Origin of the sequence: Brevibacterium sp. FME37 (assembly GCF_014897485.1) — a bacterium.
In the GTDB taxonomy this organism is placed as follows: domain Bacteria; phylum Actinomycetota; class Actinomycetes; order Actinomycetales; family Brevibacteriaceae; genus Brevibacterium.
On the sequence record NZ_JABUYE010000013.1, the window covers coordinates 1 to 57,671 of the forward strand.

Annotated in this window: 48 protein-coding genes (1 of these 48 running past the window's edge); 41 read left to right on the forward strand and 7 right to left on the reverse strand. The window is 60.8% G+C overall.

What is annotated here, in order from left to right:
* Nucleotides 1–116: 116 nt before the first annotated feature.
* The 6 genes from INT29_RS14355 (at nt 117) to INT29_RS14380 (ending at nt 10,794) form a co-directional block, all read left to right on the forward strand.
* The gene (locus INT29_RS14355) at nt 117–3,128 is read left to right on the forward strand and encodes an ATP-binding protein (protein ID WP_193072040.1); all 3,012 of its coding nucleotides are present in this window, start codon (nt 117–119) and stop codon (nt 3,126–3,128) included.
* Between the two features lie 143 nt (nt 3,129–3,271).
* Entirely contained in the window at nt 3,272–4,534 is a 1,263-nt protein-coding gene (locus tag INT29_RS14360; protein WP_193072041.1) for a hypothetical protein, read from the forward strand.
* A 34-nt stretch (nt 4,535–4,568) separates the two neighbouring features.
* Nucleotides 4,569–6,308 carry an FtsK/SpoIIIE domain-containing protein gene (locus tag INT29_RS14365; RefSeq protein ID WP_193072042.1) on the forward strand — a complete coding sequence of 580 codons (1,740 nt, stop codon included), beginning with the start codon at nt 4,569–4,571 and terminating at the stop codon, nt 6,306–6,308.
* Nucleotides 6,305–8,677, forward strand: coding sequence for a hypothetical protein (locus tag INT29_RS14370; RefSeq protein ID WP_193072043.1), 2,373 nt, complete (start codon nt 6,305–6,307; stop codon nt 8,675–8,677). The genes INT29_RS14365 and INT29_RS14370 overlap by 4 nt, the downstream gene beginning before the upstream one ends.
* 37 nt (nt 8,678–8,714) lie before the next feature.
* Nucleotides 8,715–9,206 carry a hypothetical protein gene (locus INT29_RS14375; protein WP_193072044.1) on the forward strand — a complete coding sequence of 164 codons (492 nt, stop codon included), beginning with the start codon at nt 8,715–8,717 and terminating at the stop codon, nt 9,204–9,206.
* A 100-nt stretch (nt 9,207–9,306) separates the two neighbouring features.
* Complete coding sequence (locus INT29_RS14380; RefSeq protein WP_193072045.1) at nt 9,307–10,794, forward strand: Ig-like domain-containing protein; 1,488 nt, start codon at nt 9,307–9,309, stop codon at nt 10,792–10,794.
* On the opposite strand, the gene INT29_RS14385 is transcribed toward INT29_RS14380, so the two are convergent.
* Entirely contained in the window at nt 10,788–11,363 is a 576-nt protein-coding gene (locus tag INT29_RS14385; RefSeq protein ID WP_193072046.1) for a TetR family transcriptional regulator, read from the reverse strand. The two genes, INT29_RS14380 and INT29_RS14385, sit on opposite strands and share 7 nt — an antisense overlap.
* Nucleotides 11,364–11,463: 100 nt before the next feature.
* Here INT29_RS14385 and INT29_RS14390 point away from each other — a divergent pair, with 100 nt between their 5' ends.
* The 3 genes from INT29_RS14390 to INT29_RS14400 all read left to right on the forward strand — a co-directional run bounded on the left by INT29_RS14390 (nt 11,464) and on the right by INT29_RS14400 (nt 13,447).
* Nucleotides 11,464–12,240, forward strand: a complete 777-nt coding sequence (locus tag INT29_RS14390; protein ID WP_193072047.1) for an SDR family oxidoreductase — start codon at nt 11,464–11,466, stop codon at nt 12,238–12,240.
* Between the two features lie 31 nt (nt 12,241–12,271).
* Nucleotides 12,272–12,673, forward strand: coding sequence for a GlcG/HbpS family heme-binding protein (locus INT29_RS14395; protein WP_193072048.1), 402 nt, complete (start codon nt 12,272–12,274; stop codon nt 12,671–12,673).
* A gap of 132 nt (nt 12,674–12,805) precedes the next feature.
* A complete protein-coding gene (locus tag INT29_RS14400) occupies nt 12,806–13,447 on the forward strand; it encodes a hypothetical protein (RefSeq protein ID WP_193072049.1) in 642 nt (213 codons plus the stop codon).
* A 248-nt stretch (nt 13,448–13,695) separates the two neighbouring features.
* On the opposite strand, the gene INT29_RS14405 is transcribed toward INT29_RS14400, so the two are convergent.
* Nucleotides 13,696–14,142 (reverse strand): helix-turn-helix domain-containing protein, encoded by a 447-nt coding sequence (locus INT29_RS14405; protein ID WP_193072050.1) that lies wholly within the window; start codon nt 14,140–14,142, stop codon nt 13,696–13,698.
* Between the two features lie 358 nt (nt 14,143–14,500).
* On the opposite strand from INT29_RS14405, the gene INT29_RS14410 reads away from it, so the two are divergent.
* The 10 genes from INT29_RS14410 (at nt 14,501) to INT29_RS14455 (ending at nt 24,615) form a co-directional block, all read left to right on the forward strand.
* Entirely contained in the window at nt 14,501–14,749 is a 249-nt protein-coding gene (locus tag INT29_RS14410) for a hypothetical protein (protein ID WP_193072051.1), read from the forward strand.
* Complete coding sequence (locus INT29_RS14415) at nt 14,746–16,224, forward strand: tyrosine-type recombinase/integrase (RefSeq protein ID WP_193072052.1); 1,479 nt, start codon at nt 14,746–14,748, stop codon at nt 16,222–16,224. Before INT29_RS14410 ends, INT29_RS14415 begins: the two co-directional genes overlap by 4 nt.
* Nucleotides 16,225–16,260: 36 nt before the next feature.
* The gene (locus INT29_RS14420; RefSeq protein ID WP_193072053.1) at nt 16,261–16,566 is read left to right on the forward strand and encodes a hypothetical protein; all 306 of its coding nucleotides are present in this window, start codon (nt 16,261–16,263) and stop codon (nt 16,564–16,566) included.
* A 30-nt stretch (nt 16,567–16,596) separates the two neighbouring features.
* Nucleotides 16,597–16,914: a hypothetical protein gene (locus tag INT29_RS14425; protein WP_193072054.1), complete on the forward strand. Its 318-nt coding sequence runs from the start codon at nt 16,597–16,599 to the stop codon at nt 16,912–16,914.
* Nucleotides 16,915–17,293: 379 nt separating this feature from the next.
* Nucleotides 17,294–18,661, forward strand: coding sequence for a hypothetical protein (locus tag INT29_RS14430; protein WP_193072055.1), 1,368 nt, complete (start codon nt 17,294–17,296; stop codon nt 18,659–18,661).
* Nucleotides 18,662–18,841: 180 nt separating this feature from the next.
* Nucleotides 18,842–20,191 carry a trigger factor gene (gene tig / locus INT29_RS14435; RefSeq protein ID WP_101574747.1) on the forward strand — a complete coding sequence of 450 codons (1,350 nt, stop codon included), beginning with the start codon at nt 18,842–18,844 and terminating at the stop codon, nt 20,189–20,191.
* A gap of 318 nt (nt 20,192–20,509) precedes the next feature.
* The gene (locus tag INT29_RS14440) at nt 20,510–21,106 is read left to right on the forward strand and encodes an ATP-dependent Clp protease proteolytic subunit (RefSeq protein WP_101574746.1); all 597 of its coding nucleotides are present in this window, start codon (nt 20,510–20,512) and stop codon (nt 21,104–21,106) included.
* A 26-nt stretch (nt 21,107–21,132) separates the two neighbouring features.
* On the forward strand, nt 21,133–21,774 hold the full coding sequence (locus tag INT29_RS14445; protein WP_101574745.1) for an ATP-dependent Clp protease proteolytic subunit: 642 nt from the start codon (nt 21,133–21,135) through the stop codon (nt 21,772–21,774).
* Nucleotides 21,775–22,025: 251 nt separating this feature from the next.
* Nucleotides 22,026–23,312 (forward strand): ATP-dependent Clp protease ATP-binding subunit ClpX, encoded by a 1,287-nt coding sequence (gene clpX, locus INT29_RS14450; RefSeq protein WP_101574744.1) that lies wholly within the window; start codon nt 22,026–22,028, stop codon nt 23,310–23,312.
* Between the two features lie 13 nt (nt 23,313–23,325).
* Nucleotides 23,326–24,615: an MFS transporter gene (locus INT29_RS14455; RefSeq protein ID WP_193072056.1), complete on the forward strand. Its 1,290-nt coding sequence runs from the start codon at nt 23,326–23,328 to the stop codon at nt 24,613–24,615.
* A gap of 91 nt (nt 24,616–24,706) precedes the next feature.
* On the opposite strand, the gene INT29_RS14460 is transcribed toward INT29_RS14455, so the two are convergent.
* On the reverse strand, nt 24,707–25,396 hold the full coding sequence (locus INT29_RS14460; RefSeq protein WP_193072057.1) for an AIM24 family protein: 690 nt from the start codon (nt 25,394–25,396) through the stop codon (nt 24,707–24,709).
* Nucleotides 25,397–25,537: 141 nt separating this feature from the next.
* Nucleotides 25,538–28,183, reverse strand: a complete 2,646-nt coding sequence (gene valS / locus INT29_RS14465) for a valine--tRNA ligase (RefSeq protein WP_193072058.1) — start codon at nt 28,181–28,183, stop codon at nt 25,538–25,540.
* 160 nt (nt 28,184–28,343) lie between these two features.
* Between valS and INT29_RS14470 the strand changes: the two genes are divergently transcribed.
* The 6 genes from INT29_RS14470 to ndk all read left to right on the forward strand — a co-directional run bounded on the left by INT29_RS14470 (nt 28,344) and on the right by ndk (nt 36,372).
* Complete coding sequence (locus INT29_RS14470; protein ID WP_226831282.1) at nt 28,344–29,522, forward strand: acyltransferase; 1,179 nt, start codon at nt 28,344–28,346, stop codon at nt 29,520–29,522.
* Between the two features lie 192 nt (nt 29,523–29,714).
* The gene (locus tag INT29_RS14475) at nt 29,715–30,470 is read left to right on the forward strand and encodes an SDR family oxidoreductase (RefSeq protein WP_101574740.1); all 756 of its coding nucleotides are present in this window, start codon (nt 29,715–29,717) and stop codon (nt 30,468–30,470) included.
* A gap of 384 nt (nt 30,471–30,854) precedes the next feature.
* Nucleotides 30,855–34,121, forward strand: a complete 3,267-nt coding sequence (ileS, locus tag INT29_RS14480; protein WP_193072059.1) for an isoleucine--tRNA ligase — start codon at nt 30,855–30,857, stop codon at nt 34,119–34,121.
* Entirely contained in the window at nt 34,118–35,506 is a 1,389-nt protein-coding gene (locus INT29_RS14485; RefSeq protein WP_193072060.1) for a bifunctional folylpolyglutamate synthase/dihydrofolate synthase, read from the forward strand. Before ileS ends, INT29_RS14485 begins: the two co-directional genes overlap by 4 nt.
* Before the next feature lie 4 nt (nt 35,507–35,510).
* Complete coding sequence (locus INT29_RS14490) at nt 35,511–35,876, forward strand: DUF4233 domain-containing protein (RefSeq protein ID WP_101574737.1); 366 nt, start codon at nt 35,511–35,513, stop codon at nt 35,874–35,876.
* Nucleotides 35,877–35,958: 82 nt separating this feature from the next.
* Nucleotides 35,959–36,372 (forward strand): nucleoside-diphosphate kinase, encoded by a 414-nt coding sequence (gene ndk / locus INT29_RS14495; RefSeq protein WP_101574736.1) that lies wholly within the window; start codon nt 35,959–35,961, stop codon nt 36,370–36,372.
* Between the two features lie 94 nt (nt 36,373–36,466).
* On the opposite strand, the gene INT29_RS14500 is transcribed toward ndk, so the two are convergent.
* Nucleotides 36,467–37,117, reverse strand: coding sequence for a vitamin K epoxide reductase family protein (locus INT29_RS14500; protein ID WP_193072061.1), 651 nt, complete (start codon nt 37,115–37,117; stop codon nt 36,467–36,469).
* 346 nt (nt 37,118–37,463) lie between these two features.
* On the opposite strand from INT29_RS14500, the gene INT29_RS14505 reads away from it, so the two are divergent.
* Nucleotides 37,464–40,592 carry an Rne/Rng family ribonuclease gene (locus INT29_RS14505; protein WP_193072062.1) on the forward strand — a complete coding sequence of 1,043 codons (3,129 nt, stop codon included), beginning with the start codon at nt 37,464–37,466 and terminating at the stop codon, nt 40,590–40,592.
* 87 nt (nt 40,593–40,679) lie between these two features.
* Here INT29_RS14505 and INT29_RS14510 read toward each other — a convergent pair whose 3' ends face one another.
* A complete protein-coding gene (locus INT29_RS14510) occupies nt 40,680–41,549 on the reverse strand; it encodes an SPFH domain-containing protein (RefSeq protein ID WP_193072063.1) in 870 nt (289 codons plus the stop codon).
* 376 nt (nt 41,550–41,925) lie between these two features.
* Between INT29_RS14510 and INT29_RS14515 the strand changes: the two genes are divergently transcribed.
* The 12 genes from INT29_RS14515 to INT29_RS14570 all read left to right on the forward strand — a co-directional run bounded on the left by INT29_RS14515 (nt 41,926) and on the right by INT29_RS14570 (nt 52,037).
* Nucleotides 41,926–43,458, forward strand: a complete 1,533-nt coding sequence (locus INT29_RS14515; protein WP_096158687.1) for an alanine/glycine:cation symporter family protein — start codon at nt 41,926–41,928, stop codon at nt 43,456–43,458.
* Nucleotides 43,459–43,553: 95 nt separating this feature from the next.
* The gene (locus INT29_RS14520; RefSeq protein WP_009884166.1) at nt 43,554–43,868 is read left to right on the forward strand and encodes a chorismate mutase; all 315 of its coding nucleotides are present in this window, start codon (nt 43,554–43,556) and stop codon (nt 43,866–43,868) included.
* A 175-nt stretch (nt 43,869–44,043) separates the two neighbouring features.
* A complete protein-coding gene (rplU, locus tag INT29_RS14525) occupies nt 44,044–44,352 on the forward strand; it encodes a 50S ribosomal protein L21 (RefSeq protein WP_029417392.1) in 309 nt (102 codons plus the stop codon).
* Between the two features lie 13 nt (nt 44,353–44,365).
* On the forward strand, nt 44,366–44,617 hold the full coding sequence (gene rpmA, locus INT29_RS14530) for a 50S ribosomal protein L27 (RefSeq protein ID WP_009884168.1): 252 nt from the start codon (nt 44,366–44,368) through the stop codon (nt 44,615–44,617).
* Between the two features lie 82 nt (nt 44,618–44,699).
* Complete coding sequence (obgE, locus tag INT29_RS14535) at nt 44,700–46,262, forward strand: GTPase ObgE (protein WP_101638797.1); 1,563 nt, start codon at nt 44,700–44,702, stop codon at nt 46,260–46,262.
* Nucleotides 46,259–47,425, forward strand: coding sequence for a glutamate 5-kinase (gene proB / locus INT29_RS14540; protein ID WP_101598506.1), 1,167 nt, complete (start codon nt 46,259–46,261; stop codon nt 47,423–47,425). Before obgE ends, proB begins: the two co-directional genes overlap by 4 nt.
* Before the next feature lie 3 nt (nt 47,426–47,428).
* Nucleotides 47,429–48,718 carry a glutamate-5-semialdehyde dehydrogenase gene (locus tag INT29_RS14545; RefSeq protein ID WP_096146468.1) on the forward strand — a complete coding sequence of 430 codons (1,290 nt, stop codon included), beginning with the start codon at nt 47,429–47,431 and terminating at the stop codon, nt 48,716–48,718.
* 151 nt (nt 48,719–48,869) lie between these two features.
* Nucleotides 48,870–49,034 (forward strand): hypothetical protein, encoded by a 165-nt coding sequence (locus INT29_RS14550; RefSeq protein ID WP_009884172.1) that lies wholly within the window; start codon nt 48,870–48,872, stop codon nt 49,032–49,034.
* Nucleotide 49,035: 1 nt separating this feature from the next.
* Nucleotides 49,036–49,641: a nicotinate-nucleotide adenylyltransferase gene (gene nadD / locus INT29_RS14555; protein WP_035279184.1), complete on the forward strand. Its 606-nt coding sequence runs from the start codon at nt 49,036–49,038 to the stop codon at nt 49,639–49,641.
* Nucleotides 49,634–51,037: a hypothetical protein gene (locus INT29_RS14560; RefSeq protein WP_096146469.1), complete on the forward strand. Its 1,404-nt coding sequence runs from the start codon at nt 49,634–49,636 to the stop codon at nt 51,035–51,037. Before nadD ends, INT29_RS14560 begins: the two co-directional genes overlap by 8 nt.
* A 44-nt stretch (nt 51,038–51,081) precedes the next feature.
* On the forward strand, nt 51,082–51,444 hold the full coding sequence (gene rsfS, locus INT29_RS14565) for a ribosome silencing factor (protein WP_193072065.1): 363 nt from the start codon (nt 51,082–51,084) through the stop codon (nt 51,442–51,444).
* Nucleotides 51,441–52,037, forward strand: coding sequence for a histidine phosphatase family protein (locus tag INT29_RS14570; RefSeq protein WP_193072067.1), 597 nt, complete (start codon nt 51,441–51,443; stop codon nt 52,035–52,037). Before rsfS ends, INT29_RS14570 begins: the two co-directional genes overlap by 4 nt.
* A gap of 18 nt (nt 52,038–52,055) precedes the next feature.
* Here INT29_RS14570 and INT29_RS14575 read toward each other — a convergent pair whose 3' ends face one another.
* Nucleotides 52,056–53,186: a glycosyltransferase family 4 protein gene (locus INT29_RS14575; RefSeq protein ID WP_096146470.1), complete on the reverse strand. Its 1,131-nt coding sequence runs from the start codon at nt 53,184–53,186 to the stop codon at nt 52,056–52,058.
* Nucleotides 53,187–53,320: 134 nt separating this feature from the next.
* Between INT29_RS14575 and INT29_RS14580 the strand changes: the two genes are divergently transcribed.
* The 3 genes in view from INT29_RS14580 to INT29_RS14590 are tightly spaced (each overlapping or abutting the next) and all read left to right on the forward strand, a layout consistent with a single transcriptional unit that may run on beyond the window.
* The gene (locus INT29_RS14580) at nt 53,321–56,395 is read left to right on the forward strand and encodes a DUF4040 family protein (RefSeq protein ID WP_069601340.1); all 3,075 of its coding nucleotides are present in this window, start codon (nt 53,321–53,323) and stop codon (nt 56,393–56,395) included.
* Entirely contained in the window at nt 56,392–56,724 is a 333-nt protein-coding gene (locus INT29_RS14585; protein WP_009884179.1) for a sodium:proton antiporter, read from the forward strand. The genes INT29_RS14580 and INT29_RS14585 overlap by 4 nt, the downstream gene beginning before the upstream one ends.
* Nucleotides 56,721–57,671, forward strand: partial view of a monovalent cation/H+ antiporter subunit D family protein gene (locus INT29_RS14590; protein WP_009884180.1) — the 5' portion only. It continues 567 nt past the right edge of the window; the window shows 951 of its 1,518 coding nt (coding positions 1–951); its start codon is at nt 56,721–56,723; its stop codon lies off the right edge, out of view. Before INT29_RS14585 ends, INT29_RS14590 begins: the two co-directional genes overlap by 4 nt.

The window sequence follows — 57,671 nt, forward strand, 5'->3', positions numbered from 1 at the left end:
TGGTCGGACTGATTTGCTCTGTCACCGTGGTCCCGCTCCAGCCTGACACGTAGGGCATTCGGTCAAAGCTCAACGAGTGGTTCGGTGACAAGGTTGTGCGCGAGAAGATCTGCGTCATGGCCGTGAAGCTCGTTGATTCGCTGGGTGCAGGCCGCGATATCAAGGGCGCTATGGATTCGGCGTGGCAATCCTTTGTCACAGGTGGTATCCCTCTAGAAGACTTCGACCGAGATGCAGCCATCGTCTCCAACGCCCTTCACCGAGCAGGTTTGGTCGCCCCAGACGAAGGCGAGATGCGCATCCTCGATGCCTGGTGGAATCACGGATCCCATTCAGATACCCCGTTCATGCCTCACTCTGACCACCTGCATGTCTTCTCCGACACCGATTCGATGGCTATTGCCGATCGTGCCGGCCTTGATGACTGCTCGAAGTGGCCAAGAATGCAAGGACAGTTTTCCGTCAGCTTCGCGGCTGTTTCATCAGTCGACATCGAACCGACGGACAAGTTCACCGCAATCAGTCCAGAAGCCTCATGGGCATCCCAGCTGACTCAGTCCGGTGCCCTGGTGGTCTCGATTTCGGGCCGGATCGAACCGGCGAAGCAGACGCGGTCTGAATTGCGTCGCAACCGCAAGAAGTACATGGAGGACATCAAGGAACGCCAGGAACAAGGAGCGATGAGCCAGGCTGATGAGGAAGAGCATCATGGGATGCTCCAATCGATGGAAGGCGCCTATGCCGGACGCGGGGCGCCGGCGACAATCGTCGATTGCTCGATCGTGGTCGGGTTCTCGGGCAAAAAGGACTTCTCGCTCATGGGCAACGATTCCATCGTCGAGCTCAATCCGATGATCAATCGCCAACCGCAGGCCATGGCTGAGACCTGGCTGGGCTCGTCAGTGCGTGCCAACCCTTACGCTCAAGAGCTGCCGATGACGACCATCGCCGCCTCGGGAATCAACGACCTCTCGCGCGTCGGCGACAAGTCAGGTGCCAGCGTGGGATTGACCGAACGTGACTCGCGCATGGCCTATCTTTCGCCCACCGCGGCGTCGAATAAGGACGGACTTCCCGTGGCGCTCGTGCCGGGCGCGACTGGCTCAGGAAAAAGTTTGCTGCTTCTGTGGTTGGCTCACCAGTTCTCTTTGATGAAGCGTCCCAACATCATCATCGACCCCAAAGCCCTTGGAGTGAACACTCCGATTGTCACACCTTCCGGGTGCAAGACGATTGCAGAACTCCAGCCCGGCGACGAGATCATCGACTCCACCGGCAATGTTCACCAGGTGACTTCGAAGTCGAAGATCTTCACTGAAGACGAAACCACCGTCTACCGCGTCCACACGGGCGATGGACAGTCCACCATCGCCGACGGTGCGCACCGGTGGATCATCGTTGACGGCGGCAACCGTCGAGTCATGACCACATCGCAGATCCTGACTGAATATGGGGAGCATCCGTTCGCCACTGGTGACATCTGCCTGCCGATGCCAGAACCACTCGTTGGCCGCGAGACTGACCTGCCCGTCGAACCGAAGACTCTCGGCTCCTGGATCGCCGGTGATGATGTCGGTGACACCGTCTCTGCCGTTTGGCCAGAAATGGCAGCACGCAGTCCTGAATCACGCATGATTCCGGCTGCTTACCACCGCTCCAGCATTGCCCAACGTCAGAGTCTCTTCGCACCAATCCTCGCGCGGCTGGGCACAGTCGCCGGCAGCGGTCGAGTCACCATTGATATGACGGCCAGCGTGGCCAAAGACGATCTCGTCGACTTCATTCGCACCTTCGGATACCGCGTCTTCACCACCGACGAGGCGATCACATTCGTCGCCGATAGAACACTGAACGTGCTCACCGACGACGGCTCGGCTCTTCCCGAGTCTGTCCCAGACTCCGAGCGCGCGATGCCAGTGGTCTCGATCTCCGAAGTCGACTACGAACCCGTCCAATGCATCTCCGTTGATTCTCCCGACCACTCGTACCTGACAGGCGGCTTCCTCGTCACCCACAACACAGGTTCAGACCATTCGCAGGCGGTGCTGGCCTCCGGTGGTCAGATTGCAAGCTTGGATGACATATCCAAGTCCGACGGTGTCTTTGACCCGATCCGGTTCATGATGAAGCAGAACACCGATAAGGGTGAGGCTGGTTCCGTCCAGTCAGCTGCCGATCTTGCCGCTTCAGCGATCTTGCAGATCAACCCTTTCGGCCGCGATGCCGATGATTACGAGGTTCTTCTCAACAGGGGCCTGCTGTTCGGCGTCGACAATGGCGCCCAATGTACGGGGCAGGCGCTGAGTTTCGTCGAAGCTAATCTGGGCGAACTCGCTCACACCGATCGAGACCGTGAGGACTTCATCCAAATTATCTCCCGTATTCGTCAGGCGACGCACTCCCCGGCAATCCGGTCGGTCATCGGGATGGACCCCACAACGGCGCCGCTGGGTGTTGCTGAGGGAACGACATTGATCAAAGTCGGAGAATCCCACCTCGACCTACCTCAGCCAGGTCATGACCCACAGAGTATGCAACAGCGTGCGGCGATGGCGTTGGTGCGCATGATGGTCTACGGATCGGCTATGGCCCTGACCGGACGCGGGGGAGTCCTTCACCTTGATGAGGCGTGGACGTTCCTGCAATCCTCAGCCTCGGAGGTCGAGCGACTTGGTCGCCTGGCTCGAAGTCAGGAGGTTCTGCCGATCTTGTACTCCCAGAGAGTCAAAGACGCCGTCGATGCGGGTCTGAGTGGTTACATTTCGCGCGGTCTCATCATGCATATCAAGGATGAGACCGAGGCGCGACTGGCCTGTCAGTTGTTCAATCTCGAGCCCACTGAGGAGAGGATCGGGCGCATCACGGCCGAAGATCACATCAGCAATGGCGGTCAGCTCATCCCGAACTTCAATTCGCTCAAGGCTCTGCGTGAGGGAGGTGAAGATGAGGCGGGAGAAGTCATTCGCGGTGCGGTGGCCCTCTACGCCGACCTGTCGGGTGAACGTGCAGTGCCGACGGAGATCAACATTCCTTCCGAGTTCTTCGAGTTGATCTCGACTAATCCACTCGATATTGCACGCCGCAACGAACGACTTCATCAGCGAGACGTGTCCAAGATGGCCGTCTGAGGCCTGATTCGGCCCTCCGCAACACAGGTGAAGTGCGAGTGCCCGAATCACCGTCAGCATGGTCTTGCAGGCCGTTGACCTCGGAATATATGAGAATTTCCGAACCTGAGTAGCCACGACTGTCAGCGAACTCTATAGAGAGTATGACGACACAGACAGCTACGCAGCCTCTCGGACGAAAGCTCAGCCGCGCTCAGGCCGATGCGGAAATCGCCGCAATTGGCCAGGCCGTACTTTCGGGCGACCTGCCCGAAGACGCCGGTCGCCGGCAGGTTGCTGAGATCTTCGTAAGCTCCGACGTCGGTGCACAGATCAGCTATCACTTTCGTGCCCGGTCGACCCAAGACATGGTGGACCTCGCCGATTCGGGTCGAGACCTGGTCCTCGACAAGCTGCTCAACGATGCCGTCTTCTACGACTTCAACAAGGCCGACGGGCGCAAGTTCTCCAGTTGGGTCTTTGGCATGATGCTCTCTGCAAAGCCCGCATTGGAGAAGAAACACCGCATCGTCCAAGACCGCTACTGCCCTGTCGAGTCCGTCGGCGAGTACTTCGCGGACAATCAGGAGCCGGAGCCGATGTTCACCTCCACGCCCAAAGTGGAGACCGAAGCGCTGAAGAGCCTCGAACCCGAAGCCGATGTCTTCGAAGAGTTCGCCGACCAGAGCGAACGCTTCCTCAAGCGCTACCGGTCTCGCGAAGAGCGCATCTACGTCTGCGCCCAGTTTCTTCATCGCAAACTCCACCTCCCACCACTTGTTAGACCCGCTGACGCCGCGGAAAGACTGGCCATTCTGGCTCGCCTGAGGGAAGAGCCGAAACTGGCACACCGGTCACTGCTGGCCTTCTATGACCTCATTCAGGGCCGCGAGATCCCCAGTGACATCGGCGACGACCTATTGGCACTGTGGGATGACCTGAGCTTTACAGACGTGAAGCGTCTGCTCACGTCAGCCGGGGCCAAACATATCGCCGTTGTCGCCGAGGCGGCCGTCATGCAGTTGCTCATCCCAGCCAAGACGGCTTTGAAGGCGATGCAGTCAAATCTGAAGAACATGGTCACCTCCAACGACTCGACGCAGTGGAAGAAGCTGTCGAAGGACCTCTTCGACTCGTTCCTTGCCAAGGAGTGCGAACCCGCATCCAGGCATTCGCCGTTGTGGAACTCGATCAACGGGGACGAGGACATCCATGCGAAACGCCAGATTCTGGCGGGAGAGTTCAACACGCTGTGCCAGCAGGTCATCGACCTCTCCGGGCAGCCGCTGGGCGAGACGGTCGAGGAAATCACCGGCGTGCTCATCGACATCTGGGAGGAGGCCTATCACCGTGACAACCTCTCGAAAACCTTCGCCGAAGTCATCGGAGAAGACGAGGGACCGACTGAGACGCAACTTTGCGCATAGATAGATAAAGAGACACCACGATGAAGGCAGGCTTGTGAGCAACCCCAACACGAAGGAACTCAAACTCCCCGCTAAGTTCGACCCGGCTAAACACGCCGCCATTATGGAGCGCAAGGTCAAGGAAGAACTCGGCAGCGATTGGTCGATCAGTCACATCGACAAACAGCGGTGGCGCCTTGTCGCCGTACGTCACACCTCGATGACATCGATGAACGATGAGGGTGAGACTGTCGTTCTTGAACTGGCCAACGGCACAAAGATGTCAGATGCCCCAGCTATTGCCGCTCGGTTCGAGAAGATGAAACCCGGTTACTACCTGACGAAGTTCGAACCATTCCTCAAACCTGGCCGAGCCACCATGCAGAAGTTCGACAAGGCCACCAAGCGCGCCCGAGGCGCTGTTGCCAACGCCCTCGGCGTCCAACCCTGGGCGATTGTCATCACCACCCGATCTGATGGTGGATACGATCTTGAGCTGCCAGATTCCTACACGCCGTCCAAGCACGACGAGAAGCTTGAAGAAGTCGCGACAGACATTGTCGGCGGGCCCGGTTGGTTCACCCGCATTGACCCTCGTTCCCTCGAAGCTTCCATCATCCCCTCGGACCCGCCGACTTTCTCCCAGCTGATCCCGTATCCCACTGATGCCAAGGTCACTGCGTTCGCACCTGGGTCGAAAGAGTGGGCGAAGATTCCACTGGGTGAGCGCCTGCCGGCACCGGGGGAGAAGCATGGAGAAACCTTCATCATCGATTTCGAATCAGGGATGAATTCTCAAGTTGGCGGAACGAGTAACTCAGGAAAATCGGTCTTCCTCAATGACATCGTCGCCGGAGTTCTCGCCCGAGGTGCAGAGCTGGCCATCATCGACACCCCGGCGAAAGCTGTCGATTTCGAGTGGTGCAAGAAATACGTCCGCCCTGAAGGGTGGGGGTGCGAATCGATCGACGAGGCAGCCGCCGTGATGTCGAAGATCTACGCCGAAGGCGACAAGAGGGCGAAGGTACTCAAAGAGTACGGAGTGCAGAACTGGACCCAGCTCCCAGCCGATGCTCAAGAGGCCGCCAAGATGCGGCCCATCTTCCTCATCATGGACGAGGTCACCGGTCTGTGGGCGCTGGAGACAGTGCCCAAGGGCCTCGAAAAGGATCATCCCATGCGGATTGAGGCTCAGGACGCGAACACTGCGAAAGAGATCTTGAAACTGAAGTACTCGAAGACTGCTGCCGAGATGAGGTTCGTGGGCATCAAACTGGTTCTTTCCTCCCAAGTTGCCTCGACTGATACCGGAATCGGCACGGCGCTGAGGACGAATCATCAGAACAAGATCCTCCTCGGCGTGAACCCCACCGAAGGCAACCGAAAGCTGGTATTCCCCGACCCTGCCGCGGTGCCGAAAGTGCCCGAGCACATCAGGTCCAACGCCAAGGTGGGCAAGGGCGTGGGGACGGCTGCCAACGAAGGTGACGAAGCGTGCGTGTTCAAGCCCTACTACGCCTCGACACAAGAGCTTGGAGACTTCCTCAAGAAGTTTGGAGTGCCCACTTTCGAGGGGCAGAGACCGACACGGGCCACGATGGAGCAGTTTGTCCCCACCTCAGGCCCGTCCGACGACGGGGACGAGACCGCCAAGCGTCGCAAGAAGATGGAGGCCGAAGCCATGATCGACCCTGAAACCGGGGAGAAGATGACACCTTTCGAATACGCGAACAAGCAAAAACGACTGTCAGTGCGCAAAGGCGACGCTGACGAGATGAGCGGAGAAAACCAGTGAAAGAAAACAACAGGAAACGCAAGGCCGTCCTTGGCGCGGCCGCTGCTGCCAGCCTCGCCGTCGTACTCGCCGGTGGATATGCCATCAGCGAGCAGGTCAATGACGAGCAGGCCCAGTCCGACAGTGGCGACTACAAGCCGAAATACACGATCAACGCCGATGATGAGCCGACCAAGAGCCCATCGAGTGATGGCGAGGACAACCGGGCGGCCCCACACGATCCCAGTGATACGTCGAGGCTGCCCGACCGTAACGACGGTGATGATGGCAGGTACGGACCAGAACATGGTGACGAGCCCGGTCAGCAGAACTACGCCCTGCCAGACACCAACTCAGGTCTACCAGAGCTCCCGGATCCAACTGGTCCAAAGACCGAGGACAAAGAAGACGATAAGTCAGAAGATAAGTCAGACGATAAGCGTGGCGCTAAGGATCAAGACAGCGGCGGCACAACCGAAGATCCTGACGACGTGTCGCAGCCACCCGGCGACAACGGTGGGTCCGACTCAAATGCAGGCGATGAGCCTGGCGACGACAGTTCTGACGACACACCCGGAGACGGGACCGACAACCCCGGTGATGGCGGCTCTGATGGGTCCGACGACAACCCCGGTGGCGGGACCGACGAGCCTGGCAACGGAGGAGACACCCCTGGAGACGGGGGCGGCTCTGACGGCGAAGATCCTGGCCCTGGCGATGGCGGAGGCAATGACGGCGGAGGTGACGACGGCGATGGATCGGATAACCCCGGAGACGGTGATGGCGGAGACGATGGTGGTGATGACGGACATGGCCCCGTCGACGTCGCAGACCTCGTTGACTTCATCAACGACAAGCGTGGCGACTCACCATTCACCACCCCGGACAAGTTCTCAACCGAAGACCCGGATGCTGACTTGTATGAGAAGCACGAGTCCAAAGACATCGTGGTCACCGATGCTGACGGCACACCACTTGGAGTGTGGTCGGAAATGGACTTCGCGCAGAAGCGGGAGTTCCTCAAGAATTACCCGAATGCCGATGATCTGACTCTCTATGGTGTCGGCGATGGTGAGAAGTCGACCATGACGATCACCGAGTATCGCCTCAAGCCACCGGGGGCAGAAGATGACCACTACAGTGTCGATGCAGGTTCGTCGGTGAAGCTGACGTTTGATGACCTGACGAAGAACGACAAGGTCCTCGACGGTGAAGTTACCGAAGTCACCGGCGACGACGTCAAAGGTCTGACGTGGGATGCCAATTCCGGTGAGATCACCTTCGACGCCTCGGAATATGAGCCCGGCGAAGAAGTGACGTTCACCTACAAGGTTCGTCACACCCAGGATCGAGACAAGAATCGCTCGGGCCAGAATGACGAGGCTGAAGGAAAGGTCACCATCACCATTGGTGAGGACGGCAAAGCCCACGCCAGCGCCCCAGCTGAGAATTCCAAGAGCGCCGAGCTCGCGGATGCGAAACCAGACGATGATGAGAAGTCGGCCGAATCTGATGAGATCTCATCTGATGAAGCTGATGATTCCAAGTCTTCAGATGAAGCTGGCGATGACGACGAGAAGAAGCCAGATTCCATGGTGAAGGTCTCGAACGATATGGCGATCTCACCGGTCGACGAAGAGGATTCTGAGGACTCGGACGAATCCACGACCGAGGATGATCCTGGCAAGGGCTCAGAGAAGGTATCGAACGATATGGCCCACGGGACTGTCGAGGACCCTGAGTCGACTGATGAAGATGAGTCGCAGAAGCCCGATGCCAGTGGTGAAGAGGCACCCAAGGACGAGAAGTCCGATGACGATCAGAAGTCGGTCGCTCCTAAATCTGTCGATACTCAGCCAGCCAAGAAGAAGGTCGATTCCACGGGCGACAGCTGGTGGAAGAAGAAGTCGAGCAAACCAAAAGTCGCCGAGACTCAGCCTGCTGAGAAGCCAAAGTCTGAACCTGCACCGAAGGCCGTCAACACGCAGCCTGCTAAAAGGAAGGCAGCACCGGCACCCAAGGCTGAGGCTCCGAAGAAGGCTGTCGCTAAGGCTCCGACGAAAACGGTGGAAAAGCCAGCGAGCCCACCCACACAGCCAAAGGCACCCGTGGCAAAAGCACCAGTGGACAAGACTCCCGAGAAAGCGAGTAGCGTGACGACCAAACGCGCCTCGAATCCGAAGTCGCTTCATTCTCCGTCCTCGGTTCCGAAGGCGCCGGCGAAATCAGACGGTGGCCCGAGTACCGAGAAGGCGCCCGCACCAAAGGCGAAATCCGGCCAGTCCACCGGTGCCTCAGCGTCTCCATCGGGGGCCAAGTCCTCGGAGCCCAGCAGCTCGAGTCCAGCCCCATCGAAAGGTGGCGGACAAACATCAGGTGATGGGGCATAGACCTAGTGAACGCAATTTCAACTCAGAAGGACACACCATGACAATCATCGACAACGACACCGACCTGACCGCACTTCCCTTCGTCGTCATCACCCTCGACAAGGACACCGAGGAGACGGAGTACCACGGCTGCAAATCTGCCTCCGAGGTCCTCGACTTCGTCATCGACGGCTACTCTGACCTCGATGACACGGAGGCTCTCAAGGCCCGCATCTCTCTGATCGAGGATTCGGTTATTCCGGTCATCACCGAACTTATCTACGGAGGCTATCTTGCCGAGAACGGGCAGAAGCATCTGGAGCAGCGTGACGAGGAGATTCTGCTCTCGCGCTTCAAGGATGATTTCGGAATCATCGACTGGACGCATGAGGAGATCCCGCTCATCGTCGCCAGCACACAGTTCTCGCCGAACACCGATACTCCACGACCTACGGGCAATGTTGAGATCATCGAGGTCGACAACGAACTGGCTGTCATCCGTGCTCTGGCCAGCAAGAAGATCCTCAACGTGATGGAGAACAACGGCTGAGGAAGGCCGAACGAGTCCCTGCACCTATCGACTGCGCCGAGAATCGGCGCATAGATAGGGGTAGGGACTTTTTCGTATCAATACACGGAGCACTGAATATATGGCTGATGAGACGACTTCCGAGGGCAATTCGACGAAAGTGAAGATCGGAGCAATTGTTGCGATTGTGCTTGCGCTGCTGGTCACAGCGGTGTCTTGTTCCGTGAATACTCTGCTGTCCGACCCGACTTCTCAGTCGAAGGCCACAGATTCGAAGACGCCGAACCCGTCTTTCACTATCCCCGCCGATGAGGGTGATGGGGGCGACGATGACGAGACGGATAAGTCAGCCTCGAACGAGCCGTCAGACACTTCAAATCCGTTTGGTGACCCAGGCCGTGACAATGCCTCGGGTGGCCAGCCAGATGATGGCAGTGACACTTTTGCGATGCCGCAGGCACCTTCGGACAACGCGCCCTATATTCCTGACCCGACCGGCCCTGGCAACTCTGATGGCGACGAAGAAGACGACAAGGGCACGAAAGGCAATGAGGGGGACAAGGGCTCTGATGATCGCGAAGGCAGTTCGCCCATCGTCCCGCCAGGCCCACCGAACCCGAACCCTGGTGATGACGATGATGCCGGCAGCGGTTCGTCGGACGGTGACGATGGCACCAACACAGCTTCAGCCTCGGCTAACGGCAGCAACGATTCCGGCGGTAGTGGCAGTGATCCCGATTCGAATGCTGGGTCCGATTCTGCCCAGAACGGCAACGATGACAGCAGCGGCGATAAGGCTTCATCCGATGCCTCGAGTTCAGACGGTGGCTCGACTGGCTCCTCGGACGGATCCAGCAATAGCGACGGCTCCGACTCCAACGCGAATAGCAATGCCAACACCGGTGGCGGGGACGACGACGGTGAAGATCCCGACCCGCAGTACCCGCCAGTGGCCGAAGATTCGGTAGTCAACGGGCTCAATGACAAGCGCGGCGAAGCTGGGACCACACTTCTTGTGACCGAGGCGCCGGAGGATAAGGACGCCTTTGAGACCTCGGACCCGTTCGGTCAGATCGAGGTCACAGTCACGGACGGCGATGCCATCGATGAGCTGTTGGCTTCAGCTCTCGACCGGTTCAACCTCCTGCGTGACTATGGCGAGGATGCTGTCGTCGTGGTTCATGTCGAAACTGAAGAGAGTGCCGACGGCATTCGTGTCAGCGTCAGTTACGAGGTCTTCACTCCGATTGAGCCGGTTGCCGAAGACGATGAAGCCACCATTGACACAGCGAAAGACGAATCAGTGCTCATTGATGTCATTGGCAACGATGACTTCCGCGGTGACATCACTATCGCAATTGTCGATGCTCCAAAGAATGGCCAGACAGCCGTCGAAGGCACCTCAATCCGCTACACACCAGACGGTGGAGACTCAACCAGCGATTCGTTGAAATATTCGCTCACTGACTCCCGCGGAAAGACCGCCGAAGCCAAGGTGACGATCGCCATCGAGCGGTCTGATGAGTCCAGCGAGCCAGAGCCAACAAAGTCTGCTCCAGTCTCGGTGCCGACTACTCCGTCAGCGAAAGAGTCAGCTCCGGCTCAGTAGGTGTGATTGACGGTGGAGGTGGTGCCAACTAGTGCTCGTACCGAAACCATGAGTATTTCGCGGTGTTGCTGAAGACGTTTCGTAGCCCACTCATTATCTTTTGAGTGGGCTCGAAGCGCAGAAGATGCGTACTGCCAGGCGGTGACTTGACCAAGCAATAGAGCAAGCACGTCGACTGCGTTGTCACCAAAGAATTCAGTGAGGGCGGCGACCTTAGGTGCGTAGGCTTCAATCTCATCGGCCGATGCCTCGGCTCTTTCCAAGTTCGCCCATGATGTGAGTCGCAGAATCTCCGGATGAGCAACGAGGTAATCGAAGAGTGCTCCTGCATACGCAGGTAGGTCTTCGGCAGTGAAAGGCACCTCCTCAGCCATCTCCGTCAGCGCTGTCGCTACTACCAGATCGAATAGGTCACCCTTCGGTCCGAAATGTACGTAGATCGATCGTTTATTGACCCGTCCTTCGTCAGCGATCCGATCCACACGGGCTCCAGCGAGACCGAATTGCGCAAACTCGGCACGCGCTGCGCTGAGAATACGTCGCTTGGTGTCAGTGGCATCTGGTGGCATACCCCCAAGTCTAAAGGTAACCATCTGGTTATTGACGGCAGGGTCGTCCTGTGACAAGCTTTCGTCCGTAAGTATCCAGATAGTTACCTAAGGAGTAGCCATGTCCCAGAAGATCCTCATCACCGGCGCCAGCAGCGGATTCGGTCAGGGAGCCGCACTTGAACTCGCCCGGCAGGGCAACGAGGTGATCGCAGCAGCTGAGACTTGGCCCCAGGTCCGCAGCCTTCGTGCTGATGCTGTCGCAGCTGGAGTGGAGCTGACTGTCATCAAGCTCAACCTGCTCGACGATATCGATGTCGCACATGCAGGAACATTCGACGTGGATGTGCTCGTTCTCAACGCTGGAGTCATGGAAGGCGGAGCCGTCGTCGACATTCCGATTCAGCGCGTACGGGAATCGTTCGACATCAATCTGTTCGGGCACCTCGAACTGGTCCAGGCAATTGTGCCGAAGATGATCGCCCGCAACAGTGGTCGAATCGTGTGGACATCGTCCATGGGCGGGATACTCGTCGTGCCATTCCTTGGTGCCTACTGTGCCACCAAGCACGCAATCGAAGCTGTCGCCGGTTCGATGAAGGCCGAGCTCGAGCAATTCGGAATCAAGGTCGCCACAGTCAATCCAGGTGTCTTCGGAACCGGGTTCAACGACACTGGCGCCGAGAGCTACGTGCAGTGGCACAATGCCGACACCGCACACGTCCCGATGCCCGACTTTGGCCCCTCGCTTGCGGATCAGGCGGACCCGCAAGAGATGGTCGATGCAATGGTCGAGACAATCATCTCCGATGACCCGGACTACAGGACCATGAGACCGCTGGAGACCATCGCGGCCGCCAAGCAGTGGCAGGAAACTGAATGGACGCAAAAGGCCTGAGACCAGTTATCACCAGAAAGGAATTGATCACATGTCACACCCCACAATCACCCTGCAAGCCGCGAGCAAGATCATCGACGTTGGGCAAGAGAAGGCGCGCGATCTCGGCTTGAACGCCGTCTTTGCAGTACTCGATGGTGGAGCGAATCTTGTCGCCTTCCAACGAATGGACGGAGCTTGGCTGGCGTCCAACGACCTTGCACTGGCGAAGTCTCGAACCTCGGTCATGTTCGAAGCACCGAGCGAGGCCCTCAACTCGCCATTACAGGTTGGAGAGCCGCTCCCACACTTTGATCACACGAACGGAGGGCTCCTTCTTATGGGTGGGGGAGTCCCGATAGTCAACGACGAGGGACAGCTCATCGGCGGGCTCGGAGTCTCGGGTGGGACTCCGGAACAGGACGCTGAGATCGCCCAGACAGCAATCAGCTAAGCAACATCCACGCCCGCATGACTGTACGTCGAGCGAAGCGTTGAAGTAGTCAACAGGCAAGTGGGGAATCGAGCCATCTCGGTTCCCCACTTCTCTATTCAACGACCGCATTTCATTCGACCAGGAGGCACTATGGCGACCGCGATAAGACAGAATCCATATTCGCACAACTGGGCAACGTTTGCCGCCAACACTGGTGATCACGAGCTTTCAGTCATTTTCGACAACGGAGACTACCGGCATCTGCGTATGAGCAAGCCCGGAATGTTGGCTTGGCACTGGGAGATTTTCACTGCGCCCGGATATCTTGCCTTTGTTGGCGACATCGGAGTTCAGCTGATTTTTCGCCGAACCACGGACATGCTGGGCTTCTTTAACACGCGCAATTACGGAGACATCTACGGTGACGGTTCGCCCTTCATTAATCCGGGATACTGGGAGGAAAAGGCCGGCCCCGACATGCAGTCCGTGACTCGCACGTTCGACGTGGATCACGCCGTCGATGTCGTGCGCGATGCTGTCAACGAACTCGTCGACTGTGACGAAGTCAGGGCAGAAGTCGGCGATGAGTTGATCGCCTCGGCGAGGGACGCTGCCAACCTTGAACCAAATGCACAATCGTTCGGGGCATGGCTCTACGAGTCTGAGCACCTTTCCGCTCTGGCTTCCGAAGCTGAAGTTGAGATCTTCCACCCACAGTTCCTCAACACGTGTTTCGCATTGGCGACTATCGCTAACCGATATGCCGACTACAGTGACGAGGAGGAGTCATGAGCGAAATCCCGGCAGCCGTGACCGCATCCATCCCAGCTTCGTCACCGGGTCAGATGGTTCGACCTGCGATGGATGCGGTAATCCGATCGAACAACCAGGCGGCAGCTTGATTGATGGCCGGGTCGAACACGTTGCACGCGTGGCCCAAGAAGCTCTAGGCATACGCCTGTAGAGTTCATCTCCCATCCACAACAAAGGGCCTCGACACTGACTTGTTTCAGTGTCGAGGCCCTTTGTTGTGGGTTCGTCTACTTCTTAGCGGCGAGCTCAGCGTTGCGTTCGTCGATGAGCTTCTTCATCCGCCGCCTGGTTTTGAGACTTCCACCGGGGTATTCGGAAAGGTCTTCGTCCTCATACGTTTCGGGGATGGCCATCGTCTCTGGAGTTGTCTGCTCCGGTTCGTCCTGTGGCATCGGCTTGACCGCAAACATCGACATGATCTCTTTGACGTCGTCGGAGGTGAACCGGACGGCAGATCGATTGATGCGCAAATGCGGCAGTTCGCCATTGCGAGTTCCATCGCGAAGGAAGTGAACTCCGCACTGCAAGATGGCCGCGGCTTGCTCGGGGGTATAGACACACGGCATTCCATTCGGAACGTAAATGTCCTGCCCCTGGGTGTGCATAACGGCCAGGGGAGAGTGGGTGGGCTCAAGCGAGGGTGCATCTACCGAAGTCTGCGATTCTTTGCTCATACCCTCTCTACGTGCGGCAGTTCGGCTCATGTTCGTAGAAGTTCGCAAATTCTTTGAAAATCTTCACTCGGGACCCTCCCGAAGGGGGTGCCGCACGGTGGCCGCATCATGCGGCCAATGGAGCTGAACGAACTGCTATTCCAAACCCATCAACATCGTTAAACCCCTAGAATCCAGCGAACGATATGGTGCCAAAAGAGGCTTCAAGCGGGTTCGATTCCCGTCATCCCCTCCACCGTGTCGCCGCTGGTCACAGCGGCGACACAGTCATTTGTGGGGAAGAAACCAACACCCTCAATCATCCCAGCGTGACCTAAAATGACCTAACTCGACTGGCCGGGTTCGGAAAGATCACGCCATGTCCACCGCGCACACAGCGTTCAGCATCACCGACCTCTACACCGGCCGATCATTCACCTACGTCCCCGGCGACGGGGCATCTCTGGCCACACTCTTTCCCGAAGCCACCGACAACACTCTCTACGCGCTCGAAACCGTCACCGACGTGCTCGATGCTGGATATCTGCCCGACACCGACACACTGGCATTCCTCACACTGGTCGTCACCCCCGAAGATGACACCGACGAGCCTGGGGGTGTGTTGTGACGGCGCGGGCGGTGTTCGGGGCGATTGATCGTCTGCCGTCGGGGCGGTTCCGGGTCCGCTATACCGCTCCCGACGGCACCCGCCATAAAGTGCCGGGCACGTTCGGCACCCGGCAAGAGGCCGAAGCCGTGCGCGTGCGGGTCCATGCCGAAGTGCTGGGCAACAATCCCGTCATCGCGAAGCCGTCGGCAATCACCGTCGGTCAGTACCTGTCCGACTACCTTGACCACGCTCGGGCGACGCTGCGTCCGCGCACCCTCGATCTGTATCGGCGTACCGCTGATTCGTGGATTCTGTGCCCGGTCGGGACGACGACCCCGGTTGATATCTCGACGGTGACCGTCCAAGCCCTGACCCCGGGATTCGTCCGTACTTGGTATGTCGCGCTGCTCGACGGCACCCGCGCTGCTGCTCTCGATCAGTCGGCTACGTCCCGACGCGGCCCGCATCCGGCCCGGGCCTGGGCGATGAGTCACGGATTCGACGTGGCCCCGACCGGCAAGCTGCCGACCGATGTGCTCGACGCGTGGACTGCCGCCGGTTCACCGGCCCCGCCGGTGCCGACCACGGCGGGGGAGTACCCGGGCCGGACCGCTGCTGCTGGTGCCTACCGACTGCTGCGGACCGTGCTCATGCAAGCCGTGCGCGATGGTCTGATCACCGCGAACCCGGTCCACGTCAAAGGGGCGGGCACGGCTCCGCACCCCGAACGCCGACCCCTGACCGCGACCGAAGTGGTGGCCCTGGCCGATGCGATGCCCGACCGGTACCGTGCCGCCGTGCTCATCGCCGCCTGGTCGGGACTACGCCCCGGCGAAGCATTCGCCCTGCGCCGGGGCGACCTCGACCTACACGCCGCGACTGTCACCGTGACCCGTACCCTGGTCGAAGTTCCGGGCGAACCCGTCGTCTATGGTCCGCCGAAGTCCGCCGCTGGCCGACGCAACGTGAACCTGCCGCGTTCAATCTTGCCGGTCCTGGCCGACCATCTCCACCAGCACACCGGCATCGACCCCGATGCGCTGATGTTCACCACCGGCCACGGCAACCCTGTCACCGCGTCCACACGGTCCGGGGTGATGCGTCGGGCACGACTGGCCATAGACCGGCCCGATATCGCCTGGCATCACCTGCGCCACACCGGGGCGACGCTGGCTGCGCAAGCCGGGGCGACTCAGGCTGAGTTGCAAGCCCGGATTGGTCACTCCACGGCCCGGGCTGCTGCGATCTATCAGCACGCCGGAAACGACCGCGACCGTGCATTGGCCGACCGGCTCGACCAGCTCACCAGCACTTCATCGCCGACACCGACAGACCCGACCCCGACCGGGCCGAGCACCCCAGCGGCTGATCCCGAACCGAGCACATCGGAGACGACCGGAGCCTACACGGACACTGCTCGTGCTCAGAATCGACGGGCATCGGCTGCGCTGGCATTCGGCACCCGGCGCGGCCACCTCGCCGCAATCAGCTAACCCCACCACCAACCGACCGAACGAATGGAAACAACCATGACAACCAAACACGACCGTTTTCCTTGGAGACTTGAGCTGCGTCGAGTCCCGCTCGACCGGCTCGAATCCCACAGGGACTATCTTGCCCGCAGGCTCGACTACATCACCGGCGACGACTACACCGCACTGGTCACCGAGTACCGCGCCACTGCCGCCGAAATCCGCCGCCGCTACCGCACCGCCGAGATTGAACGCGCCCAGAGGGCCGAACGCTTCCACCCCGACCACTACCAACCGCCTGAACACCGCCCCCGGCGCGGACGCAAACGCCGTCGCCGGTTCAATCGCAACCTGCCGCACTGACCACAACCACCACCGAAAAGAACACAAATCATGAAACACCGCAAACTCCGCCCCCGAGGACTCTCCGCGCAGGTGCTGCGCACCGCCACGACCACCGCACTGCTCGCGCACCTGCAACGACTCACCGCCGCCGACTTCCCCGCCGGTTACCACCGCCGCGACCGAGAGGCCCGCATCGTCCGCGACGAACTCGCCCGCCGCCACCGGGCCGACCTCGACGCTCGCCCCCGGCACAGCGTGCCCGGTTCCTCACCGCTCGATCCCGAATCCATCCGCTTGGCTGCTGCCCTCGACACCGAACCACCGCGCCCAGCGGACTCGTCATCGTTGCCGGACACCGATTCGTGACCGCAGCCGACACGGCGTGACCTAACATGACCGAACCCTCTAGAGCTCAGTGTGTATAGTTAGGTCATATAAGGTCACGTTTGGTCCGAATACACACACAGGACCCGGCCTGACCTGGGGCGACACAGAGGGCAACAGGAATCTTCCAAACTGATGGTGCGAGTTCGATTCTCGTCATCCCCTCCATTTACCGGTCGGACCTGATGGTCCGGCCGGTTGTTTCGATTCTCGAACCGATTTGCTCCACTCCATCGCGGGCTCGGATAGAATTCAGTACCGCCCAGCATCTTGTGCTCGGCATTTCTCACCAACCCTGTGCGACCGAGGTGGCACCCTTCGCTGCTGAAGGTGACCCACGGCAGAAAGCCAGCCCCCAGATATGACCTCCGAACCTTCGCAGCCCCGACTGCACCTGCCACGGCCGAACCGTCGTCAGGTTCTGACCGGTGCATTGACCGGTGCCGGTCTGCTCGGGGCAGGGTTCGCGACATCGTCTGGCACCGACATCCTCGCCGAGGTGGGCCGAAGTGATCCTCTGCGCTCCGTCACCGTCGTCTTCACCTCGGCGGCCTCTCGCGAAGGTCTAGACATCGACATGGCGCAGCGGTTGGAGCCCCACTCACGTGTCCTGCCCGACGTCGACGATGCCGGCCCGGCATCCCGACAGCGGGAATTCCTCGACCGGTGTGCCCCGTGGATCACTCACCTGCCAGAGCATCGACGCGATCTTGCCACCTCGGCGCTGCTCGATCTGTGGGTTCTCACCGACTCGCTGCCGGCGACGGTGGCCAGCTGGGATCGGCCGTGGCGATACATCTGGCCGCGCGATGCGGCATTCGCTGCGGTTGCCTTGGCCCGGATCGGTTCGATCGACCTGGCGTGGAAACATCTTCTTCATCTGCAGTCGCTGCAGTTTGAAGACGGATCGTTTGCGGCACGATACATCCCGGGTACCGGGAAGGCCCCAGACGAGCGCCCGTCGCAGTTCGATGCGATCGGACTCCTGCTCTGGGCCGTCAGCGAGGTCCACGCTTCGGCGGTCAGCACAGAGGGAGAGCACGTTGAGATCGTCGCGCTTGAGGCCATGACTCCGATGCTGCGACGATCATCGCGGCGCCTCCTCCGCCTCACGAAGCAGGGCAGCGCTCTGCCACCGGTGTCCTCCGACTACTGGGAAGTCAGCGAATCCCAAGTCACTCTTGGTATTGCGGGGCCCACTCTGCTGGGTCTGCAGGCACTCGTCAGGCTGGCCGGGCACAGCAGCGGTATGTGGGGGCACATCGATGGGGGAGTTGACGCCCTCGGAGAGAGCTGCGCGGCGTACGAAGCCACATTCTCTCGAACATTCATTGCCAATGGACTGCAGCGCTACCCGACCTCGGGAGGCCTCGATTCGGCGGTCGCTTATCTGCCCGCAGCTGGGGCGGGCCTGGGCCTGGACGAATCGACGCTCGATCATGTCTGGGACAGGCTGAGCCAGCCCGCAGGCGGGATCAAACCCGGCCACGGTTGGATCTTCGATCAGACGAGCTGGACGCCGTCTACGTCTCTGATGGGACTCGGGTTCGCCAGAATCGGGGCCAGGAAGCAGGCTGATGAAGTCCTCAACTGGTTGGGGCGCCATCGGACGCAGGCCGGCTCCTTTCCCGAGAAGGTCAGCGCAGAAGGAGCTGCACTGTCCGTGGCTCCTCTGTCATGGACGGCATCCAATGTGATCATCACACTCGACGAGCTTCACTGCCCCTGATTGCGCTCCTCGCGAACTCGTGCCCTGCAGTGTCCTGCCTTTTTCGTGTTTTGTCCCGTGTTTCGCGTAATATGGGTGACTGCGTCTTGCGGACGTGCGCGATCTCATCGTGGACTTTCGCTCCCTCCAGGTCACCAGATGACCGAATTAGCATGACTGTCGAAATTGAAAGGTCGCACTGTGAAGAGCTCCGTCGAGCAACTCGACCCCACGCGGGTCAAGATCAGCGTGGATGTCCCATACGCCGAACTCAAGCCGAGCATCGACGAGGCATACAAGACCATCGGTGGCCAGGTGACTATCCCGGGCTTCCGCCAGGGCAAGGTCCCCGCGCGCATCATCGATCAGCGCGTCGGCCGACCCGCAGTGATCCAGGAGGCCGTGAACAACGGTCTTGACGGCTTCTACCGCGAGGCTGTCGAAGAAAACGATCTCAAGCCACTGGGTCAGCCAGAGGTTGAGATCTCTGAGGTCCCCGGCCTCGACGGCACCGAAGACGGCGACCTGACCTTCACGGTTGAGGTTGACGTGCGTCCGAGCATCGAACTGCCTGCCTACGACACCATCAGTGTTGAGGTCGACCCGATCGAGGTCACCGATGAAGACGTCGATGCCGAACTCGAGCAGCTGCGCACCCGTTTCGGAACCCTGAGCTCCGTTGACCGTCCTGCAGCCAAGGACGACTTCGTGACCCTCGATCTCGTTGCCACCATCGACGGTGAAGAGATCGACACCGCTTCCGACATCTCCTACCAAGTTGGTGCCGGAACCATGCTCGACGGCATGGACGAAGCTCTCGACGGCCTGTCGGCAGGCGAGACCACGACTTTCGAAACCACCTTCGCAGGCGGAGAGCACGCTGGCGAAACCGGTACCGTCTCCATCACGCTCAGCGCCGTCAAGGTTCGCGAACTGCCAGAGGCTGACGATGACTTCGCGCAGCTGGCCAGCGAATTCGACACGATCGATGAGCTGCGCACAGACCTGCGTGAGCAGGCTGCTAAGCAGAAGGAGACCGACCAGGGTGCCCAGGCACGCGACAAGGTCCTCGAATCTCTGATCGAAACCCTCAACGTGCCGGTTCCTGAGAAGGTCGTCACCGACGAGGTTGAGCGTCATCTCGAGTCCGAGAGCCGCGTGGACGACGATGAGCACCGCAAGGAGGTCACCGAGGAGACCGAGCGCAACCTCCGCACTCAGTTCATCCTCGACTCGATCGCCGAAGCCGAAGAGGTCGAGGTGACTCAGCCTGAGCTCATCGAGTACCTGATCTCTGCTTCACAGCAGTACGGCATGAACCCGAACGAATTCGCGCAGATGCTCGACAGCTCGGGACAGGTCAACGCCTTGGTCGGAGAGGTCTCGCGCCGCAAGGCCCTGGCCGCTGCACTGGCTGGTGCTGTCGTCAAGGACACTGCAGGCAACGTCATCGACATGGAAGAGTTCACCTCTCCTGCTGAGGAAGAGGCACCTGAAGGTGCCGAGGAATCAGACGCGACTGTCGTTGCTGAAGGCGACGACGAGAACTGATTTCGCACCGCCTCGGCGGTGACAGGGCCGACAACGGTGGGCACGGGAGATATTCCGTGCCCACCGTTTCGCTATTCTGTGACCACCCATTCGCAAATGTGGACCGGTCGGCCCCAGTCGGCTGCACTCCGGCCTGTCCCGATTCGGCTGGCCACAATTGGGGCGGCAGGTGCGAGCTCAGACTTGGGCGAATTCTGTGCCCGATCACGCTGATGGCGAACACAGGCGCTCCGACGGACTAAATCCGACCGGTGAGCAGTTAGAGTCCATATCAAGCCAACCAAAGACCAACAGGAGTGAAACGTGAGCGCACATGAAATGACAGCGCCCGTCGGCCTCGACGCCGGTGGGGCAATGGGTCTCGATGACCATATTTTCAACCGCCTGCTCAAAGAGCGCATTATCTGGCTCGGTTCGGAAGTGCGTGACTCCAACGCCAACGCGATCTGTGCACAGATGATGCTGCTGGCTGCAGAGGATCCCGACGCGGACATCTCGCTGTACATCAACTCCCCGGGTGGCTCGGTCACCGCGGGAATGGCGATCTACGACACGATGCAGTACATCAAACCGGACGTGTCGACAGTGGCGATGGGCATGGCAGCTTCTATGGGACAGTTCCTGCTGTCCTCCGGTGCTCCGGGCAAGCGCTACGCCACACCTCATGCTCGTATTCTCATGCACCAGCCTCTGGGTGGCATCGGTGGTACAGCCACGGACATCAAGATCCAGGCTGAACTGATTCTGCACATGAAGAAGCAGATGGCCGAGCTGACCGCCGAGCAGACCGGCAAGTCGCTCGAGCAGATCCTTAAGGACAACGACCGCGACCACTGGTTCACCGCCGAAGAAGCCCTGGAATATGGCTTCATCGACAAGATGGTGGCCCGTTCGTCCGACGTCACCGACAACTGAGTGGGAGCCAAGGAAGAATGAATTCAATGAACTTTATGCCAGGGTCCACCGCCGGCAACATGCCGCAGTCCCGCTATGTCATGCCCCAGTTCGAAGAGCGGACTCCCTACGGTTTCAAACGCCAGGACCCCTACACGAAGCTCTTCGACGATCGCGTGATCTTCCTGGGAGTCCAGGTCGACGACACGAGCGCCGACGACGTGATGGCCCAGCTCCTGGTCCTCGAATCACAGGACCCTGACCGTGACATCACGCTGTACATCAACTCACCGGGCGGTTCGTTCACTGCGATGACCGCGATCTACGACACGATGCAGTACATCAAGCCGGAGATCCAGACGGTCTGCCTCGGTCAGGCCGCCTCGGCTGCTGCCGTTCTGCTCGCAGCTGGTACTCCGGGCAAGCGTTTGGCTCTGCCCAACGCTCGAGTCCTCATCCACCAGCCGGCGATGGAGGGTTCGGGCCAGGGCCAGGCCTCTGATATCGAGATCCAGGCCGCAGAGGTCTTCCGGATGCGTCAGTGGCTGGAGACGACCCTATCGAGTCACTCCAACAAGTCACCGGAGCAGGTCTCCAACGACATCGAGCGTGACCTCTTCCTCACCGCCGAACAGGCGAAGGACTATGGACTCGTCGATCAGGTGCTTACCTCCCGCAAGGCGGTCTGAGGCACACCGACAACTTCGGGCCCGGACAGTCGTCGACTGTCCGGGCCCGATGCCGTCTGTGCTGTGAAGTTGCCACAGGGTGAAGCGGCGAGTAGTTTGGGCCTTCTCGACAGCGTGGGTGCGTTCAACTTCTCCGACACACCGAATAGCGGTGCTGACGGCTCATGTCAGTCCCGTATGGGAAGCTATTGAGGTACAGGAAACACGAGCGGTAGAGTTGGGGCCAGGTGCCCCGGCGGAAGGTTGTGACAGTGGCTCGCAGTGCGGACGGAGCAGACCTGCTCAAATGTAACTTCTGTGGGAAATCCCAGAAGCAGGTTCGGAAACTCATCGCCGGACCTGGAGTCTACATCTGCGATGAATGCATCGGGCTGTGCAACGAGATCATCGAAGAGGAACTCAGCGAAGGCACCGCCGAGCATACCGAGATCGAGTTGCCCAAACCGCGCGAGATCTTCGACTTCCTCCAGGAATACGTCGTCGGTCAGGAACCTGCTAAGAAGGCCCTGTCCGTTGCCGTCTACAACCATTACAAGCGGATCCGCTCCCTGCAGAGTGACGAAGACACGAAGACTCTGGGCTCAGACGACACCGAAGTCGAGATCGCGAAGTCCAACATCCTCCTCGTAGGCCCCACCGGATCCGGCAAAACCTATCTCGCACAGTCACTGGCGAAGAGACTCGATGTGCCCTTTGCAGTGGCAGACGCGACAGCACTGACCGAAGCAGGATACGTCGGCGAAGATGTCGAAAACATTCTGCTCAAGCTCATCCAGGCCGCGGACTTCGACATTCAGAAGGCCGAACACGGCATCATCTACATCGATGAGATCGATAAGATCGCTCGCAAATCGGAAAACCCCTCGATTACCCGCGATGTCTCCGGCGAAGGCGTCCAGCAGGCGCTGCTGAAGATTCTCGAGGGTACACAGGCCTCCGTGCCGCCACAGGGCGGACGCAAGCATCCGCACCAGGACTTCCTCCAGATCGACACCACGAACGTACTCTTCATCGTTGCCGGCGCATTCGCAGGCATGGAGGAGATCGTTGCCGGCCGAAAGGGCAAACACGGCATCGGATTCGGCGCACTCCTGCAGTCGAAGAACGACGAAGAAGACCTCTACGCCGATATCCTGCCCGAGGATCTGCTGAAATTCGGGCTCATCCCCGAATTCATCGGGCGGCTGCCAGTGCTGGCCACCGTCTCCACACTCGATCGTGCCGCCCTGATATCTATCCTCACAGAACCGAAGAATGCTCTGATCAAGCAGTACCAGCGCATGTTCGAGTTCGACAATGTCGAACTCCGCTTCGAGACCGACGCATTGGAAGCCATCTCCGACCTCGCGCTCCTGCGCGGCACCGGGGCACGTGGTCTGCGGTCTATCTTGGAAGAGGTTCTGCAGTCGGTCATGTTCGATGTGCCCTCCCGGGAGGACATCGCCGAGGTGGTCGTGACCAGAGACGTCGTGGAAAAGAATGCCGCCCCGACGCTGGTGCCTCGCGAGCAGCCTCGAACATCCAAAAAATCAGCCTGACCCGTCTCATTAGATGAGGCTGTTCGCTGACACCCGGCCTCTGAAATACGTCAACTTCCGTCGGCTGTGGTTGGCCAATATAGTCACCGTCATCGGTGCTCAGATGACGGTGGTTGCCATTCCCGCGCAGATCTATCACATCACCGGATCCTCCGCCTACGTGGGTCTCAGCGGCGTCTTCGGTCTGATTCCCCTCGTCATCTTCGGGCTTTGGGGTGGTTCACTGGCCGACGTCATCGACCGTCGCAAACTGCTCATCATCTCCACTGTCGGGCTGATCATCGCCAGCTCACTGTTGGCTCTCATCGCCTTGACGCAGCTGGACAACGTGTGGCTGCTGCTGTGCGTGTTCTCCTTGCAACAGGCCTTCTTCGGCCTCAACCAGCCGGCTAAGGGTGCTCTCCTTCCGACGATCATTCCGCTTGAGCTTCTTCCTTCTGGCAACTCGCTCAATATGACTGTTATGACGCTGGGCGCCGTGGCCGGACCGATCATCGGTGGGGCACTGATTCCGGTCGTCGGCTACCAGATGCTCTATGTCGTCGACGCACTGTTCCTGGCGACGACTCTCTACGCGGTGATGCGTCTGCCTGCATTGGTGCCTTTGAAACAGCCCGACACCCGCTCCGGTTTCAAGGGAGTCATCGACGGCTTCCGCTACTTGGGAACGAACACCGTGGTCATGGTCTCGCTGCTGGTCGACGTGATCGCCATGGTGTTCGGTATGCCCAGGGCACTGTTCCCACAGATCGCGGCCGAGACCTTCAATGGACCGCCCGCCGGAGGCATTGTGTTTTCGCTGCTGTTCGCATCCTTGGCGGTAGGCAGCGCACTGGCAGGAATCTTCTCCGGTTGGGTCTCCCGCATCGAACGGCAGGGCCTGGCGGTGATCACTTCGATCATCGTTTGGGGTGTCGCGATGTCGCTGTTCGGCCTGTCCTTGGAGTTCGCCTCCGGGTATTGGACGGCAGCCCTGATCTTGGCACTCCTCGGTCTGGCCATCGGCGGCGGCGCCGACATCATCTCCTCTGCCTTCCGCTCCACGATGCTGCAGGAGGCTGCCAGTGATGATATGCGTGGACGCATGCAAGGTGTCTTCATCGTCGTGGTCGCAGGCGGGCCCCGCATAGCTGATGTGCTGCATGGGACGGTCGCTGAGTTCACGAACACGACGGTTGCCTCCGCCGGAGGAGGCCTCATGGTCATCGTGCTGGTCCTCGCCTGTGCGCTCTTCTTCCCGACGTTCCGCCGTTACCGGGTGGAACGTGGGGGAGAGCAGCAGTCGCGCACGTCGGTGACCTGAGGGGTCTAGTCGAGAAGACGTTTAGTCGAGACAGCGAACCCGAGGTGGCCCGGAAGTTGATCCGGGCCACCTCGGTCTCGTATGAGCCTGATCAGGCTTGAGGAGTGTACACAGCATTCTCAGCGGGCTGGACGACGACGAATCCGGGGCCGTGGAAGGCAAGCTGGATCGATTCGCCCGAGCCACGACCGAAGAAGGTTCCCACGCTGACATCCGTCTTGATCTGCGGTGCCAAAGACGAGGACCAGCACACCGCGGCCTGCGGGTCGACGAACGTCGGCTGCTGGGAACAGTCGAGGACCATCGGTTCGCCCTTGCAGCAGATGGCGGCGGTGCCTGCGCCGCTGAGTTCGAGGTTGAACAGGCCTGAGCCGCTGGCCATGGCTCCTATTCCGCCCTTGATACGTTTGATCTCCCAATTGAGGGCATCATCGAAGGCCAGCAGGTTCGCGGTATTGACCGTCAGTGCATCCTGCTGGCCTTCCAACGCCATCATGAAGATGTTCGAGGCCTCACGCGCGAAGAATACTTCGCCATGGCCCTCGACCTTCATCACATTGCCGCCCTCACCTGTGGCGGCCTTCTTCATGAACTGTCCCACCGACTTCGAACCCTGGTGAGCGAAATGGACATCGCCCTGATACGCAACCATGGCGCCTTTCGTAGCGATCATGGGTGTATTGGGCGTGATGACTGTGCGCAGCATCTTGTTCGACTGCAGAGTCCAGCGTTCCTGGTTCTGGATCTCTGCATTTCGCTTGGAAAAGAGTTCACTTCTCATAGTTCAAGGGCCTTTCGTCCATGAAGAAGCCATGCACTCCTTCAACTATCGAATCCATCGTATGTGTCTGGACCCCATAGAGACCGGAGAACTCTGTGTTGATCTTGGAACAAACGCTGGTCGCGGGAAGGTCCGGAACACTCAGTCCTGATCGACGAAGTCGATCGCGGCAACCGTGATCTCCTCACCCTCTTCCTCAGTGACGAGATTCTGGATGCGTCCAGCGGCCATCAGATCGTTCTGTGCGCTGCCGATTGCGGAGACCACAGGTGCAGGCGCATGGATGGTCAGGCTGGCCACCTGAGTCTTCTGAGACACCTTCGCCTCGGTCTTCGTCCGCCGGATCTCTGTGAGCACGGAGGCGACAGAGACCAGCAGGTCCGGATCCACAGACGTTTCCGGATGGGCCAGCTGTTCGTCTTCGGGCCACGGTGACCGGTGCACAGATCCCGTCCGCCACCATGACCAGACCTCTTCGGTCACGAAGGGCATGATCGGGGCGAACAGACGCAGAAGCACGTCGAGAGCGGTGGCGAGCGTGACGTGAGCGGAGAGCTGGTCGTCCTCGCCCGCGGCACCGTAGGACCGGTCCTTGACGAGCTCGACGTAGTCATCGGTGAACTCCCAGAAGAAGCTCTCCGCGGCACGCAGAGCGTGCGCGTAGTCGTAGGCCGCCATATGAGCCGAAGCGGTTTCGACCACATCGGCGAGCTTCTTGAGCAGCGCACGATCGAGATCGTGCGTCACACATCCGAGCTGGCCGACCAGCCCGGAGTGCACGCCCTGGGCCAAAGCGAACTTCGACGCGTTGAGCAGCTTCATCGCCAGTCGGCGCCCGATCTGCATCTGCGTCACGTCATAGGCGGTGTCAGAACCCAACTTGGCGCTGGCGGCCCAGTAGCGCACCGCGTCGGGACCGAATCCCGGCTTCGACTCGCCGAGTATGTCTGAGGGGACAACGACGTTGCCCTTCGACTTCGACATCTTCTTGCGGTCCGGATCGAGAATCCATCCGGACAGACCGGCATGCTTCCACGGAGCGGCATCATTGAGCGAGTTCGCCCGGACGACAGTCGAGAACAGCCAGGTGCGGATGATGTCGTGACCCTGGGGCCGCAGGTCGAAGGGGAATACCTTGGAGAAGAAGTCCTCGTCGCGGCTCCAACCGCCCAGCAGCTGCGGGGTCAGCGACGACGTCGCCCAGGTGTCGAGGACATCCGGGTCGGCGGTGAAGCCGCCGGGCACGTCACGCTGGTCGGCCGTGAAGCCGGCCGGCACCTCGGCGATGGGGTCGGTGGGCAGAGATTCGGGAATGATCGGATCCGAGTAATCGGGTTCCCCGGCCGAATCCAAGCGGTACCACAGCGGAATCGGAACGCCGAAGTAGCGTTGGCGAGAGACCAGCCAGTCACCGTTGAGATTTTCCACCCAGTTCTCGTAGCGCGAGCGCATGAACGCGGGATGCCACTCGATCTCGCGACCACGGGCAATGAGCGCATCGCGAAGTTCAGCCGAACGTCCGCCGTTGCGGATGTACCACTGGCGAGAGGTGACGACCTCGAGGGGTTTGTCGCCCTTCTCGTAGAACGGCACAGGATGGGTGATCGCTTCGATCTCACCGATGAGGTCACCGGATTCGGCGAGCATCCCGGCGATGTCCTTGCGGGCGGTGAAGGTGGTCTTACCCGCCAGCTTCTCGTAGTTGGCGACAGCATCTGTCTTCGGTGATGCTGCGATCCATTCGGGGACTTCGAGGCTGAGTCGACCGCCACGGTTGATGACCGCACGTGTGGGCAGGTCGAGTTCACGCCACCAGGTGACGTCGGTGAGGTCACCGAAGGTACACACCATGGCGATGCCGGTGCCCTTGTCCGACTTGGCAAGTTCATGGGCGCGGACTTCGACGCTGACTCCGAAGAGCGGTGAGACGACCCGGGTGCCGAAGGACGAGGCGTAACGTTCGTCCTCGGGGTGGGCCACGAGCGCGACAACGGCAGGAATGAGCTCCGGACGGGAAGTGAGGATGACGATCGCTTCCGCCGAGGTGTCGGCAAGGCCGTCGCTGCCCTCAGGGTAGAAGTTGACTTTGTGGTAGGCGCCGTCCTTCTCCCGGTCTTCGAGCTCTGCCTGTGCAACGGCGGTGCCGAAGGTGACGTCCCACATGGTGGGTGCGTCCTGAGAGTAGGCATGGCCGTTCGCGAGATCGGCGAGGAAAGCCTTCTGGCTGACCGAACGCGAGGTGTCATCGATGGTGCGGTAGGTGTAGTTCCAGTCCACGGACAAGCCGGTGGAACGGAAGAGGTGTTCGAAGATCTGCTCGTCCTCGGCCGACAGAGTCTCGCAGAGTTCGATGAAGTTCTGACGGGAGATCTTGACGAAGTCACGAGAGTTCTTCGACGGCTTCGCAGGTGGCTCGAAGCTCGGGTCGTAGCTTTGGGTAGGATCGCAGGTCACGCCGTAGTAGTTCTGGACGCGCCGTTCCGTCGGCAGACCGTTGTCATCCCAGCCCAAGGGGTAGAACACGTTCTTGCCCTGCATACGCTGATACCGAGCGATGATGTCGGTCTGAGTGTAGGAGAAGACGTGGCCGACGTGCAGAGACCCGGAGGCGGTGGGTGGGGGAGTGTCGATCGAATAGACCTGCTCGCGATCCGTATCGACGTCGAAGGCATAGACTCCGCTGTCGCTCCACGCGGCGTCCCATTTGTCCCGAAGTCCCTCAAGAGCCGGCTTATCCGGCAGGTTCACTGACTCGTGCGTCGAGTCCGAAAAGGCAGGTGTGTTCATAATTCTTGATTTTCTCACCCGGGAGGCCTGGGGCCAAACCGGTCAACCGGCGTGAGTGAACTTCAGCCATCCGATGCAGCGACCTAGTTCGTTTGGGACCGTGACACACACTGAATGGAGCGTGAGATGCTTCGGCGGCCGAAAATGAGATTATTGGACCATGGCGCCCTTGGACAGAATCGGATCAGAGAACCTGCCCCCTACCTCGACCGCGTGGATGAACCCCGCTCGCGCGATCGCGATCGTGGCAGTCGTCGCCATCCATTCGCTGGGAACCGTCGTTGAAGAGAACTACGCAGGAATGGGACCCGACTGGTGGGTCGCCAACGGTTTCGACTCCGCCGCCAGATGGTCAGTTCCCGTGTTCATCATGATCTCCGGCGCACTGGCTTTGGACCCGGCGCGGGGCAATAAACCGCGCCGATTCCTCAGCAAACGCGTCTGGAGAATCGGGATCCCCCTCGTGTTCTGGACTGCCGTCTACGTCCTCTTCAGGCGCTTCTATCTGCTCCCGACCGATGACGGTTGGAACCCGGGAATTGCCATCCTCACCGGTTCGCCGTTCGTACAGCTCTACTTCCTCTACGTACTCGCCGGGCTGACTCTGCTGACACCGTTCTTCCGGCTGCTCAGTGTCCACGGTTCGCGGCGACTGCAGTGGGGGACGGGACTCATCTTCCTCGGGATCGGGATGCTCGACCAGTGGGCGAGCATCATCTTCGATGTGGGTGAGGCCAATATCGCCACCCGGTTCCTGCCGATGGCCGGTTTCTACATCCTCGGCTGGGTGCTCCGGGACGTGGTGCTCCCCTTCCGCGGCGTCGTGCTGTCTTGGCTGGCGCTTGCCGGTTCGATCGCGATGACCATCGTCTGGGCCGGACTCGGCCCGGGCGAAAAACCGTGGGTATTCCCCTACGAGTACCTCTCACCGGGCGTCGTCATCGCCTCTCTGTCCGCCTACCTCCTGCTCCACCATCACATGAATCACGGATTCCGCCTTCTGCACTGGTTCTACCCGTACTCCTTCGGTGTGTTCCTGCTCCACCCGCTGGTGCTCTACCCGGTGCGCAACGAGATGGGTCTGCCGACGACCGTGTCTGGTGTTCTTATCCACGCGATCGCGATGCCGCTCGTCTACACGGTCATCTGTGCTGCCGTGACGTGGCTGGCGGTCAAGATTCCCGGCGTGCGCGCCGTATTCGGCGAAGGCGGTCCCCGCAATCCACATTCGAAGCCGACTCCACGCCCTGCTGGAACAAGCAAGATCAGTCCCAGGCAAGAACCGGAAGAGATACGGAAATCGGATCAGGTGAGTGATCCGGACGCCACCAGCGCTTAGCCCGTGACGTTCGGCTCTCAGCGTGTTACCTCCAGCGCTGTGTTTGTCGATCCGTCCGGCAGACTCGGATGGCACTCCGTAGACTGAACAATGGCCCCAACGTGCAGGGTCTCAAGCAGATGGTGGAAGCCCGCGGGAAGTTGCACACCTGGAACCACGAACAACGACGAAGAAGCATGGAGAAGCACAGCGATGGAAACACTCAGAGCAGTCGTGACAGGCGCGAGTTCGGGAATCGGTGCGGCAACGGTTCGCCAGCTGCGAGAGCAGGGCTGGGACGTCGTCGCCGTAGCCCGGAGAGAAGAGAAGCTGCAGGCACTGTGCGAAGAGACCGGTGCCAGCTATGTCGTGGCCGACCTGACCGACGATGCCGCAGTGGCAGCTCTTACCGCCGAGGTGCTGGCTGGGGGACCGGTGCACTCTCTGGTCGCCAACGCGGGAGCTGCCTACGGCACCGACACCGTCGCTGAATCCTCAGTCGAGGGTTGGCGTGACATGTTCGACGTCAACGTCCTCGGAGTGCTGCGAGTCGTCAAGGCATTCCTTCCCGCATTGATCGAATCCGGGCGCGGAGACATCGTCGTCATGTCCTCGACCGCCGGACACCAGGCATACGAAGGCGGGGGCGGGTACGTTGCCGCCAAGCACGGTACACACTCGATCGCAGCGACGCTGCGACTCGAGCTCGCCGGTGAACCAGTGCGCGTCATCGAAATCGCCCCCGGCATGGTCGCCACCGAAGAGTTCACTCTGAAACGAGTCGGTGGAAGCCAGGACAAAGCCGACAAAGTCTACGCAGGGGTGGAAAATCCACTCACCGCAGAAGACGTCGCCGATGCCGTGGTCTATTCCCTGACCCGACCACACCACTTCAACGTCGATCTGATGGTGATCAGACCGATCGCGCAGGCCGCACAACACAAAGTCGCACGCAATCAGGGCCTCTGAACACGGACAACCCGGGTCTCTGAACACGGATAATCAGGGTCATTGAACACGAGGGGTCAGAGACCTACACAGACTCGATCACGGACTACCCGGATACGGCGAATGGTCGACACCCCGGGCCACGGTATACGATTGAGGGTGCATCGATCCGGCCATCACCGGGGAGCATCCGGAAGAACAGTGCGTTCGATCCTCGCCGAAGACTTCGGCAGGTCAGTGCGCACCCAGTAGAACCGGGCGGTTGGACCCGTCATCACTCCGGCTATGAGCGATCTGCCGATCGTCTGTCTCACCCGACAGTCGTTGAAAGCGGATAAGCGAGGTGGTACCGCGGCAGACATGTCGTCCTCGTGACAGTGACCGCAGTGACTCAAAAGGACGCTCATGACGCAACCGTTGTATCCCAAGGTATCGACCTCGGCCTTCGGCCTCAGTGCCTCGCCGGATTTCCCCGCCATCGAAGAGGCAGTGCTCGCCTACTGGCAGCAAGACGAGACATTCCAAGCCTCCATCGACCAGCGTGATGCCGGGCAGAATGGTGAGAACGAGTTCGTCTTCTATGATGGCCCTCCCTTCGCCAACGGACTGCCCCACTACGGTCACCTGCTGACCGGATACGTCAAGGACGTTGTCCCGCGCTTCCAGACCATGCGCGGTAAGAAGGTCGATCGCCGTTTCGGTTGGGACACCCATGGCCTCCCCGCAGAGCTTGAGGCCGAGCGTCAGTTGGGCATCACCGATAAGTCTGAGATCAGCGGAATGGGCCTGGCCGCATTCAATGACACCTGCCGTTCCTCTGTGCTGAAATACACGAAGGAATGGGAAGAGTACGTCACCCGCCAGGGTCGGTGGGTCGATTTTGAGAACGACTATAAGACGCTGAACGTCGAATACATGGAAAGCGTGATCTGGGCGTTCAAGCAGCTCTGGGACAAGGGTCTCGTGTACGAGGGCTACCGCGTCCTGCCCTACTGCTGGAAAGACCAGACTCCGCTGTCGAACCACGAGCTGCGGATGGACGACGATGTCTACAAGTCGCGCCAAGACCCTGCCGTAACCATCGGCTACAAGCTCAAAGAGTCCGACGAATGGGTCCTCATCTGGACCACGACGCCATGGACTGTTCCGTCCAACCAGGCTGTCGCGATCAACCCTGAGATCCCACTGGTCGCCGTCGTCGCTGGTGAGGACGGCGCTGCGGAACTGCAGGGTAAGACCCTGATTCTTGCCGAGGCCCGCCTCGGCACCTACCAGCGTGAGCTGGGGGAGAACCCCGAGGTGCTGCGCACATTCTCCGGCAGTGAACTCCTCGGACGCGAATACGAGCCTGCCTTCCCGTACTTCGAAGGCCGACAGGAAGAATTCGGCGAACGGATGCACACCATCCTCGAAGCCGACTTCGTCACGACCGACGAAGGCACCGGAATCGTCCACCAGTCTCCAGCCTTCGGCGAAGAGGACAAGGACCTCACCGACTCCTACGGCATCACTGCGGCCCGTCCTGTCGACGACGCCGGCTGCTTCGACTCCACGGTGGCCGACTACGCAGGCCAGCAGGTCTTCGACGCCAACAAAGCCATCATCAAGGACCTGCGCAATTCCACTGGTCCGCTGGAGGGTCGCTCGGCGCTGCTCGTCCGTCACGAATCCTACGAACACTCCTACCCGCACTGCTGGCGCTGCCGCAATCCGCTGATCTACCGCGCCGTGTCCTCCTGGTTCGTCCGGGTGACCGAGTTCAAGGACCGCATGGTCGAACTCAACGAACAGATCAACTGGGTGCCCGACAACGTCAAGCACGGACAGTTCGGGAAATGGCTGGAGAACGCACGAGACTGGTCGATCTCGCGCAACCGCTTCTGGGGTTCACCGATCCCGGTCTGGACCTCCGACGACCCTTCGTATCCCCGCACCGATGTGTACGGATCACTGGCCGACATCGAAGCCGACTTCGGGCGCCTGCCGCTCAATGACCAGGGCGAAGTCGACCTGCACCGGCCCTGGGTCGACGACTTGGTCCGACCCAACCCTGACGATCCGACCGGTCAGTCGATGATGCGCCGTATCCCTGAGATCTTCGACGTCTGGTTCGATTCAGGATCCATGAGCTACGCCCAGGTCCACTACCCGTTTGAGAACTCGGAATGGTTCGACAACCATTTCCCGGCCGACTTCATCGTGGAGTACGTCGGACAGACGCGTGGCTGGTTCTATCTACTGCACGTGCTTTCGACAGCGATCTTCGATCGTCCTGCATTCACCAACTGCATTTCCCACGGCATCGTCTTGGGCTCAGATGGACAGAAGATGTCGAAGTCGCTGCGCAACTACCCTGACGTCAACGAGGTCTTCGACCGTGACGGCTCCGATGCGATGCGTTGGTTCCTCATGGCTTCATCCATCCTGCGCGGCGGCAACCTCGTCGTGACAGAGCAGGGTATCCGTGACGGCGTGCGACAGGTCGTTCTCCCGCTGTGGAACACCTGGCAGTTCTTCGCCACCTATTCCAACACCGCAGACGGAGCCGATGGCGAGAAGGCCGGGTACCAGGCCAAAGCCCGCTACTATTCGAGCCAGGTGCTCGACCGGTACCTGCTGGCGAAGACCCACGACCTGATCGCAGACTTCGCAGACGCAATGGAGGGCCTCGACATCTGGGCGGCCTGCGAACTGGTTCGCAGCTACCTCGATATGCTCACCAACTGGTACGTGCGCCGCTCCCGTCGTCGTTTCTGGGACGGCACCGAGGAAACACATGAGTCCTTCGACGTCTTTTCCACCTGCCTCGAAGCCTTCTGCCGTGTGGCGGCCCCGCTGCTGCCGTTCACTGTCGAAGAGATCTATCGCGGACTGACCGGTGAGAGGTCGGTTCACCTGGCTGATTATCCGGATGCCGGCCTGTTCCCCGCTGATGCCGATCTCGTGTCCGCAATGGACCTGACGCGTGACATCTGCTCAACTGCCTCATCGGTGCGCAAAGCCAACCAGCTGCGGGTGCGCCTGCCGCTGGCCAAGCTCACCGTTGCCGATGACACCGACCTGGGCAGCGAGTTCACTGACATCATCTCCGATGAGCTCAACGTCCGTGAGGTGGAAGTCCTCGATGTCGCCGAGGCGGAAGCTGCCGGGTTCTCCCTGTCACAGAATCTTGTGGTCAATGCCCGCGCCGCCGGCCCCAGGTTGGGCAAGCAAGTGCAGCAGGTGATCAAAGCCTCGAAGACCGGCGATTGGTCGGTCGCCGACGACGGCACGGTCACCAGCGGCGGCATCGATCTGGTCGAGGGCGAATACTCTCTGGATTCCGTGGCAGAATCCGGCACGGAGGGGATGGAACTCGCCGCGCTCGACACCGGCTTCCTGGCACTCGACACACGAGTCACCCCCGAGCTCGAGGCCGAAGGCGTCGCTCGTGACACGGTTCGTGCCATCCAGGGAATCCGCAAGCAGCTGGACCTGCACATCTCCGATCGGATCACAGTCGTCATCGAGGCGGAGACGGACCTGGCAGCCGCGCTGAGAGCCCACCAGGCACTCATCGCCGGTGAGACACTGGCCGCCTCACTCGACTTCGCTGACGTCGACGGTGCGGGGCAGGTCTTCACCCCTGAGGAACTGCCCGCCGGTACACGTCTCGCTGTGAGCCGAGCATGAGCCCGGACGAGCGCGTCGAGACTCCAGATTCCCAGATCGTCCGCGTCTATGCAGCACTGCTGGCGCGGGCTGGGGAGACTCAGATCGAAGTCCGACTCGATGCGACCCGACGTGCCTGTGAGCTCCTCGGTGACATACACCAGGCGGCACCGGTCATCACCGTCACCGGCACGAACGGCAAAACCTCGACCGTTCGGATGATCGATTCGATCGTGTCCGCTCACGATCTGCGAGTGGGCCGGTTCACCAGCCCGCACCTGCATTCTGTGACCGAGCGGATCTCCGTTGACGGCGGTCCTGTCCCGGACGAGACCTTCGTCCGCATCTATGACGAGATCTCACCGGTGCTCGACCTCGTCGATGCGGAACTCGTTGCCGAAGAGCGCGGAAAGCTGACGTTCTTCGAGGCGCTGACGATCCTGGCTTTGTCCGTGTTCGCCGATGCCCCCGTCGACGTTGTGGTGACCGAAGTGGGCATGGGCGGCGAATGGGATTCGACGAACGTCGCCGATGCTCAGGTCTGCGTCTTCACAAAGGTCGGTCTTGATCATCAAGAGTTCCTCGGCGACACGCTTACCGAGATCGCCACCACCAAGGCCGGAATCCTCAACCGCAGTCTCGACCCCTCACCAGCACCGAATCCGGTCGCTGTCATCAGTGCACAGGCCGAAGAGGCACAGACTGCCTTGGACGCCGAGGTGGAGCGCCGAGGTATTCTCGCGCTGACTGAGGAACGTAATTTCCGTCTGCTCGACCGCACCCGCGCCGTCGACGGACAGCTCATCACAGTGCAGGGAATTCGTGATGTCTACACCGACATCTTCGTGCCGCTGCACGGCATCCATCAGGCACACAACGCCGCTGTGGCCGTGGTCGCGGCCGAGGCGTTCCTCAGCGATGAGGACAAGCCGCTCGTCCTTGACACAGTGGCCGAAGGTCTGTCTCATGTGACGTCTCCTGGACGTGCCGAGCTTGTTCGCACGGGCCCGGCCGTGGTCGTCGACGGGGCGCACAACCCCGACGCCGCCCACGTGCTGGCCGAAACCATCACCGAAGCATTCGACTTCGACTACACCGTGATGGTCCTGGCCATGTTCGCCGACAAGGACATCCTCGGCGTACTTGAGGAGCTCCACCGCAGTGCCGATGTGTTCGTCGTCAGCCAAGCGTTGAATTCCCGGTCTATGGATGCCCATGAGTTGGCAGAGTCCGTCCGCGAATGGGTGGATGAGGACTCGGTGATCGAGACACCGGATCTCAATGCGGCGCTGATGAAGGCCATCGACCTGGCGAACAATTCAGGGGCGACGAGTCCAGGAATCGTGGTCACAGGGTCACTGCATACAGTGGCCGAGGCACGTCTGCTGCTGGGCAAGGAGGAATGAGCTGATGAAGTCGAAGTTTCCCGTCCTCTGCGGGTCAATCCTGATCTGTGAGCTTTTCATCGTCTACTTCGCAGTGCTCACCGCCTATGGGTTGGAAGTGAAGGCCGCAGGGTCTCTGAGCCTGGGCCAGCTCCTCCTCGGTGCCTCCGTGATCGCGGTTCTGGCGATCGTGGCGGTGGTGCTGCTGCCACGTCGGATCGGCCAGAAACGGCCTGGCGTGGCGCTGGGCTGGGTCGTGCAGATCCTTCTGCTGGCCTCGGGATTCCTCGTCACCTCGATGTTCTTCGTCGCAGCGATCTTCATCGCCATGTGGGCGGTGTCGGTGTACTGGTCGGCACGGATCGACAGAGAAGTGGCCGAACGGGCCTGAACCGCCTGGGCGGTTGATATCAATGACCTCAACGGCGGTTAAACTATGACCGCCGATCATCGCACAAACGAAAAGGACCGGAATGGAACGCACTCTCATCCTCATCAAGCCCGATGGTGTCGCGCGTGGACTCGTGGGACAGATCCTCGCTCGGATCGAAGCCAAGGGGTACGCCATCGACGCGCTGTCGCTGCGGACCGCGACCGCGGAGGAACTCTCCGCTCACTACGCGGAGCATGAGGGCAAACCCTTCTACCAGCCCCTCGTCGACTTCATGTCCGAAGGACCGATCGTTTCGATCATCGCCTCCGGCCAGGGCGTGATCCCCGGGTTCCGCTCACTGGCAGGTGCAACCGACCCCACGGCAGCAGCGCCCGGCACGATCCGCGGCGACCTGGGCCGCGACTGGGGCGAGAAGGTTCAGAAGAACCTCGTGCACGGATCCGATTCCGTTGAATCTGCCGAACGCGAGATCGGAATCTGGTACTCCGCCTGATCCCTCTGCGCACAGACGCGGGTGACCTGCGGCAGAGCTTTCTCGGAAGAATCTGCGGCAGGACACCCGCGTCTTTTCAGTTCAGGACTTCGGTTCAGATCAGAGTCGAGAAGAAGTTCCAGAACTGGACGACGATGCTGGCCGCGATGACGAGCATCCACAGAACGAAGATCGCCACGTTCTCCTTGGCCAAGACCCTGGCGATCGGATTCTGGGCGAGCCGAGCACCGAAATTGCCGGCCAGAACATTGTGGGACGTGACTGCGACGAACATCGGGATCGTCATCGTCCACACCACCATGCACCAGGGGCAGCCGACGCCGATCTTGAAGATCGAGATATAGAACAAGAACATGACGAGCGCGGTGCCGAGAGCGAGGCCGATGTTGAGCCCGACCATCACCCACCGCGGGATCTTCGCTCCGGCCAAAAGCAACACGCCGAGGAGCAGAGGGAATATGAAGGCTCCGATTCCCAGAAGCTGGTTGGGAAAGCCGAAGAGCTGACTCTCAGGAGCCTCCATCACCGATCCGCAGGAGAAGAACGGGTTGAGGTCACAGGAGAGCACCGCGTTGGGATCTTCCAACTTCTCGTACTTCTCGACGGCCAAAGCGAAGGACGCCAAGAAGCCGACGACGGAGGCCACAATGAGGAAGATGCCGAGACTCGTCGGTCGCAGCACCCAAGATCGGGTCTGCGGTACCACGTCGATGTCGTCGTCAGGAAGAGTGTCTGCGGTATTCACACTCTAAGAATGCCTCCCCAGGCACCGCTCGGCAAACGGTGGCTGCTGTGAAAAGTCGCAATCTCAGTGTGACGGAGACCATTTGCGGTCGACATCGGCGGAGGCACCCGGGCCGATCTGTGACATAATGATCGGACGGATACCTGCTCTCACACCGAGTAGGAGAAGTGCCTCCACCGAGTCGAGGGTATGACCTCGCAGGTCGACACCAAGAAGAGGCAGCACGGAAGGCCTACGCGCTGAGCGCGAGCTGGAAGTGCCATCCACAAGTTTCGGCCCGACTTGGGCCATGCAAGGATCCGAAGATCCGTGAGGTGTGGACGGAGTCTTCGGTCTGGGAGAAATAATGAATGACGCGTCGAACGACGGCAACGAAGGAACAGAGGGCATCCTCGCTGATCTCGCTAATCTGCAGCAGTCTGCGAACACCGCAGACTCCTCTCATGGGGATGTCGACGAAAGCATCAGGGAAAAGCTCGATACCATCGCCGAGGCTGCTGAATCTCTGCGTATTCCTGAATCGAATGATGATGACTCGGACGAGGACGTCGATGACGTTCCCGCACAGAAGTCCGCTGCACCGAAGAAGGCACGCGACGCCGTAGCCAACCGAAGACTCGTATTCGAACAGTTCGTCCGTGAACCGGGCGGGGAAACGCAGAATGCGACGAACAATGACCGGGGGAGCGAAGCGTACGATTCCTCTGACGCTGACGACGATTCCGCAGACGCCGCGACTGACGCTTCTCCAGCGCCGGCCCCAGCTCCTGCATTCGATCCCCGCAACCCATTCGCCGCACCATCGGCGGAGCCCGCACCAGCCCCCACCCCGCGCAGCGCACCCGCCGTGCCCCACGACGGCGGACTGATCTTCCAGGTGCCCAAGGCCGAACTGGCCCAGCCTGTTCAGGTCGAGGACGATAACTACGATTCTGATGACAGCGACGAGGACTACAACGATTCGGGCTACACCGAATCCGAATCATCTGGCAGCGAGAGCAACCGCGGCCAGAGTGACGACTCCGAGGACAACGACTCGAACGATTCCGGTGGCCGTCGTCGCCGCCGCGGCGGCCGGGGACGACGCTCCCGTGGACGCGATGACAACGGCAACGATTCCGACAACGACGACTCGGGGCAGTCCGCACACGATTCCGGCGACGATGATTCCGACTCTCACTCGAACAGTCGTGATTCTCGCTCCGGCAACCGTTCGGACAAGAAGAGTCAGCAGTCGGACTCGAACAAGTCGGACTCGAACAAGTCCACAGATAACAAAGCCTCTGACGACAAGAACTCCGGCCACCAGCCGGATAAGACCAACGACTCCGATGATGACGATAACGACGATGATGATGACAATGGTTCACGTCGCCGTCGTCGCCGCCGTTCACGCTCACGCAGCACCGACAATGACGAAGTGACCTCGTTGAAGGGCTCGACTCGCCTCGAGGCCAAGCGCCAGCGTCGTAAGGAAGGCCGCGAGGCAGGTCGTCGCCGCCCCGTCATCACCGAGGCTGAATTTCTGGCTCGTCGTGAGTCCGTCGACCGGACCATGCTCGTGCGGGAAAGCGGAGAGCAGACCCAGCTGGTCGTGGTCGAAGACGGAATCACCGTCGAGCACTACCTCAAAGAGAACCGCCAGCAGTCCTCTCTCATCGGCAATGTCTACCTGGGCAAGGTCCAGAACGTGCTTCCCAGCATGGAAGCCGCATTCATCGACATCGGCAAGGGCCGCAATGCTGTGCTCTACGCCGGTGAGGTCAATTGGGACGCTCTCGGCATGGACGGCAAGGCTCGTCGCATCGAGGTTGCTCTAAGCCCCGGCGACCCGGTCCTCGTCCAGGTCACCAAGGACCCGGTTGGCCACAAGGGTGCCCGACTGACCAGCCAGATCTCCTTGCCGGGACGCTTCCTCGTCTACGTGCCCGGCAACTCCATGACGGGCATCTCACGGAAGCTGCCCGACGTTGAGCGCAACCGACTGAAGAAGCTCCTCAAGGAACTCGTCGGTGACTCGAACGGAGTCATCGTGCGCACCGCGGCCGAAGGTGCCACGGACAAGGAGCTCAGCAGGGACGTCGAACGACTGGCGAATCGGTGGGAAACAATCGAGAAGAAGTCGAAGTCGACGAAGGTACTGGCCCCTCAGCTCCTCTACAGCGAGCCGGATATGATCGTGCGGATCATCCGCGATGTCTTCAACGAGGACTTCTCGTCTCTGGTCATCGACGGCGACAGCGCTTGGAACACCATCCACGAATATGTCGAGGCGGTGGCACCGGATCTGCTCGATCGCGTTCACCGCTACAGCGAGGACGAAGACATCTTCGACCACTACCGGGTCGAGGAGCAGGTGCAGAAGGCGCTGCAGCGTACTGTCAACCTTCCTTCCGGTGGTTCGCTGGTCATCGACCGGACCGAGGCCATGACGGTCGTCGACGTCAACACCGGTAAGTTCACCGGTTCAGGTGGAAACCTGGAAGAGACCGTGACCCGCAACAACCTGGAGGCGGCTGAAGAAGTCATCCGTCAGGTGCGTCTGCGTGACATCGGGGGCATCATCGTCGTCGACTTCATCGACATGGTCCTCGAATCGAACAGGGACCTCGTCGTGCGTCGACTCGTTGAGTGCCTGGGCCGGGACCGGACCAAGCATCAGGTCGCCGAGGTGACGTCTCTGGGTCTCGTGCAGATGACGCGTAAGCGCATCGGCACTGGACTCGCAGAGTCCCTGGTCAGCGCCGGGGCCGACCTTTCTGGTCGGGGGCTGTTGCTGCCGGGTTCAGAAGAGGACGGTTCGAAGGCCCACCACGGCAATCGGTCCGTATCCAACGACAACTCGAACAGCAAACGTGATCGCAAGCGCCGCGGTGACAACAAGCCGGCGGCGAAGTCCAGCGGCTCCGATATCCAGACCGATACCGCGACCAACGACGCCTCGCGTTCGGCCGTTGCCGCCATCGCAAAGGCCACCCTGAAGAAGGATGAGTCGCAGTCAAAGGACAACGAGAACTCACAGGACATCTCGGCGTCGAAAGGCTCCCAGTCGTCCACGAACTCTGAGTCGTCCAAGGGTTCGCAGGACAATGATTCCGCCGATGCAAACGGCGGTGGCAAATCGGGTCGATCCCGGACACGCAATAACCGTAAACGCTCGAATGCGAAGTCAGAGGGATCATCAGAGCCGACCCTGGACAAGTCCCCACAGGACACGTCCCCACAGAACACGGGCGATCAGGGCGAACCCGCCCAGGAGAAGCCTGCCCGGACGAAGCCTGTCAAGACGCAGAAGCCTGATGTGCCTGCTGCAGAGCTTCCGCTGATGATCGGAGCCGATACCGCTACCAAGGTGGCTAAGGCCGAACCGGTCAAGGCAGCTCCCCGTCAGAAGCCGAAGGCCAAGACTCAGCCGACAGACGAGAAAGCTCATCAGTCCTTGCCAGCCTCGTTCGTCATCATCGGCGAAGACTGAGCACCGTGTCCGCGCTCGTGTGACTGATTTGAGCCCGCGACCACGAGGCGTCCCGCCACTGATCACCATGATCAGTGGCGGGACGTTTCAGTTCTTGGCCTCTTGATTCCGCGTGGTGCTGATGGTCGGCTGGGCGGCCTGATCGCCGCAGAGAACGATCATCAGGTTCGACACGAGATCGCTGCGCTCGAGATGACCGAGCGTGACGATGCCGCGTCCTTCGATCTGCTCGATGGCGGTCTCGACCATGCCGACAGCACCTTCGACGATGAGCTGGCGGGCTGCCACGACGGCTGTCGCCTGTTGGCGTTGGAGCATGGCGCGGGCGATCTCGGCCGCGTAGGCCAGCTGGGTGATGCGCGATTCGATGATGGTCACACCGGCGGCGGCGACTCGCGCTGCGACCTCGCTGGAGAGTTTCGACGTGATCTCATCAGCATTGTCGCGCAGGGACATACGGTTCGGGTCCGAGGAGTCATACGCATAGGAGTTCGCGATGTGACGTACAGCGGTCTCAGCCTGGATGGCGACGAACTCCTCGAAATCATCGACTTCGAACAGTGCCTGAGCCGTGTCTTGGACCTGCCAGACGACCACTGCGCCGATTTCGATCGGATTGCCATCGAGGTCATTGACTTTGAGCGTCGACGTCTCGTGGTTGCGGATGCGCGTGGAGACCTGGATCTTCGAATAGAAGGGGTTGACGAAGCGCAGTCCCGATTGGCGCACTGTGCCGACGTACTTGCCGTAGAGCTGCAGGACGACAGCATTGCCAGGAGCCACGGACGTGCATCCCTTGAACAGGAACATCGCGGCAATGAACATGACGGCACCGAGCACGATGAGGATGACCCCGAGCGCCGCCTGTGCCACTGTCATGATGAGTCCGAACACCGCGAGCAGGAGTGCCAGAATCAGCAGGATGACGCCGCCTACGATGGCGAAGTAGCCCGACACGCCTCCGGCCGAGCTTTCCCTGACACGTTCACCCTCCGCTGACGCAATTCGTGCAGGACGTCCTCGGCCCCGGCCTGGAGGTCCTCCCGGGGGCGCCTGCGGGCCGCCCGGAGGGGATTGATGGGGCCCATTGCCGGGATGCTGTCGAGATCCGCGGTCAGGACGCTGCTGGTTCTGCTGCGGTCCTGGTGGCTGGGCCGGGGGATATCTGTGCTGATTGGGGTTCTGAGTCATGATTTCAGTCTAGGACACAGAATGAGACGTGCATCTCAGAACAGCCCATCAGGTGTGATGTAGGTAACAGTTGGATAACTGTATCCACTACCGGTGCGATAGTGCTTGATACCTTCCTCGGGGTACGGCAGGTTATTGCACCATGAACACTTTGTTATGGGCAGCAGATGCCCCCAAATCTCCGGTTGATGATGCAATCAACTCCTGGTTCGATCCGATCGCCACCTTCTTCGGTGGCATCATCTTCTTTCCCATTACGCTCGGACCGATTTCCTTCCCCTTCGTGGTGCTATGGCTCATCGGCGCGGCTTTAATCTTCACCATCTATTTCGGGTTCATCCAAGCCCGGGGATTCAAGCTCTCGCTCGAAATCATCCGTGGCAAACATTCGTCCAAGAACGACCCGGGCGAGATCACCCACTTCCAGGCACTGGCCTCGGCGCTCTCCGGCACCGTCGGCCTCGGCAACATCGCCGGTGTCGGTGTGGCTATCGCCCTCGGCGGTCCCGGCGCTACCTTCTGGATGATCATCGCCGGCCTTCTCGGTATGTGCACGAAATTCGTCGAGTGCACCCTCGGTGTCAAATACCGAGAGATCGACGAGAACGGCGTCGTCTACGGCGGTCCCTTCAAATACCTGCCAATCGCGTTCCGCAAGTTCTCCAAGCCCATCGCCGGTCTGCTGACCGGAATCTTCGCAGTCTCCATACTCATCTTCGGCGTCGTGGGCGGCGGAATGTTCCAGGCCAACCAGACCTTCGTTCAGGTTCGCACCGCTACCGGCGGCGCAGACGGCTTCCTCGCTGGCCCTGCGGCGTCATTGATCTTCGGCATCATCTTCGCTGGCCTCGTTGGTCTCGTGATCCTCGGTGGAATCCGGTCGATCGCCCACGTGACTGACAAGCTTGTCCCCGCCATGGGCATCTTCTACGTTCTTTCCTGCCTCTTGGTCCTGGCTATCAACTTCGGCCAGATCCCAACGGCCATCGGCCAGATCTTCGACGGAGCGTTCGCACCGCAGGGAGTTGCCGGCGGCATCGTCGGCGTCATGATCATCGGTTTCCAGCGTTCAGCCTTCTCCAACGAAGCAGGCATCGGTTCGGCCGCGATCGCACACTCGGCAGTCAAGACTCGTCGGCCCATTTCGGAAGGTTTCGTAGCACTTCTCGAACCCTTCGTGGACACCGTGATCGTCTGTACCATGACCGCACTGACCATCATCGTTGCCAACCAGCCCTCGTACACCAACGACCTTGGACAGGGTGAGATCGGCGGCGTGGCCCTGGCCTCGGACGCCTTCTCCACAGTGGCTGGCTGGTATCCGGTGCTGCTGGCGATCGCTGTCGCGCTCTTTGCCTTCTCCACGCTAATCACCTGGGCCTACTATGGTGAGCGTGCTTGGGCTTACCTCTTCGGCAAGTCGAAGGGGGCAGTCACAGTTTTCCGTGTCCTCGTCTGCGTGTTCGTGGTCATCGGCTGCATCGCCAGCTTCAGCAAGATTGTGGAGTTCGCGGATGCCGCACTGTTCCTCTGTGCCTTCATCAACATCCTTGGCCTCTACATGCTGATGCCGGTGGTGAAGAAGGAAATGAAGAAGTACCTGGCCGACCGCAAGGCCGGTACGCTCATGGACCCCGATACCAAGGACGCTGTTCCTGTGGAGGAGATGGTCTGAGTTCAGTTCTCCCCTGAGGCCGATCCCGCGAAGGCGCGAGATCGGCCTCAGTGCGTCGTCGGCGGATTGCTTCGAGTCTCGTTAGACTGGAGCACGTGGATCAGATCAACGACAAGACACATGCCCAGGAGCGACTGTTGGAACTGCGCGGAAGCATTGACAACATCGACGCAGCGCTCATCCATCTGCTCGCTGAGAGGTTCAAGCTCACAGAGAGAGTCGGCGAGCTGAAGGCCGACCACGGTCTGCCTCCCGCGGATCCCGAGAGGGAGCGCAGGCAGGTTGCCCACCTCCGCAGGCTGGCCGAAGATGCGCACCTGGACCCGGAGTTCGCAGAGAAGTTCCTGACCTTCATCGTCGCCGAGGTGATCCGTCATCACGAACGGATCGCTGAGACCCGTGAGGCTTGAGTTCGGCACGACGTACGGTTTGCCCAACGATGGTCGAATCCATTAGACTTGACCGTCGGTGCGTGCTGCGCACCACGGCTGGTGATTCCTCTCAATGGGACACCCGGGGAAATCCTTCTTCGGGAGCCAAGGGATCAACCGCCGTTCGTTTGTGTATGAACAGAAAGGGTTCGACATGGTCTATGCCATTGTCCGTGCCGGTGGCCATCAGGAAAAGGTCAGCGTCGGCGACATCATCACAGTTAACCGAATGAAGGCGAAGGCCGGAGAGAGCGTCGAGCTCGACGCCGTCCTCCTCGTCGACGGTGAGACTGTCACGACCGACGTCGATGCCTTGTCGAAGGTCGCTGTCAGCGCTGAGGTCGTCAACGAGCTTCGCGGTCCCAAGATCATCATTCAGAAGTACAAGAACAAGACCGGTTACAAGAAGCGTCAGGGCCACCGCCAGGACCTCACCCGTCTGAAGATCACGAACATCAAGTAAGAGGAGACTTCACATGTCAAGCAAAAAGGGAGTCAGCTCGTCCCGTAACGGTCGCGACTCGAACCCGCAGTACCTCGGTGTGAAGCGCTTCGGTGGACAGGTTGTCAAGGCCGGAGAGATCATCGTTCGCCAGCGCGGAACCAAGTTCCACCCAGGCGCCAACGTCGGACGCGGCGGAGACGACACGCTCTTCGCGCTGTCCGCAGGAGCCGTGGAATTCGGCAAACGCAACGGTCGTAAGATCGTCAACATCGTCGGCGCTTGATCGACTAGTTCTGTTTTTCCCCTGTTAGGGGTCCATGAAGGGTGAGTCTCGAGACTCACCCTTCATCTGATATAAGGACATTATGGCCACCGAGTTCATAGACCGTGTCACAGTCCATCTCTCCGCCGGTGACGGCGGCAACGGCTGCGCCTCGATCAGGCGCGAGAAGTTCAAACCTCTTGGCGGACCTGACGGCGCCAACGGAGGTCAGGGCGGTGACGTCAAATTCGTCGTCGACACCCAGACCACCACGCTGCTGCCATTGCACCACCGTCCGCACCTGACCGCAGACGACGGCGGAATCGGGAAGGGCGATCTGCGTCATGGCGCTGACGGGGGAGATCTCGTCATCGCTGTCCCAGAGGGCACGGTTGTGAAGAGCCAGGACGGCGAGATCATCGCTGACCTCGTCGAACCCGGAACCGAATACGTTGCTGCCGCAGGTGGCCGCGGCGGACTCGGCAACGCGGCTCTGGCATCGTCGAAGCGCAAGGCTCCGGGCTTCGCCCTGTTGGGCGAACCTGGCGAAGCACTGAGCTTGGTGCTGGAACTGAAGACGATTGCGGACATCGCGCTCGTCGGATACCCCTCAGCCGGCAAATCCAGCCTCATCGCCGCTATGTCTGAGGCCAAGCCGAAGATCGCGGACTACCCGTTCACGACACTCGTGCCCAACCTCGGCGTGGTCCAGGCCGGGGATGTGCGCTACACGATCGCCGATGTCCCGGGACTCATCCCGGGTGCGTCGGAGGGCAAGGGGCTGGGCCTGGAGTTCCTGCGCCACGTCGAACGCTGTGCCGCTTTGGTCCACGTCGTTGACATGGCGACGTGGGAGCCGGGCCGTGATCCAGTCTCGGACCTGACGATCATCGAATCCGAACTCGCCGCCTACGCGGTCGACCTCGACGACGGAAGCGGGCTGCTGCCTCTGTCCGAACGTCCGAAGCTGGTGGCGCTCAACAAGGTCGACATTCCCGATGGCCATGACCTAGCCGATATCGTCCGCCCGGACCTCGAAGCCGCTGGCTATCGGGTGTTCGAGATCTCCGCCGTCAGCCACACCGGTCTGCGGGAACTCTCATTCGCCATGGCAGAACTCGTCACCGCTGAACGTGAGCGTCGGGCAGAGTTCGAAGCCACGCCGCAGCGCGTCGTCATTCGTCCTCGGGCAGTCGACGACCGCGGATTCCAGGTGCAGGCCGAAAGCGATGACGACGGTCCTGTCTTCCGGATCCGCGGAGTCAAGCCCGAACGCTGGGTGCGCCAGACAGACTTCGCCAATGATGAGGCTGTCGGTTATCTCGCCGACCGGCTCGATCGTCTCGGCGTCGAAGAATCTCTGTTCAAGGCCGGTGCCAAGCCCGGCGACACGATCGTGATCGGCGGAGATGACGGTGTCGTCTTCGACTGGGATCCGACAAGTGTGGGCGGTGCCGAGCTGTTGGGCAGCCGCGGTACAGACCTGCGTTTGGAAGACGACACACGGTCGACACGCAAGGAGCGCAAGGCGGCATTCCACGACCGCATGGATGCCAAGGCCGCAGTCCGGGCCGAGCAGGAACAGGAGCGTCTTGCTGAGCGCGCTGTCCGCAGCCGGGAAAGCTCGGGCGCGTTCGTCTCCGATGCGGAGTCCGGTCAGGAATGATCGAGAGTTCGTCCTCCGTAACTGAGAACCACCCGGTGCGCACGGATATCGCCACGGCCCGGCGCATCGTGATCAAGGTCGGCTCCTCGTCGCTGACGACCCTCGACGGAGGTTTGGACGAGGCGAAGCTGATTGCACTGACCGATGTCATCGGTGCCCATCGTGCCGCAGGTCATGAGGTCATCCTCGTGTCCTCCGGTGCGATCGCCGCCGGACTCGAACCCATGGGGCTGTACAAACGGCCACGTGACCTGGCCACACAGCAGGCTGCGGCCGGAGTCGGCCAAGGTCTGCTGATGGCCGCCTACACTCGGGCTCTTGGTCGCTACGATCTGGTCCCAGGACAGGTCCTGCTCTCCGCCGATGATCTGATCCGTCGCACCAGATACAAGAACGCCCAACGCGCCATCGACAAGCTGCTTGCGCTCGGGACCTTGCCGATCGTCAATGAGAACGACGCTGTGGCGACCGAAGAGATCCGTTTCGGCGACAATGATCGCCTTGCCGCTCTCGTCGCACATCTCTCACACGCCGATGCTCTCGTGCTCCTGTCCGACGTCGACGCCCTGTACTCCGGGCCGCCGAATCTGCCTGAATCGGTGCGCATCGAACGCGTCTCCAGCATCGCCGACCTCGGGGACATCGCCATCGGCGGAACCGGATCGGCCGGCACGGGAACCGGGGGCATGGCGACGAAGGTCGAAGCCGCGCTGATGGTGGCCGACTCAGGGATCCCAGCAGTACTGACCTCCGCGGAGAAGGTCTCTGGAGTGCTCGGCGGTGAACATGTGGGCACCTGGTTCGCCGTGACGCACAAACGGCGCGGGACCCGGCTGCTGTGGCTGCGGCATCTGGCTCGCACCTTCGGCTCGGTGACGATCGACAAGGGCGCCGAATCGGCAGTGCTCTCCAGAGGAACCTCCCTGCTGGCTGCCGGAGTCACAGGTGTCACCGGTGACTTCGAGGCGGGTGACCCCATCGAGATCAGAAGCCTCGACGGCACGGTCATCGCCCGTGGAATGACCAACTTCTCAGCCCATGAGCTGCCCGCGATGTTCGGCTTCTCCACGGACGAACTTGGCACCCGACTGGGAAATGATTACCGTAAAGAGGTCATCCATCGCAATGATCTCGTACTCACTCACGTGAGCGGGGGGAGATAGTCCATGACCGCTGTATCCGAGATACACCCGAAGACCGTCCGGGGTGTGACGAGAGTCGTCCGCAACGCCAAGAGCGCCGCAGCTCACTTGGCCACCTCGTCGACGGCAGAGAAAGACGCCGGTCTGCGCGCGATCGCAGATGCTCTGAGTGAGAATTCAGACCGAATCGTCAAAGCCAATGAAGTCGACATCGCCGCCGGTATCGACAACGGGATGAACGCCGGTCTCCTCGACCGACTTCGACTCGATCATGATCGCATCGAAGCCATCGCCACATCGGTCGGAACGATCATCGATCTTGACGACCCCGTGGGCAACGTCGTGGTCGGAAGGGTCCTGCCCAACGGCATCCGTCTGACCCAGAACCGTGTGCCGATGGGCGTGATCGGCGCGATCTACGAAGCTCGCCCCAACGTCACCGTCGACATCGCGATCCTGGCACTCAAGGCCGGCAACGCCACTGTGCTGCGCGGAGGCTCCGCCGCACAGAACACCAACACTGAGATCGTCTCTGTGCTGCGCAAAGCCGTGGAGTCGGCAGGTCTTCCCGCAGATTCGATCAACGGAATCGACCAATACGGACGCGACGGCGCCACAGTGCTCATGAACGCGCGTGACTACGTCGACCTCCTCATTCCACGAGGCGGTGCCGAGCTCATCAACACTGTGGTGCAGGAATCGCTGGTTCCGGTCATCGAAACCGGAATCGGGAACGTCCATATGTTCATCGATTCATCCGCTACGGTGAAGAACTCGGTCGACCTCGTCGTCAACTCGAAGACGCATCGACCCAGTGTCTGCAACTCGTTGGAAACTCTGCTGGTTCATGAGAAGGCAGCCAAGCGCGTCCTTCCCAAGATCCTCGACCGACTCGACAAGGCCGGGGTCGTTCTGCACGCCGACACCACCGTCGCGGCACTGGCACCAGAGACGATGAAGGTCAAGCGCGTGTCTCGACGCGACTGGGCGAAGGAATATCTGGACCTCGAACTCGCGGTGAAGGTCGTGTCGGGAATCGACGAAGCCATCGAGCATATCCGCGCCTATTCCTCCGGCCATACCGAGGTGATCGTGACCAAGGACCTCGACAACGCCGAGACATTCGTCACAGCCATCGATGCCGCAGCGGTCGGAGTCAACGTCTCCACACGATTCACCGATGGGGGAGAGCTCGGCTTCGGCGCCGAGGTCGGTATCTCAACCCAGAAGCTCCATGCCCGTGGACCCATGGGCGTCGAACAGCTGACGACCACGAAATGGGTCATGATAGGCAATGGACAGATCCGGAACTGACACGGCCCAGGTCAGAGAGCGCCGACGGCGAACTCCGATCACGCTCAACCTCATGTCGATGTCCACTTGTCCCACAGTTCATGAGAAACTGAAGCCATAAGCACTGTGACGCAGACACACCGCGTCAGCATCACTGATAAGGAGAGAACACGTGAATGCAGCACTGTTGACCACCGTCGCCGAAGGCGCGGAGAAGGCAGCCCACCACACCGAATTGCCGATGGACCCGATCTTCTTCGGACTCATCACCCTCGCGATCTTCCTCTCGATGGCAGCAGTGACGCGGTCGTGGAAGGGCATCTCCAACCGCCACTGATATGGCAAAGCAAACACGCAGGGTCGGTGTCATGGGCGGCACCTTCGACCCCATTCACCACGGTCACCTGGTCGCCGCCAGCGAGGTGCAGTCGACCTTCGATCTCGACGAGGTGGTCTTCGTGCCCACCGGCCGTCCGTATCAGAAGGACGTCGAAGAGGTCACCAGCGCCGAACATCGGTATCTGATGACAGTCATCGCAACCGCGTCCAACCCGCGCTTCACCGTCTCCCGGGCCGACGTCGATCGCCCGGGGCCGACCTACACGATCGATACGCTTCGTGACCTGGCCAGAAGCTACGGAACCGGCACAGAGATGTTCTTCATCACCGGCGCGGACGCTTTGGCTCAGATTCTGACGTGGAAGAATGTAGATGAGCTGTTTTCCTTGGCTCACTTCGTCGGAGTGAGCCGACCGGGACACGAACTTCGCAGTGAAGGTCTTCCGGTGGATCGATTGAGCTTGGTGCAGATTCCTGCACTGTCGATCTCTTCCACGGATTGCAGACTACGGGTGATGGATGGGGCGCCTGTCTGGTATCTCGTACCGGATGGGGTCGTTCAGTACATCGCGAAATACGAGTTGTACAGGAGTGAAAATGGCTGAGGAGCAGTTCACGTCACGTCGCGCCAGGCGAGAAGCCGAGCGGCTGGCTGCAGAACAGGCGTTCGAAGCACGAGAGACACCTGAGCAGCCGAGCGAACCGTCACCGACCAATCGGGCCGAACTGCTGAACCAGCCGCCCGCACCCGCTCAGGCGCCGGAGCCGCGAACGACGACGCCCGAGCCAACGCCGACCGGATCGGAAGCGGAGCCTGGTGAGGTCACGGACCAGCCGCAGGAATCACAAGCTCCTGTCGACACCGAGGACCGCCTCGACCCGCAACGAGCCCCACTGCCTCATTTCGAATCACGCACCGCGCGAAAGAAGTACCTGCGCGACAACGGGCTGTCCCTGGAAGGCGACGTCTCCACCGGCGCGATTCCGGTCATCGCCGGGCCCGAGGAGACAGCAGAGGACGAGACCTCCCCAGAGGGTCCGGACAGCGCAGCTGTCACCGACAGCGATTCCGTTGATGCGGCAGGATTCGGCGGATCGGCTGATGAAGTCGCCGCACGAGACTTCGAAGCTCCCGTCACCGCCGATTCGGCCCCCCGTCCCACCGCTCTCGACGATGACCCACAGGACGCACTGTCCCAGCCGATTGAGCAACTGGACGTCGAAGAGCCAACGGCAACACCTATCGCAGGAACACCTGCCCCCGGAGCCACCTCGGCGCCGAAGCAGCACGAGGTTCCCGCTGCCGAAATCGCTTCAGCTGAGACAGCCGACTCCGCGACAGCGGCGCCCGAGCAGCCCGCACACGGGGACCGCGATGAGCGTGTCGACGCCGATGCGCTCACCGATGAGACCGAGGAAGAGACCGGCGAGACGAGCCGTTCACGACGGATGCCCATCGTGAAGCCGCCGAGCAGCTCGGGAGTGCGAGTCGTCACGGCTGCCTCGGCCCAGATTCCTGCAGTCGACGACGCAGACACCAGTACCGATGCTCGCCCGGGATCCGGCGGGCCGAATACGAACCGTTCGGACTCGAATGAGGCACGGGACTCGAACGAGACGAGGGACTCGAAAGTCGATTCCTCGGCTCCTGGCACGCCGGGCACCGGAAGCACCGCGAACGGATTCGCCCCTGTTCCCGAGGCACAGTCCGCGGAAGAGTCTTCGACCTCATCCGATGATGCCGCCCGCGCGCTGGCAGCCAATCCGGAAACACGTCCGATGGAGACCGTGCCAGAGGCCTGGGCACTGCCCAACTCTGACTATGAGGACGAAGAGACCGAGAATCCTCCGGGAACGCGCATCCGCGCCAGCGAGGTCACCGGTCACGACGGTCGCATTCTTGTTGGCGAAGAACCATCCAAAGTACCCTATGTAGTGCTGGGTGTCGCTGCGCTCTTCGCAGTCGCACTCATCGTCATTGCACTGGTCATGTTGCTGTAATCATCTGAAAGGCTCTTGTGAGCGAGATCGTTGAATCAACCCAAATGCTGAGGACCGCCGCACGTGCGGCGGACGACAAGCTCGGCACCGATCAGGTGGCTCTTGATGTGAGTGCCACTCTCTACATCACTGACGCCTTCCTCATCATCTCAGCGGAGAACGATCGGCAGATCGGATCGATCGTCGACGCTGTCGAAGAAGCTGTGCAGACGACCTACGGTCGCACACCCCTGCGTCGTGAAGGCCGGGGGAGCGGTGATTGGGTGCTGCTCGACTTCGGCGACATCGTCGTCCACGTCTTCTCGCCCGAACAGCGCGAATACTACGCGCTCGAACGTCTGTGGAAGGACTGCCCGGTCATCGATCTGGAGCTGCCGGAACATTCCGGCGCCGACGGCGCTCGATGACCAAGACTGTCATCTTCTGGCGCCACGGCCAGACGGACTACAACGTCGAACGTCGGTTCCAGGGACAGTCCGACATCCCCCTCAACGAACTCGGTCGGACACAGGCAGCGCAGGCAGCGAGCTACCTCAGCGAGCTGGCACCTGAGCTCATCGTCTCCTCCGACCTGTCACGGGCTGCTGACACGGCCGACGAACTGGCTTCACGTCTGAACATCCAGGTGACCCGCGATGACCGTCTGCGGGAGACTGCCTTCGGCCAGTGGGAAGGCCACACTCGCGACGAACTCAGCACCACCTGGCCCGACGCACTCGAACAATGGCTCAGCGGAGCCGATATGAACCCTCCCGGCGGGGAATCACGATCCGAGTCAGGCCAGCGCGTCGCCTCGGCGATCACCGAGATCGTCAATGGAACTCAAGCACAGACGATCGTCATCGTCGCTCACGGCGCGGTCCTGCGGGCAGCTGCAGAACTGCTGCTCGGCATGGACGGGCCCGGTCGTCTGGCTGTCCTCGGCAACTGCGGACACGGGGAATTCGCGTTCACCGGAACCAACTGGATCCTGCGCAGCTGGGGCACTGTTCCTTCCTGACACGCGCGCCCACCGGGCCTACTGTCGCAGTGCGTGCACCTGGCGGATCATTCCTATCAGCGCCTGAGCCGATGAGTTCCAGTCGAAAGACGTTGCCTGCTTCTGGCCCGCAGCAGAGAGCTCTGACCACAGCTTCGCATCGGTGAGGCGAGCGATCCCAGCCGCCACGTCACCGGCATCATCGGGGTCGAAGTATACGGCGGCGTCCCCGGCGATTTCGTGGAAGATCGCAATGTCCGAGATCGCCACCGGCACACCCTGGGCCATCGCCTCGATGACGGGGAGTCCGAATCCCTCTTCCTGAGACGCCGTGACCAGAGCGGTCGCACCCTCGAGCAGCGCAGCGTATTCCTCATCGCTGACACCTCGGTGGAAGATCACCTTCGCCCGGTCAGGGATGAGAGCTCGCAGCGCGGCCTCGCGCCTTCCGTCGATGCGGCTGGCAATGTGCAGGGTCCACCCCGGCAGGTGCTGCAGCGAACCGATGAGGGTTTCGACGTTCTTATACGGCAGGAACGAACCCATGTAGACCAAAGACCGTGCATCGTGTCGGTTCACTGACCTGGATCCGGCAACAGCAACCTCGGCGGCATTGGAGACCACGGTCACCGGCTTCGACGACAGGCGGTGATCGGCGATGAGCCCCTTCGTCGTCTGGCTCACCGCTGCGATCGCGTCGGCGCGACCCAGCAGCAGTCGCTGCGGGGCAAAGCTGAGGTGGTAGGCCCGCCACAGCAGTCGCACAGCTGCCGGGAGATCTGCCGGGGGCAGGGGATGCGAATAGTAGATGAGGTCGTGGACGGTGAGAATGAGCCCGTAGCGGCGTCCCGTGGACCCCATGACCTGCATGGTGGAGAAGACGACGTCGGCGCCGAGGTCGTTGAGCTTCTTGGCGATGACGACCTCCTTTGCGGAGGTGGGGGAGTTGAGCTTGACCCACCGGCATTTCGGCAGAAGAGCGAGCTGATCTTCGTCACTGATGATCGCAGTAACCTCGATGTCAGTTCCGGCAACGGCGTTGAGCAGGGCCTCAAGCAGGCATGAACCATAACGGGAGATGCCGTCATGATGTGTTGTGCGGGTGAAGCGAGCATCGAAGAACACGCGGATCGTGTCGCTCGTCCGAGGGCGGCCTGTGCTTTTGCTCATGGAACTCCGAGTCGATAGTCTGATCATCTGTAAGTCTGCGTCTGCCAGAGTCTGCCAGAGACTGCGTTCTTTTTGTCGAAGGGTCAGTGAGTGAAGGAAGCATCACCTGCGTCCGGGGCCCTGAGGTCTCGACCATGATCCTAACGGTTGTCGCTCTCGCCGCCCTCATCATTGTCACACCCTTCATCACGCGTGTGCTGGGCCGGGCCAGTGGTTGGCTCCTGGCCGCGGCCTACCTGGGCATCGCAGGCCTGTTCACCCCCACCGCCGCCGAGGTGATGGCCGGGTCCACCCCGGAAGTGAGCTACCAGTGGATTCCCACCTTCGGTGTCGACCTGGCGCTGCGCGCCGACGGCATCGGCGTCATCTTCACCTACATCGCGCTGATCATCGGGGCCGTCGTCTTCGTCTATTCGACCGGATACCTGGAACGTGGACGGAACACGAGCTTCTACTGGCTGATGGTGATCTTCACCTTCTCGATGGTCATGCTCGTCCTCAGCAACGACCTTCTGGTGCTCTTCGTCTGCTGGGAGCTGACCTCCCTGGCCTCGTTCTTCCTCATCGCCAGGTCCGGCTCGCCCGGTCAAGCGCCGGCGCTGCGCACCATGTTCATCACCTTCATCGGCGGATTGTCCCTCCTGGTGGCCACCGGTGTGATCATCGCAGTGACCGGCACCACGAACGTTCACGAGGCACTGAGCTCGCCGGTCTGGTCAGCCCAATCGCCGGTGACGAGCTTGGTCGCAGTCCTCATCGCCGTTGCAGCGATGACCAAGTCGGCTCAGTTCCCGTTCCACTCGTGGCTGCCCGATGCGATGGCCGCTGCTACTCCGGTCTCCGCGTATCTGCACGCGGCCGCCGTGGTCAAGGCCGGCATCTTCCTGCTGTTGCGTTTCACCCCGGCATTCCATGCCACGCCGGCGTGGAACACTCTGCTCATCGTCGCCGGTCTGATCACTGCCTGCATCGGCGGGTGGTTCGCCCTCAATCAATACGACGTCAAGAAGCTGATGGCCTATTCCACGGTCTCTCAGCTGGGACTCATCACTGCGGTGATCGGCATCGGCTCCGAGGCAGCGATCGCCGCCGCGACGTTGCACGTCATCGCCCACGCCCTCTTCAAATCCGGTCTGTTCATGATGGTCGGCGTCGTCGATCACCTCGCCGGAACCCGCGAACTGACCCGAATTCCACAACTGATGCGCGCGGCACCGGCATCGTTCATCGTCATGATCGTCGGCTGTGCCTCCATGTCGGGCATACCGCCGCTGCTCGGGTTCGTGTCGAAGGAGGCACTGTTCACTGCCTTCGGCGATACTCCCGGTTCTGCCTGGACCGGGTGGGCGGCTCTGCTGGTGGCCGTCGGTGCCTCGGTGCTCACTTTCGCCTACTGCGCGAAGACCGTGTGGGGTGCGTTCATCGACGGCAAGCCTGTGGAGCGAGCGCGTCTGGGTCACGGTTCTCCGGTCATGCTTATTGCCGCCGCGGTGCCGATCCTCGCCTCGCTTCCGCTGAGTTTCGCACTGTTCGTCTTCGACAACCCCATCAGCCAGGCGGTCAGGGCTGCCCTGTACGAATCAACGGGTTCCGTACATCTGGCATTGTGGCACGGGGTGAACGTCGAACTCATCGCTTCACTGCTGATCATCGCGATCGGTGTGATCATCATCCTCAATCGGTCCCGCGTGTTCGTCTTCTTCCACCGCGCCACCCTCGGCTTCGATGGAGCCGACGTCATCAACGGTCTCACCTGGGCCCTGCGCAGGGCCGGCCGAAGCCTCGGCGTCTTCGTCAAGCCGATGAATTCCGGTCCCTACCTGGCAATGTCGCTGGGCGGTCTCGCCGTGCTCGCCTTCACCGCGGTGCCGATCATCTATCCGGAGCTGCCTCCGCTGCAGGAAGGTCTGTGGCGTCCCATCGACATCGTTCTCCTTGTCCTTATCACCATCGCCGTCCTCGTCGTCTGCACCTCGCATTCGCGTCTGACCACGGTCGTGGCCCTCTCCGGAGTCGGCATTCTGGCGACCGTGCAGATTCTGGCACTCGGCGCCCCGGACGTCACCCTTACCCAGCTGTTGGTCGAGGCGATGACGATCATCGTCATCATGCTGGTGCTGCAGAAGCTCCCGCGTTCGTTCTGGAGATATCCCAAGCGTCTGCAGGCCACACGGGCGATCTTTGCGATCATCGTCGGCCTCGCAGCGACGGTACTGACTCTGGCTCTGAATGGACGCCGAGAACGGTCCGACCTCGGCCAGTTCTATATTGAGAACGCCCCCGACATCAGCGGCGGACACAACATCGTCAATACCATTCTCGTCGAGTTCCGTGCCCTGGACACACTCGGAGAGCTCACCGTCCTCGGCATGGCCGGGATCGCGATCGTTGCGGTGATGTCGACGGTCAAGGACAAGTTCATCGACCCGCCCGCCGAGAACATTCCCGAACCCCCGCGGCAGGCCTGGGTCTCCATCCGACCCCGCGGCACAACCGCCTATCGAGCCGTCCATGAGGCCTGGCCCAACGTGATACCGCCTAAGCTCACGATCAAGATCCTCGGCCCCCTGCTGGCGATCACCTCACTCGTGATCTTCTGGCGCGGACACAACGAACCCGGCGGAGGCTTCATCGCGGCGCTGGTCGGTTCAGCGGTCATCGGACTGCTGTACATGTCGACGGCCAAGGACCGAGCGATCGGTCCGCCGAAGGCGCCGCTGTACCTGATCGGGTTCGGTGTCGCCACTGCGGTGGCCACCGGCTTCATCGGTCTCATCTTCGCCGGCTCGTTCCTCGAGCCGATGCACGGCTACTTCCTCGGGCAGCACTTCACAACATCGATGATCTTCGACCTCGGGGTATATCTGGCGGTGGTCGGACTGATCCTGCTGTCGTTCAACATCCTCGGCGTCTCGGACTCTGCGGCCACGCCCGCTGGCGACGATGTTCTCACCAATGGCATCATCCATCGTGACGTGGAACTGACCCGCGAGCGTGCCGACGAACTGATATACGGAGAGCTGAGCGGACCGATGGACGCGATCAGAGGGGAACGTCCGACTCACGAACGTCGATCAAGGGCCGGCAACCCCGATGCGAAGGTCAAGGCCTCATCAACGCATATCCTGCACGGCGATGCGCCCATAGAGCGGTCGAGCGACACTCAACCGGATCAGCCACCAACAGATGCACAGGAGGGTGCGAAATGATCCTTGCCCTCACGATCGGTGTGCTCACCGCAGGCGGCGTGTATCTGATGATGCAGCGATCCATGGTCCGAGGCGTCTTCGGACTGACACTCATCTCCCATGCTGCGAACTTCATCCTGCTCTCCGCAGGAGTCAGCGCCTGGCGAGTCGAGCCCTTGAGCAATCGCGGGGACCAGAGCGTGGCAGCCGACCCGTTGCCGCAGGCCTTCGTTCTCACCGCCATCGTCATCACCCTGGCGGTGACGATCTTCATGCTTGCACTCGCCGTTCTCGGCCACGACGATGATCAGAGACGGGCCCCTGAGACCGGGGAGGAGCGCGAATCATGAATCCGGCACTTCTCCTACTGCTTATCGGTGTGCCATTGCTGGCATCAGCGCTGAGCGTGCTCATCACCTCACGCACCGTCGATCGCGTCCTGCTGCTGGCGGCTCCGAGCTTCGTCGGCATATTCGGCGTCGTGCTGCTCTTCGTCCACCAACATGAGCCGGTTCTTGCCCACTCTGTGGGCGGCTACGTCCCCGGGTTGGCGATCCCGTTCGTTTCCGATACATTCACCGCTCTGATGCTGGTACTGACGTCCGCCACCGCTATCGCGAGCTGCATCTTCCTGATCACGACGGGTGAGGACCAGTACCGTTTCGTCCCTGCCCTGATCCTGATGATGCTCACCGGCGTCTACGGTGCACTGCTGACAGGGGACCTCTTCAACTTCTTCGTCTTCGTCGAGGTCATGGTGCTGCCGGCCTACGCACTCATCGCGGTCACCGGAACCTGGCGCCGCCTCGGCGTGGGTCGCATGTATGTCATGGTCAACCTCCTGACCTCGACGATCCTGCTCATCGGTGTCGGCTTCGTCTACGGAGCCACCGGCACCGTGAACATCGCGGTCCTCGCCGAGATGGGGGCACCGACCGGGCAGGGGGCTCTGGCCATCGGCGTCGTCCTCTTCGCGCTGATCATCAAAGCCGGGGGCGCACCCTTCCACGGTTGGCTGGTGCGCAGCTACCCGAACACCTCGGCCGGAATGATGTCGTTGTTCTCAGGTCTGCACTCGAAGGTCGCCCTCTACGCGATCTACCGGATCTACACCACCATGTACGGCGAGCCTGCTGCCTGGGTCAACGTCATCGTCATCATCGCTTTGGCCAGCATCATCATCGGTTCGCTGTCCGGAATCGGGCAGAACAGGGTCCGCAATGTCCTCGCCTTCCAGATGACGAGCGGCGTCGGACATATTCTGCTTGGTGTTGTGCTTCTGACCTCGACGGCGTTG

What these genes read in the sequence shown, in the direction of transcription:
- ileS (WP_193072059.1), top strand. Translation starts at nt 30,855, where the DNA reads ATGACGCAACCGTTGTATCCCAAGGTATCGACCTCGGCCTTCGGCCTC.
- INT29_RS14420 (WP_193072053.1), top strand. Translation starts at nt 16,261, where the DNA reads ATGACAACCAAACACGACCGTTTTCCTTGGAGACTTGAGCTGCGTCGA.
- INT29_RS14440 (WP_101574746.1), top strand. Translation starts at nt 20,510, where the DNA reads ATGACAGCGCCCGTCGGCCTCGACGCCGGTGGGGCAATGGGTCTCGAT.
- INT29_RS14410 (WP_193072051.1), top strand. Translation starts at nt 14,501, where the DNA reads ATGTCCACCGCGCACACAGCGTTCAGCATCACCGACCTCTACACCGGC.
- INT29_RS14390 (WP_193072047.1), top strand. Translation starts at nt 11,464, where the DNA reads ATGTCCCAGAAGATCCTCATCACCGGCGCCAGCAGCGGATTCGGTCAG.
- INT29_RS14575 (WP_096146470.1), bottom strand. Translation starts at nt 53,186, where the DNA reads ATGAGCAAAAGCACAGGCCGCCCTCGGACGAGCGACACGATCCGCGTG.
- INT29_RS14460 (WP_193072057.1), bottom strand. Translation starts at nt 25,396, where the DNA reads ATGAGAAGTGAACTCTTTTCCAAGCGAAATGCAGAGATCCAGAACCAG.
- INT29_RS14490 (WP_101574737.1), top strand. Translation starts at nt 35,511, where the DNA reads ATGAAGTCGAAGTTTCCCGTCCTCTGCGGGTCAATCCTGATCTGTGAG.
- INT29_RS14505 (WP_193072062.1), top strand. Translation starts at nt 37,464, where the DNA reads ATGAATGACGCGTCGAACGACGGCAACGAAGGAACAGAGGGCATCCTC.
- INT29_RS14380 (WP_193072045.1), top strand. Translation starts at nt 9,307, where the DNA reads ATGGCTGATGAGACGACTTCCGAGGGCAATTCGACGAAAGTGAAGATC.
- INT29_RS14560 (WP_096146469.1), top strand. Translation starts at nt 49,634, where the DNA reads ATGGCTGAGGAGCAGTTCACGTCACGTCGCGCCAGGCGAGAAGCCGAG.
- INT29_RS14405 (WP_193072050.1), bottom strand. Translation starts at nt 14,142, where the DNA reads ATGAGCAAAGAATCGCAGACTTCGGTAGATGCACCCTCGCTTGAGCCC.
- INT29_RS14455 (WP_193072056.1), top strand. Translation starts at nt 23,326, where the DNA reads ATGAGGCTGTTCGCTGACACCCGGCCTCTGAAATACGTCAACTTCCGT.
- INT29_RS14430 (WP_193072055.1), top strand. Translation starts at nt 17,294, where the DNA reads ATGACCTCCGAACCTTCGCAGCCCCGACTGCACCTGCCACGGCCGAAC.
- INT29_RS14475 (WP_101574740.1), top strand. Translation starts at nt 29,715, where the DNA reads ATGGAAACACTCAGAGCAGTCGTGACAGGCGCGAGTTCGGGAATCGGT.
- INT29_RS14400 (WP_193072049.1), top strand. Translation starts at nt 12,806, where the DNA reads ATGGCGACCGCGATAAGACAGAATCCATATTCGCACAACTGGGCAACG.
- INT29_RS14395 (WP_193072048.1), top strand. Translation starts at nt 12,272, where the DNA reads ATGTCACACCCCACAATCACCCTGCAAGCCGCGAGCAAGATCATCGAC.
- ndk (WP_101574736.1), top strand. Translation starts at nt 35,959, where the DNA reads ATGGAACGCACTCTCATCCTCATCAAGCCCGATGGTGTCGCGCGTGGA.
- INT29_RS14425 (WP_193072054.1), top strand. Translation starts at nt 16,597, where the DNA reads ATGAAACACCGCAAACTCCGCCCCCGAGGACTCTCCGCGCAGGTGCTG.
- INT29_RS14485 (WP_193072060.1), top strand. Translation starts at nt 34,118, where the DNA reads ATGAGCCCGGACGAGCGCGTCGAGACTCCAGATTCCCAGATCGTCCGC.
- INT29_RS14445 (WP_101574745.1), top strand. Translation starts at nt 21,133, where the DNA reads ATGAACTTTATGCCAGGGTCCACCGCCGGCAACATGCCGCAGTCCCGC.
- INT29_RS14515 (WP_096158687.1), top strand. Translation starts at nt 41,926, where the DNA reads ATGAACACTTTGTTATGGGCAGCAGATGCCCCCAAATCTCCGGTTGAT.
- obgE (WP_101638797.1), top strand. Translation starts at nt 44,700, where the DNA reads ATGGCCACCGAGTTCATAGACCGTGTCACAGTCCATCTCTCCGCCGGT.
- rsfS (WP_193072065.1), top strand. Translation starts at nt 51,082, where the DNA reads ATGCTGAGGACCGCCGCACGTGCGGCGGACGACAAGCTCGGCACCGAT.
- proB (WP_101598506.1), top strand. Translation starts at nt 46,259, where the DNA reads ATGATCGAGAGTTCGTCCTCCGTAACTGAGAACCACCCGGTGCGCACG.
- INT29_RS14470 (WP_226831282.1), top strand. Translation starts at nt 28,344, where the DNA reads ATGGCGCCCTTGGACAGAATCGGATCAGAGAACCTGCCCCCTACCTCG.
- INT29_RS14580 (WP_069601340.1), top strand. Translation starts at nt 53,321, where the DNA reads ATGATCCTAACGGTTGTCGCTCTCGCCGCCCTCATCATTGTCACACCC.
- valS (WP_193072058.1), bottom strand. Translation starts at nt 28,183, where the DNA reads ATGAACACACCTGCCTTTTCGGACTCGACGCACGAGTCAGTGAACCTG.
- rpmA (WP_009884168.1), top strand. Translation starts at nt 44,366, where the DNA reads ATGTCAAGCAAAAAGGGAGTCAGCTCGTCCCGTAACGGTCGCGACTCG.
- INT29_RS14570 (WP_193072067.1), top strand. Translation starts at nt 51,441, where the DNA reads ATGACCAAGACTGTCATCTTCTGGCGCCACGGCCAGACGGACTACAAC.
- INT29_RS14385 (WP_193072046.1), bottom strand. Translation starts at nt 11,363, where the DNA reads ATGCCACCAGATGCCACTGACACCAAGCGACGTATTCTCAGCGCAGCG.
- INT29_RS14375 (WP_193072044.1), top strand. Translation starts at nt 8,715, where the DNA reads ATGACAATCATCGACAACGACACCGACCTGACCGCACTTCCCTTCGTC.
- rplU (WP_029417392.1), top strand. Translation starts at nt 44,044, where the DNA reads ATGGTCTATGCCATTGTCCGTGCCGGTGGCCATCAGGAAAAGGTCAGC.
- nadD (WP_035279184.1), top strand. Translation starts at nt 49,036, where the DNA reads ATGGCAAAGCAAACACGCAGGGTCGGTGTCATGGGCGGCACCTTCGAC.
- INT29_RS14585 (WP_009884179.1), top strand. Translation starts at nt 56,392, where the DNA reads ATGATCCTTGCCCTCACGATCGGTGTGCTCACCGCAGGCGGCGTGTAT.
- INT29_RS14355 (WP_193072040.1), top strand. Translation starts at nt 117, where the DNA reads ATGGCCGTGAAGCTCGTTGATTCGCTGGGTGCAGGCCGCGATATCAAG.
- INT29_RS14545 (WP_096146468.1), top strand. Translation starts at nt 47,429, where the DNA reads ATGACCGCTGTATCCGAGATACACCCGAAGACCGTCCGGGGTGTGACG.
- INT29_RS14360 (WP_193072041.1), top strand. Translation starts at nt 3,272, where the DNA reads ATGACGACACAGACAGCTACGCAGCCTCTCGGACGAAAGCTCAGCCGC.